Consider the following 57,671-nt stretch of genomic DNA (forward strand, 5'->3'; position numbering starts at 1 on the left):
GCCCGACTATACACACCGACCGATACCGATCGGTGACCTGCGTCCGGCCCTCAACTCCCGCCCCCGGCAGCGCAGTAGCAGGCGATCACACCGCGGATCACACCGCTCCGATCGGAGGGTGATCACATCTCCACGGAGGGTGATTTTCATCCCCTCTCACCCCATCTGATCCATTCTCCTCCCGTTTTCCGATGCCTTGCACCCATTCGAGTGGTGTTCATCGGAACAACGCCACGCCGCGAGCGTCGGTCCACCACTTCGCGCCCTCCATACACATCATGAGGAAAGTACGCAAATCGCCCAACCCGAAAGTGAGGGGCCATGACCGAGAACCGGGTCATGAAGCTGTGGACCGCCATCGTCACCGCCTTCCTTGCGCTGTGCACGGCGCTCGGACTCATCACGACGACCGCCACGACGGCGGCAGCCCGGACCGAGCCGACGCGCAACAGCGAGAGTGTGCCCGCCAAGCACACTGCGGCCTGGCCGACGATCTCCTCCCCCTGGCTCTGGTCCCAGACCCGCTCCCTGCCCCCCACGATGAAACAGCGCATCCGCGCCGAGGCACACGGAAAGTCCCCCAGCTGCCGCCACCGCGGACTCCCGGACACGGAACCGGCCGAGAGCACCACGACCTCCTGCGACCTCGCGGAACCGGCCGAGCCGGCCATCCCCCTGCAGCGCTGAGCGGCCCTTGTGACCCTCACGTGACGGCGAACTTGCGTACAGCCCGCACGAGCAGGCCCGGCAGCTCCCCAGGAGCCACCGGGCCTTCGCCGTGCGCACACCCATGTCGGCCCGGATGTCAGTCGTAGCCGTCCAGCTCCTTCTCCGCCTCCTCCGCCTCTTCGGCTTCCTCCGCTTCCTCCGCTTCCTCCACGGCGCAGAGCATCCGATGGGCCGGTATCACCAGCTCACCGGGCAGCGGAGCGATGGCCCGCACCCGGACGGCCAGGACATCGACGATCACGGGCGTGTGGCGTCCGGGGAGCCTGGTGAGGCGCCAGCGGAACCGCGGGGGAACGTCCTTGGCCGGCAGTTCCGCGGTGGACAGGCTCACCCAGCGGTCGTAGACCGTCGGAAAGATCCGGATGTCACGACCGCACCGGGCACAGGTCGGCGGCTCCAGGAAGGTGACGTCGTCGCCGTCGGGCTCGGGCCACGGCGGCGCTGTGGCGCCGTCTGCCGACGCCATCTGGTTGGCGACCCGATTCCAGCAGTCGTCGCAGAACTCCGCCATGAGATCGATGCGCCCCCGACTGCGCACGCCAGGACCGGACTTCCCACAGCACTGGCACCAGCGATCGCCCCGATCAGCTGTCGTCCCCATACGTTCGAGTGTGGGCGGGATCGCGCAAATGACAGTAGGTCGCGATTTGGCCGTAATAGCAGAGCCCGAACCACTGTCCCCCTACATGCCGAAGACCCCCGGTCCGAGTGGACCGGGGGTCTTCCAGCTGGTGGGGCTAACAGGATTTGAACCTGTGGCCTCATCCTTATCAGGGATGCGCTCTAACCAACTGAGCTATAGCCCCGCCGCGCTCTGCGGTGTGTGTCCCGCGCGCTGACTCCTGAAGATTAGCGCACGACGCGGGCAGTCCCAAAATCGATAGTCGCGGGACCCGCGGCGAGGTTTGAAACGGCTATGACGACAAAGGTCACTCGTCCTCGGCCAGCGTCAGCTCGACGCCTCCGACGAAGCCCGCGGAGAGGTTGTAGATGAACGCGCCGAGGGTGGCCAGCGCCGTCGCGAGGACCACGTCGATGACCGCGATGATCGACGTGAACATCAGGACGTGGGGGAGCGACAGGAACGACTGGAGGTCGAAGCCGTTCGACTCGTTCGAGCCGGTCGCCTCCGAGATCGTGCCGCCGACCGTCGAGAAGACGCCCATCGCGTCCATGACCATCCACAGCACGGCCGCCGCGACGATCGTGCAGATGCCCAGCGCGATGGAGAGCAGGAAGCTGACCTTCATCACCGACCACGGGTCGGCCTTCGCCACCCGCAGCCGCGCCTTGCGGACGCGGGGCGTGGTGCGCGCGCCCGTCCGCGGCCGCCGAACCGCCCCGGCCTGGGCCGAGGCGGCGGGCCCGGCCGCCGGCGCGACCGCGGGCGCCTGCGTCGGATAGGCCTGCGGCGGGTGGTAGGGCCCCGCGGGCTGCTGCGGCTGACGCTCGCCGGGCAGCGGCGACGCCTCCTGCTCGGCCCGTGGGCCTCGGGTGTCCGTCACGGTTCCCCCCTGGGATCCCTTGGCACCTTGGGTGTCGGTCGAAGGTGCCGACGAGGGGGAGTCGGCCACGGGGGCCTTGATCGCCTTCAGCTGGGTCGTGTGCGTGTCCGCAGCACGTCCGTCACCGCCCCCCGCGCCCCGCGCGTCGGTCGTACGCGCGTCCCCCGTCGACGCGGCGGAGCCACGGCCGCCGCCGTTCTTGTCCGTACCGGCAGACGTACCGGCGCCCGTGGCTCCACTCACGATGACTCACTCCTCGGTGCTACTCAGCCGAGGGCGACTCACCCTCGTCCGTGCCGGTGGTCGTGGCCTGCTCGGCGGTCTCGTCCACGGCGTCCTCACCGTCGACCTCCTCCGCCTCGCGCCCCGCCTCGGCGTTACGTGCGATGCCGACGACGGCATCGCGCTTGCCCAGGTTGATCAGTTGGACGCCCATGGTGTCACGGCCCGTCTCCCTGACCTCGTTGACTCGCGTACGAATCACACCGCCCGACAGCGAGATGGCGAGGATCTCGTCGGTCTCCTCGACCACCAACGCGCCGACGAGCGAGCCGCGGTCCTCCACGATCTTGGCGGCCTTGATACCGAGGCCGCCGCGACCCTGGACGCGGTACTCGTCGACGGCGGTCCGCTTCGCGTACCCGCCGTCCGTGGCAGTGAACACGAACGTACCGGGTCGAACAACATTCATCGAGAGCAGCTGGTCTCCCTCACGGAAGCTCATGCCCTTGACGCCCGAGGTGGCACGGCCCATGGGCCGCAGGCTTTCGTCCGTGGCGGTGAACCTGATCGACTGTGCCTTCTTGCTGATCAGAAGCAGATCATCGTCCGCCGAGACGAGTTCGGCTCCGATCAGTTCATCGTCGGAACCGTCCTCCGTCTCACGGAGATTGATCGCGATGACACCACCGGAACGCGGCGAATCGTAATCCTTCAGAGGCGTCTTCTTCACCAGACCGCCCTTGGTGGCCAGGATCAGATACGGCGCCGCCTCGTAGTCGCGGATCGCGAGGATCTCGGCGATCGCCTCGTCCGGCTGGAAGGCCAGCAGGTTCGCGACGTGCTGTCCACGCGCGTCACGACCGGCGTCGGGCAGCTCGTACGCCTTCGCCCGGTACACACGGCCCTTGTTGGTGAAGAACAGCAGCCAATGGTGCGTGGTGGAGACGAAGAAGTGGTCGACGATGTCGTCTTCCTTCAGCTTCGCGCCACGCACACCCTTGCCGCCGCGCTTCTGCGAGCGGTAGTCGTCCGTCTTGGTGCGCTTGACGTAGCCCCCGCGCGAGATGGTGACGACGATGTCCTCTTCGGCGATCAGGTCCTCGATGGACATGTCGCCGTCGTAGGGCACCAGCATCGTCTTGCGGTCGTCGCCGTACTTCTCGACGATCGCGGCGAGCTCCTCGCTGACGATGCCGCGCTGGCGCACCGGGGAGGCGAGGATCGCGTTGTACTCGTTGATCTTCGCCTGGAGTTCGTCGTGCTCCTGGACGATCTTCTGCCGCTCCAGCGCGGCCAGTCGACGCAGCTGCATCTCGAGGATCGCGTTGGCCTGGATCTCGTCGATCTCCAGGAGGCCCATCAGGCCCGTGCGCGCGATGTCGACGGTGTCGCTGCGCCGGATCAGCGCGATGACCTCGTCGATGGCGTCCAGGGCCTTCAGGAGGCCACGCAGGATGTGGGCGCGCTCCTCCGCCTTGCGCAGACGGAACTTGGTGCGCCGGACGATGACCTCGATCTGGTGCGTCACCCAGTGCCGGATGAACGCGTCCAGGGACAGGGTGCGCGGGACGCCGTCGACCAGGGCGAGCATGTTCGCGCCGAAGTTCGACTGCAGGTCCGTGTGCTTGTAGAGGTTGTTCAGGACGACCTTGGCGACCGCGTCCCGCTTCAGGACGATGACCAGGCGCTGGCCGGTGCGCGACGACGTCTCGTCGCGGACGTCCGCGATGCCGCCGATCTTGCCGTCCTTCACCAGGTCGGCGATCTTCTGCGCGAGGTTGTCGGGGTTGACCTGGTAGGGCAGCTCCGTGACCACCAGGCACTGGCGGTTCTGGATCTCCTCGACCTCGACGACCGCCCGCATGGTGATCGAGCCACGGCCCGTGCGGTAGGCCTCCTCGATGCCCTTGCGGCCCACCACCAGCGCGCCGGTCGGGAAGTCGGGGCCCTTGATGCGCTCGATGAGCGCGTCCAGCAGCTCCTCGTGCGAGGCCTCCGGGTTCTCCAGGTACCACTGGGCGCCGGACGCGACCTCGCGCAGGTTGTGCGAGGGGATGTTGGTCGCCATACCGACCGCGATACCGGCCGAACCGTTGATCAGCAGGTTCGGGAAACGGGCCGGCAGGACGGTCGGCTCCTGGGAGCGGCCGTCGTAGTTGTCCGTGAAGTCGACGGTCTCCTCGTCGATGTCGCGGACCATCTCCATGGACAGCGGCATCATCTTGCACTCGGTGTACCGCATGGCGGCCGCCGGGTCGTTGCCGGGAGAGCCGAAGTTGCCGTTGGAGTCCACCAGCGGCATCCGCATCGACCACGGCTGCGCGAGGCGGACCAGCGCGTCGTAGATCGAGGAGTCGCCGTGCGGGTGGTAGTTGCCCATGACGTCGCCGACGACGCGGGCACACTTGTAGAAGCCCTTCTCGGGCCGGTAGCCGCCGTCGTACATGGCGTACAGGACGCGCCGGTGGACGGGCTTGAGGCCGTCCCTGACGTCCGGCAGCGCACGCGAGACGATGACGGACATCGCGTAGTCGAGGTAGGAGCGCTGCATCTCCGTCTCGAGCCCGACGGGCTCGATGCGCATCACGACGTCGCCGCCCTCTTCAGGGGTGACGGGAGTGTTCTCGTCGGTCATAGCTGGTGGGGATCCTTCCTGGTGCGGTCAGCTGAGACCGACTCAGATGTCGAGGAAGCGGACGTCCTTGGCGTTGCGCTGGATGAACGCGCGGCGGGCTTCGACGTCCTCACCCATGAGGACGGAGAACAGGTCGTCGGCCTGGGCGGCGTCGTCCAGGGTGACCTGGCCGAGGACGCGGTGCTCCTGGTCCATCGTGGTGATGCGCAGTTCCTCGGCGTTCATCTCGCCGAGGCCCTTGAAGCGCTGGATCGAGTCCTCGCGCACGCGCTTGCCGCGCTGGCGGCCCATCTCGAGCAGCGCGTCGCGCTCCCGGTCGGAGTACGCGTACTCGATGTCCTCCCGGCCCCACTTGATCTTGTAGAGCGGGGGACGGGACAGGAACACGTGCCCGGCCTCGACCAGCGGCCGCATGAAGCGGAACAGGAAGGTCAGCAGCAGGGTGTTGATGTGCTGGCCGTCGACGTCGGCGTCCGCCATCAGGATGATCTTGTGATAGCGGAGCTTGGAGATGTCGAAGTCCTCGTGCACACCGGTGCCGAAGGCGGAGATCAGCGCCTGGATCTCCTGGTTCTGCAGGATCTTGTCGATCCGCGACTTCTCCACGTTGAGGATCTTGCCGCGGATCGGAAGGATCGCCTGGTACTGCGGGTTGCGGCCGGACTTGGCCGAGCCGCCGGCGGAGTCACCCTCGACAATGAAGATCTCGCACTTGACGGGGTCGTTCGACTGGCAGTCGGAGAGCTTGCCCGGCAGGGACGCCGACTCCAGCAGGCCCTTGCGGCGCGTCAGGTCGCGGGCCTTGCGGGCCGCCACGCGCGCGGTGGCCGCCTGGATGCCCTTGCGGACGATGTCCGCCGCCTCCACCGGGTTGCGGTCCAGCCAGTCGTTGAGGTGCTCGTAGACCGCCTTCTGGACGAAGGTCTTCGCCTCCGTGTTGCCCAGCTTGGTCTTGGTCTGGCCCTCGAACTGCGGCTCGCTCAGCTTGACGGAGATGATCGCGGTCAGACCCTCGCGGATGTCGTCGCCCGTGAGGTTGTCGTCCTTCTCGCGCAGCAGCTTCTTGTCGCGCGCGTACTTGTTGACCAGGTTCGTCAGCGCCGCGCGGAAGCCCTCTTCGTGCGTACCGCCCTCATGCGTGTGGATGATGTTGGCGAAGGAGTACACGCCCTCGCTGTAGCCGCTGTTCCACTGCATGGCGACTTCGAGGGAGAGGGCCTTCTCCTTGTCCTCCGCCTCGAGGTCGATCACCGTCGGGTGCACCACATCGCCCTTGCGGGAGTTGAGGTACTTCACGAAGTCGACGATGCCGCCCTCGTAGTGGTACGTGACGGTCCTGACCTCGTCCTTCTCGTCCGCACCCGCCTCGTCCGCCCCGGCGGTGGCCTTCGCCGACTCACGCTCGTCGGTGAGCTTGATCGTCAGACCCTTGTTGAGGAACGCCATCTCCTGGAAACGCCGCGAGAGCGTCTCGAAGGAGTACTCGAGGGTCTCGAAGATGTCGCCGTCGGCCCAGAAGGTGACCGAGGTTCCCGTCTCGTCCGTGGCCTCGTGCTGGACGAGCGGCGCCGTGGGCACGCCCATCTTGTAGTCCTGCGTCCAGCGGTGGCCGTCCGTCTTCACCTCGACGGCGACCTTGCTCGACAGGGCGTTCACGACCGAGACGCCGACGCCGTGCAGACCACCGGAGACCGCGTAGCCGCCGCCGCCGAACTTGCCGCCCGCGTGCAGCACCGTGAGCACGACCTCGAGGGCCGGCTTGCCCTCGGAGGGGACGATGCCCACCGGGATGCCACGGCCATTGTCGATGACCCGGACACCGCCGTCGGCCAGGATCGTCACGTCGATGGTGTCCGCGTGCCCGGCCAGCGCCTCGTCGACCGAGTTGTCGACGACCTCGTACACAAGGTGGTGCAGCCCCCGCTCACCGGTGGAACCGATGTACATACCGGGTCGCTTGCGGACGGCGTCCAGGCCCTCGAGGACGGTAATGGCGCTGGCGTCGTACGAGGCGGTGACCTCGGTGCTCGAGATGCTCGAGTTGCTCGAGGCGATGACCTCGTCGTTCGCGCCGGCGTCGGTGGACGGGATGTTCTCGTTGGGGTTGCCGGAATCGGCCACGAAGCGCCCTTTCTGGCACAGCACTAGCCAGGCTCATCGGCAGGTTGCCGGAGCGGCTGCGGCATGTTGCGTTGGTAAGCCTTGATCAGCGTTGCTCAGCTTTTCCCGGGCGGTCCCCACGTTCGGGGCGGGATTGGCTTCCAGTCTACCGGTAGCACTGACAGTGATGGGGGTTTGCCGGTACCTGAGTCCGCATGTGCCGCCCTCAACCGGTCTCTTCCGGGTCCCGATATGTGGATGGGGGCTCCAAGAGGCTCACGGAGGCACTCAGCGCTTCCGGGTGTCAACCCTTGGCTACTTGGGAGTCAGGTCGGAATTCGCACCCGCACGCGGGCACACGGAACGAAGGCCGGGCGGTCACGACAGACCCGTCCCGGCCTTCGGATACGTGATATACGTCACCCATAGGTATCGCCGGGGCCGGTGCTCCCAGGGGCCCTGAGGGGGCCGTAGCGGCGGGGCGGGCCGCCGGGGTTGAGCACCTTGATCATCCGCACGGTGCCATGCCCCAGGTCCTCGTTCAGCCGGGCCACCAGGGTGGGCGTGAGATGCCGCAGCTGGGTCGCCCAGGCCGTGGAGTCGCACTGCACGACCAGGACCCGCTCGTCCTCGTCGTACCTCTCCGGGACGCAGTGCTTGGCCAGGTTCTCGCCCACCATCTGCGGCCACCGGCCCATCACCCCGCCCACCGCCGCAGGCGCCTCCCACCCGCGCTCGGTGAGCAGCCGGTTGATCGCGGCGCCCAGCGCCATCGGGTCGCGGCCGTCCGCGCGCGCTCCGGAGCGCAGGCCGCCCCCGCGCCGGGCCTGCTTCTTCTGCTGCACCGCGTCCCCACGCGCGCGTGCCTGCTCGCGTGCCGCCCTGAGCGCCACGCGCGCGAGGTCGACGCCGGAGGGCTCGGGGCTCCGCTCGGCGCCCTGCTTCGGGGCGGGCTCGTCGCCGCTCATGTCCGCTCCACCGTCCCCCCGGACACGGTGTACCGCGCCCCCGCGAGGACGTCCGGCACGTCGTCGTCGACCGCGGCCGTCACCAGCACCTGCTCGCCGGGCGCGACCAGCTCGGCCAGCCGCTCCCGCCGACGGGCGTCCAGCTCGGCGAAGACGTCGTCCAGGACCAGCACCGGCTCATTGCCCTCGGCCCGCAGCAGGTCGTACGAGGCCAGCCGCAGCGCCAGCGCGTACGACCAGGACTCACCGTGCGAGGCGTACCCCTTGGCCGGCATCGGGCCGAGTTTGAGCACCACATCGTCCCGATGGGGGCCCACCAGCGTGACGCCCCGCTCGATCTCCTGCTTGCGGGCGTCCGCGAGCGCCGCCATGAGCTGCCCGTAGAGCTCCTCACGCGTGTGTGCCTCGCCGGGAGCCGACGACTTGTACTCCAGAGCCACCGGACCGCCACCGGGTGCCAGCTGCTCGTACGCCTTGTCGGCGAGCGGCTGGATCGCGGCCACCAGGTCGAGCCGCTGGGCGAGCAGCTCGGCGCCCACGCGCGCGAGGTGCTGATCCCAGACGTCGAGGGTGGACAGGTCCATGGAACGGCCGCCGTGCCGCCGGGCGAGCGCGGCCGTCTTCAGGAGCGTGTTGCGCTGCTTGAGGACCCGCTCGTAGTCGGAGCGCACTCCCGCCATGCGCGGGGAACGGGCGGTGATCAGCTCGTCCAGGAAGCGGCGGCGCTCACCCGGGTCGCCCTTCACCAGGGCGAGGTCCTCGGGCGCGAACAGCACGGTCCGCACGATGCCGAGCACATCACGCGGCCTGACCTGCGAGGACCTGTTGATGCGGGCGCGGTTGGCCTTGCCGGGGTTCAGCTCCAGCTCGACCAGCTGCTGCCGCTCGCCCTGCTTGACCTGCGCCCGGACGATCGCACGGTCGGCGCCCATGCGGACCAGCGGAGCGTCCGAGGCGACCCGGTGACTGCCCAGGGTGGCGAGGTAGCCGACGGCCTCGACGAGGTTCGTCTTGCCCTGCCCGTTGGGGCCCACGAAGGCGGTGACGCCCGGGTCGAGCGGAACTTCGACCCGGGCGTACGAGCGGAAGTCGGCCAGCGACAGATGCGTGACGTGCATGGTCGTTCGCCGACCTCCCCCAGGGTTGTGGATCGCGGTGCGACCCTGTGGACTACTTCGTCTCGACGGCGTGGCCGCCGAACTGGTTGCGCAGCGCCGCGATCATCTTCATCTGCGGCGAGTCGTCCTGACGGGAAGCGAACCGCGCGAACAGCGAGGCCGTGATCGCGGGCAGCGGCACGGCATTGTCGATCGCGGCCTCGACGGTCCAGCGGCCCTCGCCGGAGTCCTGCGCGAAGCCGCGCAGCTTGTCGAGGTGCTCGTCCTCGTCGAGCGCGTTGACCGCGAGGTCCAGCAGCCAGGACCGGATGACCGTGCCCTCCTGCCAGGAGCGGAAGACCTCGCGCACGTCCGTGACGGAGTCGACCTTCTCCAGGAGCTCCCAGCCCTCGGCGTAGGCCTGCATCATGGCGTACTCGATGCCGTTGTGGACCATCTTCGCGAAGTGGCCGGCGCCGACCTTGCCGGCGTGGACCGCACCGAAGTCGCCCTCGGGCTTGAGCGCGTCGAAGACCGGCTGCACCTTGGCGACGTTCTCCGCGGCCCCGCCGTACATCAGCGCATAGCCGTTCTCCAGGCCCCAGACGCCGCCGGAGACGCCGCAGTCGACGAAGCCGATGCCCTTGGCGGCGAGTTCCTCGGCGTGCTTCTCGTCGTCCGTCCAGCGGGAGTTGCCGCCGTCCACGACCACGTCACCCGGTTCCAGGAGCTCGCCGAGCTCGTCGACGGTGGACTGGGTCGCGGCGCCGGCCGGGACCATCACCCAGACCACGCGCGGGCCCTTGAGCTTGCCCACAAGCTCTTCGAGGCTGTGGACATCGGCGAGGTCCGGGTTGCGGTCGTATCCGACGACGGTGTGGCCTGCGCGGCGTATCCGCTCGCGCATGTTGCCGCCCATCTTGCCGAGGCCGACGAGACCGAGCTCCATCAGTTGTTCCTTAGGTCGCTGTGTGGCGTGTGGGGCACCTTCGTACCCATGTCCGAGCCTAAACCCGGACCGTCACGCACACCTGTGGGCATACGCGCTCATACGAACGCCCCCACCTGCGGCTTTCCCCACAGGCCGGGACGATTTCTCCACGGCCTGTGGACAACGCCCGGCGACTCAGCCGCTCAGGCGCACCGGCATGATCAGGTACTTGTAGGCCTCGTCCGCCTCCGCGTCCAGCGCCGGCTTGCCGCTGAGCAGCGCGGGCTTCGTGGACGTCGTGAAGGACAGCTGGGCGACCGGGGAGTCGATCGCGCTCAGGCCGTCCAGCAGGAAGGTCGGGTTGAAGGCGATCGAGATGTCGTCGCCCTCGAGCTGGGCGTCGACCCGCTCCACAGCCTGTGCGTCGTCGCTGGAGCCGGCCTCCAGGATGAGCACGCCCTGCTCGAAGCTGAGCCGCACCGGGGTGTTGCGCTCGGCGACCAGGGCGACGCGCTTGACGGCCTCCACGAAGGGGGCGGTCTCGATCACGGCGACGGAGTTGAACTCGGTCGGGAACAGCGTGCGGTACTTCGGGAGGTCGCCCTCCAGGAGGCGGGTCGTCGTACGACGGCCGGCGCCCTCGAAACCGATGAGCCCCTCGCCGGAACCCGAGCCGGAGAGCGCCAGGATGACGCTGTCGCCGCTCGTGAGCGCCTTGGCGGTGTCCAGGAGCGTCTTGGCGGGCACCAGGGCGACCGCGGACGCCTCGGGGTTCTCCGGCTTCCACAGGAACTCGCGGACCGCGAAGCGGTAGCGGTCGGTGGACGCCAGAGTGACCGTGTCGCCCTCGATCTCGATGCGCACACCGGTGAGCACCGGCAGCGTGTCGTCACGACCGGCGGCGATGGCGACCTGGGCGGCCGCGGAGGCGAAGACCTCGCCGGGGACGGTGCCCGTGGCGTTCGGCATCTGCGGCAGCGACGGGTACTCCTCCACCGGCAGGGTGTGGAGCGTGAAGCGCGAGGAGCCGCAGACCACCGTGGCCCGTACACCGTCTGTGGAGATCTCCACCGGGCGGTTGGGCAGGGCGCGGCAGATGTCGGCGAGCAGACGGCCGGAGACGAGGACCGTGCCCTCCTCCTCGACCTCGGTCTCCACGGAGACCCGTGCGGAGACCTCGTAGTCGAAGCTGGACAGGCTCAGCTGGCCGTCCTCGGCCTTCAGCAGCAGGCCGGCGAGGACCGGCGCCGGCGGACGGGCCGGGAGGCTGCGCGCCGCCCAGGCCACGGCTTCCGCGAGTACGTCGCGTTCCACCCGGATCTTCACTCTTGCCGCCTCCTGCTGTTGCCGGCGCTTCTCGCCCTGCCTGGCCTTCGTCGTCTGTCTCGGTGTGGTCGGCCCCGAGGCGGGGCAGAACCAACGGGGACCAGTCTGACGCACCGCACTGACAGCTGGTGCCCCTCGGGGTCAAGTCGTGACGAGGGGCAGCCGGGCACCGAGCAGCGAGTTGTGCACAGGACCCACTTCGAAACGGATTCCCAGCTCTCTCTAGTTGTTAGTAGTAGTAGGGCCTGTGGAAACCGTGGATAACCCCGTTTGCGCAGCTCAGAGGCGGTTTTTTATCCACCGACCCTGTGGGTGGAGGCGGTGGACAACCGGGGCCTTCTGTGGAGAACAGAAAGTTCTGCACACTCCATGCACAGGCAGGGGCGAGTTCTCCCCAGCGGCGTCCCCAGGTTTACCCACGTTTCCCACAGGGCAACCCGGCAGCTTCGTGTGACGCCTTTCACTCGGGCCGGTGACGAGGCGCGTCGTGTTGCCGAACAGTGGACAGACCTGTGGAGAAGCCGGAGATCGCTGGGGACAACCGGCCACAGCCTGTGGGTTGCCGGTGGACAACCTCATGCACAGCCTGTGGATCATTTTCTTGTCCACAACCTGTGGATAACTTTTATCCACGAATCCACAGCCAGTTGACCTGGCTCGATCGTCCCTCACCGGGCCGGCCTGTGGACACAGTCTGGACAACTTCCCAGTCCCCAGGGTGTGGACGGGAAAAAGTCACCGAATCTGTGGAGAGTGGCCGTAACCCGGCCGGTAATCGAACAGCGGATGAGCGGCGAACGACGGTTGCCGGTCGGCGCCGGCCGGTGCGGAGAGGCACGCCGGGCCTCCGGAACGGCTCCGGAACGCCCCCAGGACCCCTCCAGGAAGTCTTCGGAACGCCTTCGGAACGCCTTCGGAACGCCTCCAGGACGACGAAAAGCGCCCCCGGATGTCCTCCGGGGGCGCCCTCGGCGGGGTCCGCGACGCGATCTGGCGGCGCGGTCTGGCGGTGCCGTCAGCCGTTCTTGATGCGGTTGGTCAGCTCGGTCACCTGGTTGTAGATGGAGCGCCGCTCGGCCATGAGATTGCGGATCTTGCGGTCCGCGTGCATGACCGTCGTGTGGTCGCGGCCGCCGAACAGCGCGCCGATCTTCGGCAGTGACAGGTCCGTCAGCTCACGGCACAGGTACATGGCGATCTGGCGGGCCGTGACGAGCTGGCGGCCGCGCGAACTGCCGCACAGGTCCTCGATCGTGAGGCCGAAGTAGTCGGCGGTCGCGCTCATGATGGCGGTCGAGGTGATCTCAGGCGTGGAGTCGTCGCCGCCGGGGATCAGGTCCTTGAGGACGATCTCCGTCAGGCCCAGGTCCACCGGCTGCCGGTTGAGCGACGCGAACGCCGTCACCCGGATCAGCGCGCCCTCCAGCTCGCGGATGTTGCGCGAGATGCGGGACGCGATGAACTCCAGCACCTCCGGCGGGGCGTTGAGCTGCTCCTGGACCGCCTTCTTGCGCAGGATCGCGATCCGGGTCTCCAGCTCGGGCGGCTGGACGTCGGTGATCAGGCCCCACTCGAAACGGTTCCGCAGTCGGTCCTCGAGCGTGACCAGCTGCTTCGGCGGCCGGTCGCTGGACAGCACGATCTGCTTGTTGGCGTTGTGGAGCGTGTTGAAGGTGTGGAAGAACTCCTCCTGCGTCGACTCCTTGTCCGCGAGGAACTGGATGTCGTCGACGAGCAGGATGTCCATCTCGCGGTACCGCTTGCGAAAGCTGTCGCCCTTGCCGTCGCGGATGGAGTTGATGAACTCGTTGGTGAACTCCTCCGAGCTCACGTACCGCACGCGCGTGCCCGGGTAGAGGCTTCGCGCGTAGTGCCCGATGGCGTGCAGCAGGTGCGTCTTGCCGAGGCCCGACTCCCCGTAGATGAAGAGGGGGTTGTAGGCCTTCGCGGGCGCCTCGGCGACGGCGACGGCGGCCGCGTGCGCGAACCGGTTGGAAGCGCCGATGACGAAGGTGTCGAAGAGGTACTTCGGGTTCAGGCGCGCCGTCGGCTCACCGGGGCCGGCCTTCGGCGAGGACTGCGCGGCCGACGATCCGGGCGCACCCGGACCGTGCTGGCCGGGGCCGTGCTGGCCCGGGCCGCCGCGGTGCGGATGACCGGGACCGGCCGACGGCTCGGGCCGCTCCCGGCGGCCGGTGTCGCGCTGGTCGTAGTCGGACCGCGACTGCTCGTACTCCGACCGCTTCTGCTCGTACGGCGACGGATCGTAGGGCGGCCGCTCCATCGACTGGGGGCGGTAGTCCTGCGACGGCGGACCGTAGGAGTCCTGCGACGAGGAGCCGTACGGGTCCTGGGAGGAGGGCGAGGCGTAGGGGTCGCGTTCCGGGAAGCCCAGCCGCTGCTGCTGCCAGCTGTACTCGTCCTGCTGGGGCCGCGGCCAGGCGCCGGGCTCGGGGCGCTGGTACTCCGACGGATACGTGGGCCGTGCGGTGGGCAGTTGGTCCGAGCGGGAGCCGGGGAGCTGGTCGCCGGGCGTCGGGGGCATGGGGTCGGCGCGGTGCCGGCCGTAGCCCTCGTACTGGCTTTCGTACGAGTTGTCGTATCCGGCGTCGTAGCGGCCGTCCTTCCGGCCGTCCTGCCCGTCGTAGGAGCCGGCCGGGAGCTCGGGTTCCTCGTAGCGCGGCTGCTGCGGTGCGGGAGGGGCCGGCGGGCCCTGGGGGTCGCCGACGGAGTCGTCGACGGTGATGGCGATGCGGATCGGTCGGCCGCACTCGCGGCTCAGCGTCTCGCTGACGATCGGGGCGAGGCGGCCCTCCAGCACGCCCTTCGCAAATTCGTTCGGTACCGCGAGCAGGGCGGTGTCGGCGACCAGCGCGAGCGGCTGGCAGCGCCTGATCCAGTGCTCGTCCTTCACCTCGACGCCCTGGCCCCGGCCCTCGCCGAGGAGTTGCTCCAGTACTCGTGGCCACACTGCGGCAAGATCGGCAGGTACGTCAGCCACAGGGCACGCTCTCTCGTGGGTCCCACGAACGTGTGGTTGCGGGACGGTCGGGATTCATATGGGGCGGGGCAGGGACAAAGGAACGATTCGGAGTTCAGCCAAGGTAGTCAGGGCGACGGGTGCGGTTCAAGTTGTTGTCCCCAGGCTGTGGATAGTGTCTCCCCGTGACTGTCGGTTTGACCGGATGGCGTAGCCGCGCGTACCGTAACCAGGTCGAGTTGTCGATGGCTGCTGCCGCCTGCCTCCGATGGGCACAGATCGCTTCAGGTGATCGGGAAGCGGTGCACTCGGGCGTTCACCGCGAGCTACCTCGTGGGCGCACGGTGACAGCCAGGACGGCACCCCGCCGCCACCGATTGATTTCTGGAGCCCCCGAGTGAGCAAGCGCACCTTCCAGCCGAACAACCGTCGTCGTGCCAAGACCCACGGCTTCCGCCTGCGGATGCGCACCCGTGCCGGTCGCGCGATTCTCGCGAACCGCCGTAGCAAGGGCCGCGCCAACCTGTCCGCCTGAGCCTGATCAGGTCATGACGTCGTGCTGCCTACCGAGCATCGGCTGAGGCGGCGCGAGGACTTCGCGACCGCGGTACGACGAGGTCGTCGGGCCGGCCGCCCGACCCTCGTGGTCCATTTTCGAAGCGGTGCCACGGACCCGCACGCGCCTGGGGAGAGCGCTCCCCCGACGCGTGCGGGTTTCGTCGTGAGCAAGGCTGTGGGCGGAGCGGTGGTGCGTAACAAGGTGAAGCGCAGACTGCGTCACCTGATGCGCGACCGAGTCACCCTGTTTCCCCCCGGTAGCCTGGTAGTCGTACGGGCGCTGCCCGGGGCGGGCGACGCCGACCACGCACAGCTGGCCCAAGACCTGGATGCCGCCCTTCAACGGCTACTGGGAGGGGGCGCGCGATGAAGTACCCGCTACTGGCTCTGATCAAGCTCTACCAGTGGACGATCAGTCCGCTGCTCGGGCCGGTGTGCAAGTACTACCCGTCGTGCTCCCACTACGGCTATACGGCCATCGACCGGCACGGTGCGATCAAGGGAACGGCACTCACCGCGTGGCGCATTCTGCGCTGCAACCCGTGGTCGCTCGGCGGTGTGGACCATGTCCCACCGCGCAAGCGGCCGCGATGGCACGAAATGCTGCGCGACGCGTGGCGTGCACGCAGGGGCGGGACCTCCGCCGCCGAAACGGCCCCCGAGGAGAACTCTTCCTCGGGCCCGGCCGCAGAGACACCGTCCCATGCCCAAGGAGCATGATTAGTGGACACGATTGCCAGCCTCTTCAGCTTCATCACTACACCTGTCTCCTGGGTCATCGTCCAGTTCCACACGGTGTACGGCGCCATCTTCGGCCCCGACACCGGATGGGCCTGGGGCCTGTCCATCGTGTCCCTGGTGATCCTGATCCGTATCTGCCTGATCCCGCTCTTCGTGAAGCAGATCAAGTCGACTCGGGCCATGCAGACGCTCCAGCCTGAGATGAAGAAGATCCAGGAGCGCTACAAGAACGACAAACAGCGTCAGTCCGAAGAGATGATGAAGCTGTACAAGGAGACGGGCACCAACCCGCTCTCCTCGTGCCTTCCCATCCTGGCGCAGTCCCCCTTCTTCTTCGCCCTCTATCACGTGCTCAACGGCATCGCGACGGGCGACAAGATCGGCGTCATCAACGAGCAGCTGCTCGAGAGCGCGCGGAAGGCGCACATCTTCGGCGCTCCGCTGGCCGCGAAGTTCACCGACGGCTCGGCGAAGGTGGAGGCGCTCGGCGCCTCGCTCACCGACGTCCGCGTGGTCACCGCGATCATGATCGTTCTGATGTCGGCGTCGCAGTTCTTCACCCAGCGCCAGCTGATGACGAAGAACGTCGACACCACGGTGAAGACGCCGTTCATGCAGCAGCAGAAGATGCTGATGTACGTCTTCCCCGTCATGTTCGCCGTCTTCGGCATCAACTTCCCCGTGGGTGTCCTCGTCTACTGGCTCACCACCAACGTGTGGACCATGGGTCAGCAGATGTACGTGATCCGCAACAACCCGACCCCGGGTTCGAAGGCCCAGGCCGCCTACCTGGATCGCCTGTACAAGCACGTCACGCACAACGGCAAGACGCGTCGCCGCAGCGAGAAGGCCATCGTCAAGGCCATCGTGGCCAAGGGCCGCGACCGCAACGACGCGGAGCGCAAGTTCATCAACGCTCTGACCAAGGTGGGCTTCGCGGCCCAGGCCGACGGCAACGTCGTCAAGAGCGAGGCCCAGGCGGCTGCCCAGGCCGAGGACGGCACGTCCACGAGTGCGGCCGCCGCCAAGCGTCAGCAGCCCAAGCGTCAGTCGAAGTCGCAGCGCCAGTCCGCGCCCCCGAAGGCGGCCGGCGAGCCCACCTCGCTGATCAAGTCCGACGAGCCGGAGGACGCCAAGCCCTCGGGCGGCGCCGGTGCCGCCAAGCAGGCCGGAGCGAAGCCCGGGTCCGGAGGCCGCAGCAAGGCCCAGTCCGGGCAGCGCAAGGGCGGCCCGCAGCGCCCCAAGTCCCCGTCCAAGAAGTAAGAAGGAGCCCATCCCGTGACGGAAGGCACCACCTCCGCCGCCGCCGAGGGTGCAGACACCCTGACCCGCCTGGAGCAAGAGGGCGAGATCGCGGCGGACTACCTCGAAGGTCTGCTGGACATCGCCGATCTCGACGGCGACATCGACATGGACGTCGAGGCCGACCGCGCCTCTGTGTCGATCATCAGCGACGCGGGTACTCGTGACCTGCTGAAGCTGGTCGGCCGGGAGGGCGAGGTGCTGGAGGCGCTGCAGGAACTCACGCGCCTGGCCGTGCATCGGGAGACCGGCGACCGCAGCCGACTGATGCTCGACATCGCCGGTTACCGCGCCAACAAGCGCGCCGAGCTCACCGAGCTGGGCGCCAAGGCCGCGGCCGACGCGAAGAACAGCGGTGAGCCGGTCAAGATGCAGCCGATGACGCCCTTCGAGCGCAAGGTCGTTCACGACGCGGTCAAGGCCGCCGGCCTGCGCAGCGAGTCCGAGGGCGAGGAGCCGCAGCGCTTCGTCGTCGTGCTGCCCAACTGATTCGGTACGTACGTATCCCCGGCCCCGTCTGTTGCGCAGGCGGGGCCGATCTTTGTCAGCCTGGTAGTTCTGGTGTCGGCGCGGGAAGCGCTGATGCGGTACGGAAGGACGGTCCCCGTGACGGAGGCAGCGGAGCTCCCCCCCGCGCCCGAAGTGGCACGAGAGGTATTCGGTGATCGCTTCGGCGATGCGGTCCGATATGCCGAGCTCCTGGCCGAGGCAGGTGTGCAGCGTGGGCTGATCGGTCCACGCGAGGTGCCCCGCCTGTGGGAGAGGCACTTGTTGAACTGCGCGGTGCTCTCTGAGGTCGTGCCCGAGGGCGTGACCGTGTGCGACGTCGGCTCGGGGGCCGGTCTGCCCGGCATTCCCCTGGCGCTCGTGCGGGAGGACTTGAAGATCACCCTGCTGGAGCCGCTGCTGCGACGGACCAACTTCCTCAACGAGGTCGTCGAGCTCCTGGGCCTGGACCATGTGACGGTCGCGCGTGGTCGTGCCGAGGAGGTCATGGGCAAGATCCCACCGGTCCACGTGGTGACCGCCCGTGCCGTGGCACCCCTGGACCGCCTGGCCGGCTGGGGCATCCCGCTGCTGCGCCCTTACGGCGAGATGCTCGCCCTCAAGGGAGACACCGCCGAGGAGGAGCTGAAGAGCGCGGCTACGGCGCTGAGCAAGCTCGGGGCCGTGAGCACCTCGATCCTGCATGTAGGTGAGGGCGTGGTCGATCCGCTGTCCACGGTGGTGCGGGTCGAGGTCGGGGAGAGCCCTGGCGGTGTGAGGTTCGCCGCGAAGCGAGCCAAGGCGGCCCGCACCGGCCGAGTGCGCCGACGCCGCTGAGACGTACTCCACACAAGCTGCCGAACCTATGCATCCCGGAGTGTCGCGAGGATCCGGCCGCAGGCGCTGTGCATCGTGTTTCACGTGAAACGTCGCTCCCTGCTCCACGGCATTATCAGTCGCGGCCGCGCCGCGGCCGAACCCCGCGACCGTAAGCCTCTCGGTTCACTCGATGAGGGACGGGAGTTGTCCACAGAGGTGGATTTCTCCACAGAACAGCAGGCCTCACTGGTTCACCACCCCGAAGGCATGGGAGGCTCTGTTCATTGCGAGCCTGAAGTCGAGGAGAGTGAATCCTTGCGGTCCGACGCCAACATCGCGGGACCGATGACCGATCCGGTCCCCGGTCCCCGTACCGAGTCGTTCGGGGAGGATGTTTCACGTGAAACACCGCCCCCGATGGACGACACTCCGATCGGTCGTGCTGCCCAACTCGCGGTGGAGGCTCTCGGCCGCGCCGGCGAGGGTCTGCCACGTCCCGAGCAGACCCGTGTGATCGTGGTCGCCAACCAGAAGGGCGGGGTGGGCAAGACGACGACGACCGTCAACCTTGCCGCATCCCTGGCCCTGCACGGCGGCCGTGTCCTGGTGGTCGACCTCGACCCCCAGGGCAACGCGTCCACTGCTCTGGGGATCGACCACCACGCCGAGGTTCCGTCCATCTATGACGTGTTGGTCGAGAGCCGCCCGCTCGCGGAGGTCGTTCAGCCCGTCCCCGATGTAGAGGGCCTCTTCTGCGCTCCTGCCACGATCGATCTCGCCGGTGCGGAGATCGAGCTGGTGTCCCTGGTGGCGCGTGAGAGCCGCCTGCAGCGAGCGATCCAGGCCTACGAACAACCGCTGGACTACATCCTCATCGACTGCCCGCCCTCCCTCGGTCTCCTGACGGTCAATGCGATGGTGGCCGGTGCCGAGGTCCTCATCCCGATCCAGTGCGAGTACTACGCGCTGGAGGGACTGGGGCAGTTGCTGCGCAACGTCGACCTGGTGCGGGGGCACCTCAACCCCACCCTGCATGTGTCGACCATCCTGCTCACCATGTACGACGGCCGGACGCGTCTCGCGTCACAGGTCGCCGAGGAGGTGCGCACCCACTTCGGTGACGAGGTGCTACGGACGAGCATTCCCCGCTCGGTCCGGATCTCCGAGGCGCCGAGCTATGGACAGACGGTGCTGACCTACGATCCCGGATCTAGCGGTGCCCTGTCATACCTTGAGGCAGCACGAGAGCTTGCGCTGAGGGGCGTCGAGGTCAGTTACGACCCCACGCACGCCCACATCGGCGCCCAGAACAACCGGAACATGGTGGAGGGGATCCAGTGAGTGAGCGACGGAGGGGGCTCGGCCGAGGTCTTGGAGCGCTGATCCCTGCCGCCCCGACGGAGAAGACACCGGCACAGGCCGCGGTCGGAGGTGGGGGATCCACGTCTCCCGCATCCGTACCGGTGCTGACGACCGACCGCGGAGTGGCCGCGGCGAAGGTGGCCACGCTGCCGCCTGTTTCACGTGAAACAGAGGAGCTGTCGGTGTTCGGCGTCTTGGAGACGCCTGCGCCGCCGATCGGCGCGTACTTCGCCGAGATCCCCCTCGACCAGATCACGCCGAACCCGCGCCAGCCGCGTGAGGTCTTCGACGAGGACGCGCTGCACGAACTCATCACCTCCATCCAGGAGGTCGGCCTGCTGCAGCCGGTCGTGGTGCGCCAGACCGGTCCCGCGCGCTTCGAGCTCATCATGGGTGAGCGGCGGTGGCGGGCCTGCCGTGAGGCCGGCCTGGAGGCGATCCCGGCGATCGTGCGGGCCACGGACGACGAGAAGCTTCTCCTGGACGCTCTCCTGGAGAACCTTCACCGGGCTCAGCTGAACCCGCTGGAAGAGGCAGCCGCCTACGACCAGTTGCTGAAGGACTTCAACTGCACGCACGACCAGTTGGCGGACCGCATCGGCCGGTCCCGCCCGCAGGTGTCCAACACGCTGCGTCTGTTGAAGCTGTCGCCGGCGGTTCAGCGCCGGGTGGCGGCCGGAGTGCTCTCCGCCGGTCACGCGCGGGCGCTGCTCTCCGTCGACGACTCGGAGGAGCAGGACCGGCTGGCCCACCGGATCGTGGCCGAGGGACTCTCGGTGCGGGCCGTCGAGGAGATCGTGACCCTCATGGGCTCGCGTCCGCAGACGGCTCAGCGTGCCAAGGGGCCGCGCGCCGGTGGCCGGGTCTCCCCGGCGCTGACCGACCTTGCGACCCGGCTCTCGGACCGCTTCGAGACGCGGGTGAAGGTCGACCTGGGGCAGAAGAAGGGCAAGATCACTGTCGAGTTCGCCTCGATGGAGGACCTCGAGCGGATCCTCGGCACGCTCGCTCCCGGAGAGGGGCCTGTCCTGCAGAAGGGCCTTGTGGACGGCGACACCGAGGAAGCGGAAGACGAAACGGAAGACTGAGCCGCTGCTCGACCGAGGCGGCGCTGGTCCTGGAAGTCTGTGAGCGAGCCGTGTCCGGTGTGTACCGGAACACGGCTCGCTCTTTGCTTTCAGGCGGTATCGATGGAATCGCATCGTGGATACGATGCGGTTGGGGCTATGGCGCATCCACCTGGCAGCACCTCGGAGCGGGAGGCGAGGGCCATGCGAACGATGAGCCGGACCGGACTGGTGAGCGCCGGACTGGGACTGGGCGCCGTCGGCGGGTTCGTCGGCAGTCTGCTCAGGGAACGGAGCGCTCTCACAGCCGCTCGCGACGCCGCGGGCGAAGGAAGCGAGGAACAGCCTTCATGGGGCGTCGGCTCGTACCGCTCACGCTGGACAACCTTCAGGACCTTCCCAAGCGCTGTCGCTCGTGTGTCTTCTGGGAACTGGACCCCGTCCGCGGTGAGGCCGCGCTGAAGGCAGGGACGTCCGCCCTGGAGAAGGAGTCCTGGATCTCCGCCGTCCTGCTGGACTGGGGATCGTGCGGCCGGGTCGTCTACGTGGACGACGTCCCCGTGGGCTTCGTGCTCTACGCCCCTCCCGCCTACGTTCCCCGCTCGACGGCGTTCCCCACGAGTCCCGTGTCGCCGGACGCCGTGCAGTTGATGACCGCGTTCATTATGCCGGGCTACCAGGGGCAGGGCCTCGGCCGTGTGATGGTCCAGACGGTGGCCAAGGATCTGCTGCGTCGGGGCTTCAAAGCGATCGAGGCATTCGGCGACGCCCGCTGGCAGGAGCCGGCCTGTGTGCTCCCGGCCGACCATCTGCTGGCGGTGGGCTTCAAGACCATGCGTCCCCATCCCACCCATCCTCGGATGAGGCTGGAGCTGCGGACCACGCTCTCCTGGAAGGAAGACGTGGAGATGGCGCTCGACCGGTTGCTGGGAGCGGTCCAGAAGGAGCCGGTGCTGCGCCCGTTGTAGACGGCTTCGGTCAGGCGCTTCGGTCACGTGCTTGGGTGACGGTCTTCGGTGACGTGCTTCTGTGACGCGTTCGGGAAAGCGAAGGGGCCGGCCCTCTCGGGCCGGCCCCTTCGTGTTTCACGTGAAACATCAGCCGTCGGCGGGACGGCTCAGCGCGTCAGTCGTGCGTCACTCGGAGATGAAGGTCTCCAGATCGCGGACGAGCGCAGCCTTCGGCTTGGCGCCGACGATCGTCTTGGCGACCTCGCCGCCCTGGTACACGTTCAGGGTCGGGATCGACATGACGCCGTACTTGGCAGCCGTGGCCGGGTTCTCGTCGATGTTGAGCTTGACGATCTCGATCTTCTCGCCGTGCTCGGCCGCGATGGCCTCGAGGGAGGGAGCGATCTGGCGGCACGGGCCGCACCACTCGGCCCAGAAGTCCACCAGGACGGGCTTGTCGCTCTTGAGGACGACCTCTTCGAAGTCGGCGTCGGTCACATTCTTCAGGGTGCCGGCCACAGGGGGCTCCTTAATTCTTTGTGCGGTGGGGCGGGAGAGGGTCAGACGGAGGTCTTCTCGGGCGCGGACTGCTCCTCGTCCGCCAGGGCGGCGAGGTAGCGCTCGGCGTCGAGAGCGGAGGAGCAGCCGGTGCCGGCCGCGGTGATCGCCTGGCGGTAGGTGTGGTCCACCACGTCGCCGCCCGCGAAGACACCGGTCAGGCTCGTCCGGGTGGAAGGCGCAGCGACCTTCAGATAGCCCTCCTCGTCGAGGTCGAGCTGACCCTTGAAGAGCTCGGTACGCGGGTCGTGGCCGATCGCGATGAACAGTCCGGTCACCGGCAGGTCCGAGAGCTCGCCGGTCTTGAGGTTGCGCAGCTTCAGCGAGGCCAGCTTCTGGTCGCCCTGGATCTCGGCCACCTCGCTGTCCCAGACGAACTTGATCTTCGGGTCGGCGAAGGCGCGCTCCTGCATCGCCTTGGAGGCGCGCAGGGTGTCACGGCGGTGGACGATCGTCACGGACTTGGCGAAGCGCGAGAGGAAGGTGGCCTCCTCCATCGCCGTGTCGCCGCCGCCGATCACGGCGATGTCCTGCTCCTTGAAGAAGAAGCCGTCACAGGTGGCGCACCAGGAGACGCCGCGGCCGGACAGGGCGTCCTCGTTCGGCAGGCCCAGCTTGCGGTGCTGGGAGCCGGTGGTGACGATGACGGCCTTGGCCCGGTGGATCGTGCCCGCGGTGTCCGTGACGGTCTTGATCTCACCCGTGAGGTCGACGGAGACGATGTCGTCGGGGATCAGCTCGGCGCCGAAGCGCTCGGCCTGGGAGCGCATGTTGTCCATGAGCTCGGGGCCCATGATGCCGTCCTGGAAGCCGGGGAAGTTCTCCACCTCGGTGGTGTTCATGAGTGCACCGCCCGCGGTGACGGCACCTTCGAACACCAGCGGCTTCAGCGACGCGCGTGCGGTGTACAGGGCCGCGGTGTAGCCGGCAGGCCCGGAGCCGATGATGATCACGTTACGGACGTCGCTCACGGCTGGATTCCTCGTCTCTGGACTGCTTCTCGACGGGTGGGAGCTTCTGGACTCTCACCCCACCCAACGGATCCTAAGGGGCCTGCATTCCCGGTGTGTCCGGGCACACGGAGAGGCGACACCGCAGGGACGTCAGAGAGGAAAGCCGAGGGGCAGGACAAGGCGCGAGCCAGGGAGAAACGACGTGCAGGACCGGGACGGTACGCGGCTCGTCAGCGACGCGTATAGGAGTCTGTCAGCAGGACCTTGGCCGGGCTCGACGACGGATGATCCACACAGGTCTTGTCCATGATGTAGACGTCGATCCGCGTGCTGTCCGAGGCGTCGGGCAGCACGACGAGCAAGGCGGCCGTCCCCTGGTACGTGCCCTCCTCGGTGGCGAGGGCCGCGTCGTCGCGGCCGATGCCCTGCTGTACACAGGGGGGAACCACAGGCTGCCGGAGGACCTTGGGCGACGCTTCGGCGGTGCCCTGGATTCCCATGCTCTCCGGGACACGCGAGCTCCCGGTCTTGGCCAGGAGCCCGGCGACCTGCCCTTCGAGCTTGCTAGCGGCGAAGGTGTCCGGCCCGGCGGACTGATGTGCGGCGGTGCCCGGCCCTCCGCCACCCGTGAGGGACGACACGAGGACGGAACCGAGTCCCAGCGCCGCGGCTGTGAAGACCGCGCCGAGCACGGCGACCTTGCGGCGCCCGCCCCGCCTGCGGTCCTTGCGGCCCGGACCGGTGGCGCCGGTGCGGGCGTGGCCCGCGGGTCGGTCCGGTGCCGTCGTTGTTTCACGTGAAACATGGAGCGCGTCTGTGTCGGCCTTGATCGCGGGGGCTGCTTCCGGAGTGCTGTCGGTCTCAGGAGCGCCTTCGTTCTCAAGGGCCGTGGCGTTCAGGAGGGCTTCGGCGGCGAGTGCGGCATCGATGCGATGAGCGACGTCGTCCGGCATGCGCGGCGGGCCGGGGAGGGTGCCCAGCAGGTCGCGGATCTCCTCGAGCGAGGTGTGGACGTCCGTGCAGAGCTCGCAGTCGTCCAGGTGCCGACGCACGTCTGCGCTCCGGGCAGGTGCCAGCAGGCCCTCGGTGAGGTCGGAGATCTCCGCGACGTCCGGGTGCCCGGTCGTGTCCGTCGTCGATGTCACGTTCGCCCACCTCCGCCCTTCACAGCAGCTGAATCGCCTGTCCCGGCGTTGCCCGGTCCCTCGTCACGAGGTTCCGCTGCCGGTGGGACGGATGTCCCCTGCGCCCGGTTCCGTCCTGAGCCGCTTTCTCTTCCGTTGCCGGTGCCGTCCGGCCGCAGATGGGTCAGGAGCGGCAGGAGTCTCGCTCTGCCTCGGGCACAGCGGCTCTTGACCGTTCCGGTCGGCACGTCGAGCATGCGGGCGGCCTCGGCGACCGGGTAGCCCTGCATGTCCACGAGGACCAGGGCGGCCCGCTGGTCGGGCGGGAGCGTGCCGAGCGCTTCGAGGAGCTGGCGGTGGAGGTCGTTGCGTTCCACGGGGGCGGAGGCCGACTCGTGCGGCTCGAGCAACTGCTCCAGCCGCTCGGTGTCGTCGACCGGGGAGGTCTTGCGGGAGGCGGCCTTGCGGGCCCGGTCCAGGCAGGCGTTCACCGTGATGCGGTGCAGCCAGGTCGTGACGGCGGACTGGCCGCGGAAGGTGTGGGCGGCCCGGTAGGCGGACACGAGGGCGTCCTGGACGGCGTCAGCGGCCTCCTCGCGGTCTCCCAGCGTTCGCAGGGCCACCGCCCAGAGCCGGTCGCGGTGACGCCGTACGAGCTCACCGAAGGCGTCGGGGTCACCCTCGACATGGTGAGTGAGGAGGTCCTGGTCGCTCACTCCGTCATAGCCGGCGCCTTCCGCCATCGGACCCCCTCCCCCTTCGGTGAGACGTCAGCCCGTGAACTTCACGTCGGTGATGGCCTGCTTGTAACCGCTGCCGCTGTACTGATCGCCGTCGGCGTGTGGCAGAGCAGTGAGCCAGATGAGCACATAGCGAGTCTTGACCGCCTTGGTGGCCTTCACCGTGGCGGTGGTTCCGGTGGTGGTGAGCGTGCCGATCTTCTGCATCGACGTGAGGGCACTGGCGGACGGAGTCAGCGAGTCGGCAGCGTACAAGTTCACGGTCGTGTGACTGCCACCGTAGTAGAGCCCTATCGTCGCCGTGGAGATTTCCTGCGCCGAGCCGAGGTCGTAGACGATGCCCACGCCCGGCTTGTACGGCGCAAGCACCGGCCCGCCGCGGAAGCTGGATGTCCGCCAATACGTCGAGCTGTCGCCGTCGTAGGTTTCGTCGACGTCGTTGGGGTGCTGGGCGTCGCCGCTCACGACGTACTCCGCCGCGCCCTGGATCTTCAGCTGTTGGGGCGCCTTGGGCGAGGCGCTGTTCTTGTCGCCGTCGTCCGTCGTCTGCGTCTGGTTGGTGTCCTCGGACTTGCTCTGGTCCATCAGGGCGTCCGCGAGCTGCCAGCTGCCGAGGCCGAGGGCGGCGATGAGGAGGGCGGAGACCGCCCACTTCAGGGCCTTGCCGGTGCGGCTCTGCAGCGGAGGCAGCGGAGTCGGCACAGCCTGGGTGACGCCCGGACGCGGTGCCGGACGGCCGTAGGTGCCCTGCTGGTACGTCGTGCGCTGGTACTCGGGCGGCGCGGTGAACGCGGGCTCCGGCGGGCGGATGCGGGGCATCTCGCCGATCGCCTTCACCAGCTCCTCCGGCGTGGTGCAGGCGGCCTCGTGCCGGGAGGCGGTCGCGCCATCGTTGACGAGGGCGCGCATGGACAGCTCCGACAGGCCCCGGTGGACGCCGGCCCGCACCTGGTCGGGGGCGATCAATCCGACGTCCTTGGGCAGCCCGGACAGGCCGTACGCGTCGTTCTCGTACGGCCAGCGCTGGGTGAGCGCCGAGTACAGCAGGGCGCCGATCGCCTCGGTGTCGGTGCGCTGCGGGGTGTCGGTGGTGATGCCGCGCAGGGCGGCGTTCACAGCGAGGCCGCGGATGCGCCACTGGCCCGAGGACGTGCGCAGCACGGCGTTGGGGTTCAGCCGCAGATGCGAAAGGCCCTCGCGGTGCGCGGCGGCCATCGCGGAGGCGATCTGACTGACCATCTGGTAGGCGTCGTGCGGCTCCAGCGGGCCGGCCGCGAGCAGCGCGGTCAGCTCGGTGGCATCGGGCAGCCACTCGTGGACGACGTAGACGAGGTCGTTCTCCTCGACGGCGTCCAGTACTTGGACGAAGCGGGGATCGCCGAGCAGGGCCGAGGAGCGGGCCGCGGCCAGCACCGAACGGGCCCGTGTGTGGTCCGCGGGCAGGATGTGAACGCCCACGGCACGACGGAGTTTCTCGTCGACCGCACGCCAACTGCTGAAACCGTCCAGACGGGTGACGCACTCTTCGAGGCGATAGCGTCTGGCGAGCTTGTGACCACTGTGCAGTTCCGGCGGTGAGGCCTTTCCGGGACGCTCCGCCCCGCCGCTCCCCTGTGCCTCGTCGCTGTCCGTGTCCTGCTCCCGGTTCTTGACCACCCCGTCGGCCGTGGACTGGTCCGCTTGTGCGGTCAGCGGCTCGTCACCGCTGTTGTCTGCCACGTCGACGGCAGCTGTGCTCCGTTCCGCCACCGTCGTTCCTGCCTCCCCATCCAGTGCGCGCCGTCCGACCTCGTGCGCGCCGTCCGACGCCGAACCCAATTGTGCCCATAGTCCGTCGCTATGCACGACACGCGGCGGCGGACGATGGTTGTGCGCCTACCCCGTTCCAGGACCTGTGGAGCGGATCATGCCGCATACGTGGGGTGCGGCGTGCACTGCCCCGGAGGAAGTGCGCCCCTCGCGCCGACTGACTCTCACTCATCGGCTACCGCTCCCCTTTCCTCCGCCCGGCTGTGGGACGGCCCTAGCGCCCCAGACGTCCGCGGACCATGCCGACGAGCGAGTTGAGCTCCTCGATGCGCATGCGGCGGGCGGCGACGAAGAAGATGCCGAACAACAGGACCCCGCCGGCCAGCAGCGCGGCGAAGGAGCCGAGAACGCCCTGGCCCAGGGTGTGGCCGATGCCGTAGCAGGCCGCGCCGCTGATCAGGGCGGCCGGTACGGAGGCGATGCACAGCCGTGCGTAGGTGCGCAGGACGTGGGAGCCGTCGAGGTCGCCGCCGAGCCGCTTGCGCAGCCGGTTCCAGGCGACGCCGACGCCGATCGAGTACGCCAGACCGTAGGAGGCGGCCATGCCGACCACGGCCCAGCGGGCGGGAAGGACGAAGAAGCAGACCGCCGAGGCGCTTGCGTTGACCGCGGCCACGATGACGGTGTTGTAGAAGGGCGTGCGGGTGTCTTCGTAGGCGTAGAAGGCGCGCAGGACGACGTACTGCACGGAGTAGGGGATCAGGCCGAGGCCGAAGGCCATCAGCATGAAGCCCATGTTCGTGGCCTCGCTGGTGCCGGAGGAACCGAAGATCAGCGTGCACATCGGGATGCCGAGCGCGAGGAAGCCGAAGGCGATCGGCACGATGGCGACGGCCGTGGTGCGCAGGCCCTGCGAGATGTCGTCGCGGACCGCGCCGCCGTCGCCCTCGGCCGCCGAGCGGGAGATACGCGGCAGCAGGGCGGCCATCAGAGAGACGGTGATGATGGCCTGCGGCAGGCCCCAGATCAGCTGGGCGTTGGCGTAGGCGGCGAAGCCGGTGCCGTCGACCGGCGAGTCCGTGCCCGCCGACGTGGACAGCTGGGTGACGACGAGCGCGCCGGCCTGGTTGGCCAGGACGAACAGGACGGTCCACTTGGCGAGGGTGGCCGCCTTGCCGAGGCCGTGGCCTTTCCAGTCGAAGCGCAGCCGCAGCCGGAACCCGGTCTCGCGCAGGTACGGGATCATCGCGAGGGCCTGGACGACCAGGCCGAGCAGGACGCCGATGCCGAGGAGCCGCTCGCCCTCCGGCGGAATCGTCGTGACCTTCATGCCGGAGTCGGCGGCGGTGCCGTAGACCCAGATGAACATGCCCAGCGTGACGATGATGACGATGTTGTTGAGGACCGGCGTCCACATCATCGCGCCGAACTTCCCGCGCGCGTTGAGGATCTGGCCCATCACCACGTGGACGCCCATGAAGAAGATCGAGGGCAGGAAGTAGCGGACGAACGTGACGCCGACCTCGTTGGCCGCGGGGTCGCTGGCGACCGAGTCGGACAGGAGGCGGATCAGGACGGGCGCCGCTGCGATCGAGGCGGCGGTGAGCACGCCGAGCGCCACCATGACCAGCGTCAGGAGGCGGTTGGCGAAGGCCTCGCCGCCGTCCTCGTCCTCCTTCATGGCCCGCACGAGCTGGGGCACGAAGACGGAGTTGAGGCCGCCGCCGACGGTCAGGATGTAGATCATCGTCGGCAGCTGGTAGGCGACCTGGAAGGTGTCGCCGAGCAGACCGACGCCGAGCGCCGAGACGATCAGTGCGGAGCGGACGAAGCCGGTGAGGCGGGAGACCATCGTGCCGGCCGCCATGACGGCGCTGGACTTCAGCAGGCCCGCGGCGCGTCCGCTCTTCTTCGCGGCGGACGCGGCCGACGCAGCGGAGGAGGCGGAGGCGGCCGGGGCGGGAGCCGAGGTGGCTGCCGCGGCCGGCGTGGCGGTCAGGTTCATGGTCTGGTCGGCCGCGGGCGACGCGGTGAGGGGAGCCTGGTACTGCGACGGCGTCCCCGGCCCGCCCGGGGCGTGGGCCGGGCCCGGCACCGCAGGGGGGCCGGTCGGCGGGCGGGAGCCGCTCTGCTGCTGGTCCCGGAAGAGGTGGGCGAAGGCGTCGGGCTGGTGCTGCTCCTCGCCGGAGTGCGTCACCAGGTCGTCCACGCCCACGAACTGCGTCGTGCGCGGGTCGTCGCCGTACGGCAGGTACTGGGTGGGACCCTCGGGCTCGGGCGCCGGGGTCTGGGCCCACACATGCGGGTCGGGGGCGTACGGGGACTGCGCGGGCCGGCCGTACAGCGGCTGCTGCGGCTGGTACGTGCCCGGGGGCGGCGGGGGGTGCGCGGCGCGGTCGTAGAGCGCCTCGGCGACCGGGTCCTGGGCGGTGAGGTCCTGCGCCCGGTAGGGGTCCTGGTCGTAGGCGTCCTGGAGGTACATGTCCGCGGGGTGCTGCGGCGGCACTTGGCCGTGCTCGGGCGGCGGGCCCTCCGGGTGGCCGGAGCCGCCCGCGGCCCGGCCGCGCTCACCGTCGTACGGCGCGTTCATGGTTACCCCACCTCATCGTCCCGGGCCCACCGGCCACGACATCCTCAACGGTCCACTCTCTCACCCGTGCCGGACGGGTCGGCGCTTTCCGTTGCGGTGTCCGGCGTCTCGTCACTCGGCTGCTCCGGGTCGTCTGCCCCGGCATCGGTGCCGGACTCTCCCTTGGGACGGTCTTCCGGGCCCTCAGGGTTCTGCGAGGCGTCGGCGGGTTCGTCGGCCGGGTCGGGACCGTCCTCATCGTCCTCGCCGTTCTCGCGGGCCGCGGCACGCTTGCGCTGGGTGTACATCCGGAAGCCGGCCAGCACGAGCAGCAGGACGCCGCCGCCGATGACCAGCATCACGGTGGCCGTGATCTCAGTCACCTTCACGTCGAAGGTGACGGGCGCACCGTACTTCTGGCCGTCCTCGGTGTACAGCTGGGCGATCACCGTCGTCTGGCCGTTCACCTTGGCGGACGTGGTGAACTTCACCGTCGTGGTGTGCCCGCCGGACACCGTGATCTGCTGTTCGGCATAGGCATCGCCGGAGATCTCCAGGCGGGTCGGGTTCGTCGAGGTGAGCCGCAGCACCAGGTGGTCGACGCCCTGCACCAGGTTGTTCTGGACGGTCACCGGGATCGTGGCGCTGCGCCCGGAGAGCTTGGTCTCCGACTTGTCGATCAGTTTGACCTGCCCGGTGAGGGTGTCCAAGTAGGCCCGCACGCTCTGGCGGAAGGTGCTCGCGGCCGTGCTCCGACCCCGCCACGACGTGGACATCTCACGGTTTATGGCCCGCCCGAAGGGGGTCACCACCCGGGCCTCGTTGGCGAGGATCACCTTGAAGTTGTCGAGCTTGTCCTGGGTGTCCGCGATCTGCTCGAAGGCCGAGCGCGGCAGCTCCTGCTTGCGCAGCGAGGCGGGGTACGCCGACCTGGACGGCACCTTCGTAGTGGCGTCCGGGTCGGGTTTGGCCTTGGCGGTCGCCGCGAGCTGCTGGGACTGCGACCAGGTGCCGCCCTGGAGCGTGGTGACCGCCTCCGCCAGCGACCGGGCCTGGCTCGCGGTCGGCATGCGCTGCGGGGCGACGACGATGCTGCGCTGCTTGTCCGTCTGAAGGTTCAGCGACAGGCTCTGCGCGAGGAACTCCTGCACGGCGAGCGTGGACGCGGAGGCCTTCGTCAGGTCGCCGTAGAACGCCTTCGAGAGCCGTGAGTCGGCGACCACCGCGGTGGTGCCGCCGCCGATGGGCCGGGCGGCGGAGGGGGTGTAGGTGAGGTCGCCGGTCTCGGTCAGGCTGTCGCTGCGCGCGATCACCTTGTCGGCGCCTGCGGAGGTGGCGACCTTGACGATCGACGGGTCGACGGCGCCGTCCATCGGCCAGGCGAAGTCGGTGCTCGGGGTCACGTGGAGCACCGTCTCCACCGTGGTGGCGGCGACGTCGGTGGCCTCCTTGAGCTGACTCAGCGAGCCGGTGACGCCGGTGCCGTTGTGGGCGAGCGAGGCCAGGTCGGGATCGGCGAAGGGCAGCGCGACGACCTCCTTGCCGAGCACCGCGTCCTGCAGATCGTCGAGCCACTGCTTGGCGATCGCCTGGTGGGTGCCGGCCGTGGTGGTGTCGCCCTCGCCCCGGACCCGGTAGCTGCCGGTCATGGCGTCGACGGACGCCAGCAGGTCCGGATCGATCACCCAGGTGACGTCGAGGTCCTTGCCCAGGGTCAGGAGCTGGTCGAGGCGGCCGCCGGGTGCGATCTCCTCGGCCAGGTCGTCGTTGAGGAAGACGGGCGTCTGCTGCTCGTTCGAACCGGTCTCCGCCGTCATGTGGACGGTGGACATCAGCGGCCACAGCACGGTGGTCCGGGTGCGAGTGTCCGCCTCCTCGGGCTGCCAGGGCAGGAAGGTGCGCTGGACGCCCAGCACCTGCTCCCACTGCTGGGAGGACGTCTCGCCCGAGAGGGAGACGCCGAGCGGGTAGACGCCGTCCTCGTCGAGGTCGAGCTTGTCGACCGGGACGGAGATGCTGAAGTGCTCGGACACGCCGGGTGTGAGCTTGGCGAACTCGGCGACGTACTTGCCGCCCACTTCGGAGCCGTAGCTGGCGGGGAGGGAGTCCGCGCGCTTGGCGAGGCTGTCGATCGCCGAGCGGGTGGTGAGCGCGGCGCCCACGCTCAGGCCCACATGGGCGTCGGTGACCGCTTGCTTGCCGTTGTTGGTGACCGTGCCGGAGACGGTCACGGTGTCCCCGTCGGTGGGTGCCGCGGGGCTGAGGGAGTCGACGGCGACGGCCACCGTGCCCGCATCGGAGGCCGCCTTGACCGAAGTCTGGGCGGCGGCCTGTGCGGGGGCGACCACAGGCAGCTGGAGGAGACCGGCCAGCAGGGGTGCCCCGGCGAGCAGTGTGCCGGTGCGCCGCAGCCACCGGCGGGCAGGTGAGGGACTCATCCCCGGAAAGTCTGCCGCCTCGGCCACGCGTTCGCCCGTCCCTCGTCGTCGTCAGTGGTCGTCGGAATGTGCGTCCACGCATGGTAACGATGCGCGCTGAGGGGAAGTGCCGCGGACTGGTCCACAAGATCGTGGGAGACGGTCGGGTGGTCCGCTATGTGCGCGTATAAAGATGGACGCCCGGCTCGCCGGGCCACGTACCCTCTTCTGTTGTGCCGAACGCCAACGAAGACAACCTCAGCGTCCTGAGCCAGGTGCAGCACCGTGCGGTGAGCGAACTGCTGCGGGTAGCGCCTGTCGCCGACGACCTCGCACGCCGCTTCCAGGAGGCCGGGTTCTCACTCGCCCTGGTCGGCGGCTCGGTCCGTGACGCGCTGCTCGGCCGGCTCGGCAACGATTTGGACTTCACCACGGATGCCCGCCCCGAGGACGTCCTGAAGATCGTCCGGCCGTGGGCGGACGCGCTGTGGGAGGTCGGGATCGCCTTCGGCACCGTCGGGGCGCAGAAGGACGGCTACCAGATCGAGGTCACCACCTACCGGTCGGAGGCCTACGACCGCACCTCGCGCAAGCCCGAGGTGTCGTACGGCGACTCCATCGAGCAGGACCTCGTGCGTCGTGACTTCACCGTGAACGCCATGGCCGTGGCGCTTCCCGAGAAGGAGTTCATCGACCCCCACGGTGGCCTCGACGACCTCGCTGCGCGCGTGCTGCGCACCCCGGGGACACCGGAGGAGTCCTTCTCGGACGACCCGCTGCGCATGATGCGCGCCGCCCGCTTCGCCGCCCAGCTCGACTTCGAGGTCGCCCCCGAGGTCGTCACGGCGATGAGGGACATGGCCGACCGTATCGAGATCGTCTCGGCCGAGCGGGTACGGGACGAGCTGAACAAGCTGATCCTGTCCACGCACCCGCGCAAGGGCCTGGCGCTGTTGGTCGACACGGGCATCGCCGACCGGGTGCTGGCCGAGCTGCCCGCTCTGCGGCTGGAGAGTGACGAGCACCACCGGCACAAGGACGTCTACGAGCACACGCTGATCGTCCTCGAGCAGGCCATCGCCCTGGAGGAGAACGGCCCCGATCTCACCCTGCGGCTCGCCGCGCTGCTGCACGACATCGGCAAGCCGCGCACCCGTCGTTTCGAGAAGGACGGCCGCGTCTCGTTCCATCACCACGAGGTGGTGGGCGCGAAGATGACGAAGAAGCGGATGACGGCTCTGAAGTACTCCAACGAGCTGGTGAAGGACGTCTCCCGCCTCGTCGAGCTCCATCTGCGCTTCCACGGGTACGGCACGGGCGAGTGGACGGACTCCGCGGTGCGTCGCTATGTCCGTGATGCGGGACCCCTCCTCGAACGCCTCCACAAGCTGACCCGCTCGGACTGCACGACGCGGAACAAGCGCAAGGCGGTCGCGCTCTCGCGGGCGTACGACGGGCTGGAGGAGCGCATCTCCCAGCTGAAGGAGCAGGAGGAGCTGGACGCGATCCGTCCCGACCTCGACGGCAACCAGATCATGGAGATCCTGGGCGTCGGCCCAGGTCCTGCCATCGGTCAGGCCTACAAGCACCTGCTGGAACTGCGCCTGGAGAACGGGCCGATGGAGTACGACGCGGCGGTGGCGGCCCTCAAGGAGTGGTGGGCGCAGCAGGACTGAGGCCGTGAAAAGGGGTCATGTTTCACGTGAAACATGACCCCGCCGACGCGGCAGGCGGACATGCGAAGGGGCGGTGTTTCACGTGAAACACCGCCCCTCTCCACAACTGCCTTACTTCGTGTAGTCCTTCAGGCAGAGCAGGAAGTTACTGCCGTCACCGCTCTCGGTGTACGAGTACTGGAAGTCCTTGGCCTTCTCCGAGCACTTGGTGTCGGCCGTCAGCTGGCTGTACGTGCCCTCGATCTTCGCCAGCACGATGTACTGCGCCTGCGAGGAGTCGCACTTGACGACCTCGAGGTCGGGGTTGTTGTCGTCGCTGCTGCCGCGGTGCATGCAGTCGCCGACGGCCGCCGTGTTGGCGTCGTCCTGGCTCGATATGTAGGCGCCGATGGCCACGCCGATGACGGCGATCACGATGACGATGTTCTTGATCAGCTTGAAGCTGACCTTGCGGCGGGGCTGCTCCGGGGGAACCGCACCGTACGGAGCGGCGCCCGGCTGCGGGTAGCCGGCCTGCGGCGGGTACGGGGCCTGGCCCTCGGGCTGGCCGTAGGGCTGCTGGCCCTGCTGCGCAAACGGGTTCTGGCCCTGGGGCGGCGGAGTCGACACTTGGGTTCCCCCTAGGAACTTAGACGTGTGGCGCGAAATCAGTCGCGAAGTAAGACGCACGTAAGTTACCGGGCCCCACTGACAACCCTGTAGCTCCGAGGGAGTCTGTGTCATTGATGTGACACATACTGGCGCTCAAAGTGGAACATAGCGCCAGCAATTGCTCCGTATATAACGGCGACCGTGACCACCAGCGCCGCCGAACGTCCGTCGGGCGGCAGCATCAGCGCGGCGACGCCGGCGGCGCCGACGAAGGCGACGTTGAACAGGACGTCGTAGAGAGAGAAGATCCGGCCGCGGAAGCCGTCGGCCACGGAGGACTGGACGATGGTGTCGGTGGCGATCTTCGCGCCCTGGGTGACCAGCCCCAGTACGAACGCGGCGACGAACGTCGTGACTTGGGTGAACGGGAGCATGAGGACGAGCTCCAGGGCCGCGGCCGCCGCGGCGCAGACGACGATCCAGCGGACCGGGCCCAGGCGCCCAACCGCCGACGGGGTCACCACCGCAGCGAGGAAGAAGCCGACGCCGGAGACGCCCACCGCCAGTCCCAGCAGGGCCAGCCCCTCGTCCGTGTCGGACGACCAGGCGTACCGGCACAGCATCAACACCATGACGGTCAGGGCGCCGTAGCAGAACCGCATCAGCGCGATCGCGCCGAGCGCCCAGGCGGCCGCGCGGCGCCTCGGCTCGGCCAGGTGACGTACGCCGGCCGAAAGGCCGTGTGCGGTGCCCCTGAGCGCGGCCGACAGCCGAAGCCGGACCAGGTCACGGTCGGGCCCGAGCAGATCCGCGGCCATGGTCAGGGAGACGAGCGCGGCGCACAGGTACAACACGCTTCCCAGCAGCACCACCGCCGCGTCGGAGTCCACCACCAGCCGGACGGCGAAGGCGAAACCGCCGCCCACGACCGCGGCCAGCGTTCCGGCGGTCGGGGAGAGGGAGTTGGCCATCACGAGGCGCTCGCCGTCGACCACCCGCGGCAGCGCCGCCGACAGACCGGCGAGGACGAAGCGGTTGACCGCGGTGACGCACAGCGCGGAGGCGTAGAAGAGCCAGTCGGGGACCTGGCTGATCATCAGGACGGCCGTGGCCGAGGCCAGCAGGGCGCGCAGCAGGTTGCCGTAGAGGAAGACCTGTCGGCGGCGCCAGCGGTCCAGCAGGACGCCGGCGAAGGGGCCGACCAGCGAGTAGGGCAGGAGCAGGACCGCCATGGCGGAGGCGATCGCGGTGGCCGAGGCCTGGTTCTCCGGCGAGAACACGACATAGGCGGCGAGCGCGACCTGGTAGACGCCGTCCGCGCACTGGGAGAGCAGTCGTACGGCGAGCAGGCGCCGGAAGTTCTCGAAGCGCAGCAGGACGCGCAGATCACGGACGACGGCCATGGTCACAGCCTCACACACGGGGAGGGTCCCCGGGTCAGGTGACCCGGGGACCCTTCTCAGCCCTGGCAGGAGCGAATTTTCAGCGCTGCCGGAACAGCGCCGGTGCTGCTACGAGCGTTGCGTCGGGCTCAGCGCTCGACGTCGCCGCGGATGAACTTCTCGACGTTCTCGCGGGCCTCGTCGTCGAAGTACTGGACCGGCGGGGACTTCATGAAGTAGCTCGACGCCGACAGGATCGGGCCGCCGATGCCGCGGTCCTTGGCGATCTTCGCGGCGCGCACCGCGTCGATGATGACGCCCGCGGAGTTCGGGGAGTCCCAGACCTCGAGCTTGTACTCCAGGCTCAGCGGGACGTCGCCGAAGGCGCGACCCTCGAGGCGGACGTAGGCCCACTTGCGGTCGTCGAGCCACTGCACGTAGTCAGACGGGCCGATGTGGACGTTCTTCGCGCCGAGCTCCCGGTCGGGGATCTGCGAGGTGACGGCCTGCGTCTTGGAGATCTTCTTGGACTCCAGGCGCTCGCGCTCGAGCATGTTCTTGAAGTCCATGTTGCCGCCGACGTTCAGCTGCATCGTGCGGTCCAGCACGACGCCGCGGTCCTCGAACAGCTTCGCCATGACGCGGTGCGTGATGGTGGCGCCGACCTGGGACTTGATGTCGTCGCCGACGATCGGGACGCCCGCCTCGGTGAACTTGTCCGCCCACTCCTTGGTGCCGGCGATGAAGACCGGGAGAGCGTTGACGAAGGCGACCTTGGCGTCGATGGCGGCCTGGGCGTAGAACTTCGCCGCGGCCTCGGAACCGACGGGCAGGTAGCAGACGAGGACGTCGACCTGCTTGTCCTTGAGGATCTGGACGATGTCGACCGGGGCCTCGGCGGACTCCTCGATGGTCTCGCGGTAGTACTTGCCGAGGCCGTCGAGGGTGTGGCCGCGCTGGACGGTCACGCCCGTGTTCGGCACGTCACAGATCTTGATGGTGTTGTTCTCGGACGCGCCGATGGCGTCCGACAGGTCGAGGCCGACCTTCTTGGCGTCCACGTCGAACGCGGCGACGAACTCGACGTCGCTGACGTGGTATTCGCCGAACTGCACGTGCATCAGGCCCGGGACCCTGGACGCCGGGTCGGCGTCCTTGTAGTACTCGACGCCCTGTACCAGCGATGCCGCGCAGTTGCCCACGCCGACGATGGCTACGCGAACCGAACCCATTCCGGTTGCTCCCTGTGTGTGCGAGTGAGGCCCTGGTTGGGCGCTCACGGGGTGGTTTCGTCGGGCAGATCCGCCTCGGGGTCGCCCCCGGGACGGGGCAGGCCGCCCGTCGATCCAGATGTGGTGTTCTGCTGAGCGGACCCCCCGGAGGCGGAACCTGTCAGGTCCCGTCCGGCCCGCTCGCTCTCGATGAGCTCGTTCAGCCAGCGCACTTCGCGCTCCACGGACTCCATTCCGTGGCGCTGGAGCTCAAGCGTGTAGTCGTCGAGGCGCTCTCGGGTGCGGGCCAGGGAGGCGCGCATCTTCTCCAGACGCTCCTCCAGCCGGCTACGGCGGCCCTCCAGGACGCGCATACGAACATCGCGTGACGTCTGCCCGAAAAAGGCGAAACGTGCGGCGAAGTGTTCGTCCTCGTACGCGTCGGGGCCCGTCTGCGAGAGCAGCTCCTCGAAGTGTTCCTTACCTTCCGCCGTCAACCGGTAGACGATCTTGGCGCGTCGCCCGGTGAGCGGAGCGGCGAGGGCGTCCTCGGGTGTACTCCCCGGCTCCTCGATCAACCAGCCGTTGGCGACCAGCGTCTTGAGGCAGGGATACAGCGTCCCGTAGCTGAACGCACGGAACACACCCAGTGACGTATTGAGTCGTTTGCGCAGCTCATAGCCGTGCATCGGGGACTCGCGGAGAAGACCCAGGACGGCGAACTCAAGGATCCCGGAACGCCGGCTCATCGTCGCCTCCCTCGGTCTTATGCCGCGCTGATGTATCGACTCGATACATCAAGACGATAGAACGGCCTTCCGGATGCGACAAGAGGGGGGACGGTGAACGGGATCACATCACCGATTCGTTGCAGGCGAGTTGCCTGATTTGAGGTGAACTTCGGGGCTAGGCAGGTTTTGACGGTGCGTAGTCTGTGCGCCATGCACACCACCGGGACCCATGAGACGCCGGGGGGCGTCGAGGTCCTCGGTGCAGTACGGATGAATGCGCGACCGACCGCATCCGTACTTCGGGGGGACAGGAAACCAGCCGCCCTTTCCAGGCGCGCACGGATGCGCCTGCCCGAGGAGTAATCGTTCGATGAGCGAGCACCGTCGCAAACCGCCGCAGCCGCAGGGAGGCGGACGTGCCGCGGCCCGACGCGGCCAGTCCGGTCCGTCCTCCGGCCGCCGCGCGGCACCGCGAGGCGCCACCGGATCTCCTGCCGACTACGGGTTGGGTCACGGGTCCGGAGGCGAGGAGCAGCCGCACAGCAGCCGCACCGACGCCCGACGCGCGCCCGAGAGAAACTCGGGCGGGCGGCGCAGAGTGGCCGAACCCACCGGCCCCGGACGGGGCAGAGGGCGCTCGGCGCCCGAGCGGAAGCGCCTGATCGACTACCCGCGCGCCGGAAAGTACGGCTGGCAGCGCTGGGTGCCGTCCTGGAAGCTCGTCACGGGCCTGTTCGTCGGCTTCGTCGGCAGCCTGGTGGCCGTGGCCGGCATCGGGTACGCCATGGTGGGCATCCCGGACGTCGCCAAGACGGCCACGGCGCAGAACAACGTCTACTACTGGAAGGACGGCAGCCAGATGGTTGCCACCGGTGGTGAGACGAACCGTCAGAACATCGACCTCTCGCAGATCCCCGAGGAGATGCGCTGGGCGGTGATCTCGCAGGAGAACAAGACCTTCTACGACGACAGCGGCATCGACCCCAAGGGCATCGCCCGCGCCGTGTTCAACATGGCCAGGGGCGGACAGACGCAGGGCGGATCGACGATCACCCAGCAGTACGTCAAGAACGCGATGCTGAACGACCAGAGCCAGACGATCTCCCGGAAGTTCAAGGAGATCTTCGTGTCGATAAAGGTGGGCGCGGAGGTCGACAAGGACCAGATCATGGCCGGCTACCTGAACTCCGCGTACTACGGGCGCAACGCCTACGGAATCCAGGCCGCCGCCCGCGCCTACTTCAACAAGGACGCGATCAAGCTCAACCCGGGCGAGTGCGCCTTCCTGGCCGCCATGCTGAAGGGCGCCACGTACTACGACCCCGCCGGTGCGACCTCGGTCGACCCGACCGGGGCCACGCCCCAGGCCAACAGCAAGCGGGCCCTGGTCCAGATGCAGGACACCCTCGACAAGATGGTCGAGTACGGGCACCTCGATGCCTCGGTGCGGGCCAAGTACACGACGCTCCCCAAGTGGCAGAACCCCCGGTCGAACACCGACCTCAAGGGTCAGGTCGGCTACCTCGTCGATCTCGCCAACGGCTACCTGGTGACCAACAGCAAGAAGACCGGGATCACCCAGGACCTGCTGCAGCAGGGCGGCTACTCGATCTACACGACCTTCGACAAGAACAAGGTCAAGGAGCTCGAGGAGTCGGTCACCAAGGTCCAGAAGGCCAACATCAAGCCGGAGGAACGGCCGGAGACCGACACGCACGTCCAGTTCGGCGGCGCGTCCGTGGAACCGGACACCGGTGCCATCCGGGCCGTCTACGGCGGTGAGGACGCGACCAAGCACTTCACCGACAACGCCGACCAGACCGGTGCCCAGGTCGGTTCGACCTTCAAGCCGTTCGTGCTGGCGGCCGCGATGACCTGGGGTGTGCGCGATCCGGAGCTGGGGTCGTCGCAGGCGCAGGACGAGCGGACCATCGTCTCGCCCAAGAGCCTGTTCAGCGGCAAGAACAAGCTCAAGATCCAGAATTACGACCAGACGGTCTGGAAGAACGAGAAGGGCGAGGAGTGGCTGCAGACCAACGACGGCGGCGTCTCCCTCGGCAGCCCTCCCGACTTCAAGATCGACCTGCGTGAGGCGATGCGCGAGTCGGTGAACTCGGCCTTCGTGCAGCTCGGCATGGATGTCGGTCTGGACAAGGTCAAGGAAGCCGCGGTCAGCGCGGGCCTGAAGGAGTCCAGCCTCACCAACAGCGGATTCCCGTCGTTCTCGATCGGTATCTCCGACCCGAGCGCGATCCGGATGGCGGGTGCGTACGCGACCTTCGCCTCCAGCGGCAAGCAGCGCGATCCGTACTCCGTGGAGAAGGTCACGAGCGAGAAGGGTCAGATCTTCACGCACGAGACCGAGTCGAAGCAGGCGTTCACCTCCAAGGTCGCCGACAACGTGACGGACGTCCTGAAGACCGTGGTCGAGAAGGGCACCGGTACCAACGCCCAGCTGACGGGCCGCGAGGTCGCGGGCAAGACCGGTACCACCGACGGCAACAAGTCGGCCTGGTTCGTGGGCTACACCCCGCAGCTGTCGACCGCGGTCACGATGTTCCGCTACGACGACGACGAGTCGAACAAGAACCGTACGTTCCTGGAGATGTTCGGAACGGGTGGCCAGAAGAAGATCCACGGCGCCTCGTTCCCGGCGCAGATCTGGCACGACTACATGGAAGAGGCGCTGAAGGGCACGCCGGCGAAGGACTTCCCGGAGCCTGAGTCCATCGGCGAGATCGTCAACGCGGAACCGTCTCCGACGCCGTCTCCTTCGGTCACCGAGACCGAGGAGGAGGAGTCGTCCCCGTCGCCGTCTCCGAGCGAGTCGCAGGTCCAGCCTTCGCCTTCGGCGACCTCGACGTGCAGCACCTTCTTCGGCTGTGACGAGGACAGCGAGGGGACGACCAGCGGAACCTCGGAGGGCAGCAGCGGGGAGACAAGCGCCTCGCCGACTGCCACGGAGACAGAGGGCAACAGCAGAGGCAATACCAGCAACGGCTTCTTCGGAGGCGGCGGCTAGTCGCGCTATCGCCCAGCTTGAGTGTTTCACGTGAAACATGTGCATGTTTCACGTGAAACGAGGGCCGCTCCACCGGACCAGGTGGGGCGGTCCTCGGCGTTTTCCTAGGTCCGTACGGCAGGATGTCGCCCATGCCCAGTGCAGAATCGACGCCGGCGCGCGTGCACGAGCCGGATCCGGTAAGGCCCACCAGTGACGACCCGGTGGCCGCGGCCGGCAGTGAGCTGATCGGCGGTCCCCTCGGCCGACGGGCCCTGCTGGGGACTTCCTGGTGGACTCCCGTACGGATCGTCGCGCTCGTGGCGATCGGGATGTTCGCCCTAGGACTGATCCAGAAGGCGCCCTGCTACAACGGAGGCTGGTTCTTCGGCGCCACCTCCCAGTACACGCACGCCTGCTACTCGGACATTCCGCACCTCTATCAGGGGCGCGGTTTCGCCGACGGGCTCGTGCCGTACTTCGACAAGCTCCCCGGCGACATGGACTACCTCGAGTACCCGGTGCTGACCGGCGTGTTCATGGAGGTCGCCAACTGGATGACGCCGGGCAGCGGCAGCATCCAGGACCAAGAGCAGTGGTACTGGATGGTCAACGCCGGGATGCTGATGGCCTGCGCGGCCGTCATCGCCGTCTGCGTGGCCCGGACGCACGCCCGGCGTCCCTGGGACGGCCTGCTGGTCGCCCTGGCACCCGCCTTCGCGCTGACCGCGACCATCAACTGGGACCTGCTGGCGGTCGCTCTGACGGCCGCGGCGATGCTCATGTGGTCTCGGGGCCGGTCCCTGGCCTTCGGCGTCCTGCTGGGGCTTGCAACGGCCGCCAAGCTCTATCCCGTCTTCCTGCTCGGCCCCCTGTTCGTGCTGTGCTGGCGCGCGGGGAAGTGGCGGGACTTCGGCAAGGCACTGGCGGGTGCGGTCGTCGCCTGGCTGGTGGTGAACCTGCCGGTGATGCTCTTCGCCTTCGAGGGGTGGTCGAAGTTCTACCGGTTCAGTCAGGAGCGGGGCGTCGACTTCGGCTCCTTCTGGCTGATCATGGCCCAGAACTCCAGCGACCCGCTCACCACCGACAGCGTCAACACCCTCGCCACTCTTCTCGTCGTGCTGTGCGCTGTGGGCATCGCGGCGCTGGCGCTGACCGCGCCTCGTCGCCCCCGCTTCGCCCAGCTGGCCTTCCTGATCGTGGCGGCCTTCATCCTCACCAACAAGGTCTACTCGCCGCAGTACGTCCTGTGGCTGGTGCCGCTGGCGGTGCTGGCCCGGCCGAAGTGGCGGGACTTCCTGATCTGGCAGGCCTGCGAGGTCGTCTATTTTCTGGGCATCTGGATGTACCTCGCGTACACGATGAGCGGAGACGCCCACAAGGGCCTGCCGACGGACGGCTACCACTGGGCCATCGCCGTGCACCTGCTGGGGACGCTGTACCTGTGCGCTGTGGTCGTGCGGGACATCCTGATGCCGGAGCGGGACGTGGTGCGGCAGGCCGGTGACGACGATCCCTCGGGAGGGGTGCTCGACGGGGCGGAGGACGTCTTCGTCCTCGGCCCCGCGGCGCATCCGCCCCGGCATGCCTCCCACTTCGACGGACCGCAGGTCGACTGGGGCAAGGCGGACGCCGTCGACAGTTCGCCGTGAGCGAACAGCCAGTGCCGAAAGAGGCCGTACACGGATTCCGTGTACGGCCTCTTCGCTGTCTCCGGTGTCTCTGCTGCCTGCGCCGCCTCTGGGGCTCAGCGGTCCACGAGCCGGTCGAACTGCGTGGTGGTGTGCCGCAGATGGGCCACCAGCTCGTCGCCGACGTGGGGCTCCGGCGCGTCCGAGGGCACGAACAGGATGGACACCTGCATGTGCGGCGGCTCGGCGAACCAGCGCTGCTTGCCGCCCCAGACGAACGGCGAGAGGTTCCGGTTCACGGTGGCGAGGCCGGCCCGGGCGACGCCCTTGGCACGCGGCATGACGCCGTGGAGGGCCTTGGGGGCCTCGAGACCCACCCCGTGCGACGTACCGCCCGCCACGACCACCAGGAAGCCGTCGGAGGCCGCCTTCTGCTGCCGGTAGCCGAAGCGGTCGCCCTTGGCGACCCGGGTGACGTCCAGGACCGCGCCGCGGTACTCGGTGGCGTCGTGGTCCCCCAGCCACAGCCGCGTGCCGATCCGGGCACGGAACCGGGTCTGCGGGAACTGCTGCTGCAGCCGGGCGAGTTCGTCCGCCTTGAGGTGGCTGACGAACATCGTGTGCAGCGGCAGCCGGGCCGCGCGCAGCCGGTCCATCCAGCCGATGACCTCCTCGACGGCGTCGGAGCCGTCGGTGCGGTCCAGCGGCAGGTGGATCGCGAAACCCTCCAGCCGGACGTTCTCGATGGCGGCGTGCAACTGGGCCAGGTCCTGCTCGCTGATGCCGTGCCGCTTCATCGAGGACATCACCTCGATGACCACACGGGCCCCCACAAGGCCGTACACGCCGTCGATCGAGGACACCGAGCGCACGACCCGGTCCGGCAGCGGCACGGGCTCCTCGCCGCGCCGGTACGGCGTCAGCACCAGCAGGTCACCGCCGAAGAAGTCCTTGATGCGCGCGGCCTCGTACGTCGTTCCGACGGCGAGGATGTCCGAGCCCAGCCGGGTGGCCTCCTCCGCCAGCCGCTCGTGCCCGAAGCCGTAGCCGTTGCCCTTGCAGACCGGGACGAGTCCCGGGAACTGCTCCTGGACGTGCTTGTGATGCGCCCGCCAGCGCGCGGTGTCGACGTAGAGGGTGAGCGCCATGGCCGGACCTGGGACCTTTCTGGTGGCTGCGGTGTGGGGAAACGCGTCAGGGGTGTCAGAGGCGTCAGAGGTATGGAATCACCGAACGTGACGTCAGCGGCGCGACATGTAGATGTCGAGCGCCTTGTGGAGCAGCTTGTTCAGCGGGAAGTCCCACTCGCCGAGGTACTCCGCGGCCTGACCGCCCGTGCCGACCTTGAACTGGATCAGGCCGAAGAGGTGGTCGGTCTCGTCCAGCGAGTCGGAGATGCCGCGCAGGTCGTAGACGGTGGCGCCGAGCGCGTAGGCGTCGCGCAGCATGCGCCACTGCATCGCGTTCGAGGGACGGAACTCACGGCCGATGTTGTCGGAGGCGCCGTAGGAGTACCAGACGTGCCCGCCGACGATCAGCATCGTCGCCGCCGACAGGTTCACCCCGTTGTGGCGGGCGAAGTACAGCCGCATGCGGTTCGGGTCCTCGGTGTTGAGGGCCGTCCACATGCGCTGGAAGTACGACAGCGGGCGCGGCCGGAAGTGGTCGCGCACGGCCGTGATCTCGTACAGCCGTTGCCATTCCTCGAGGTCGTGGTAGCCGCCCTGGACGACCTCGACGCCGGCCTTCTCGGCCTTCTTGATGTTGCGGCGCCACAGCTGGTTGAAGTTCTTGTGGACCTCTTCAAGGGAACGGTTCGCCAGCGGTACCTGGTACACGTAGCGCGGCTGGACGTCGCCGAAGCCGGCGCCGCCGTCCTCGCCCTGCTGCCAGCCCATGCGGCGCAGCTTGTCGGCCACCTCGAAGGCGCGCGGTTCGATGAAGTCGGCCTCGATGTCGCGCAGTCGCTTCACGTCCGGGTTCTGGATGCCCGCCTTGATGGAGGTGGCCTCCCAGCGGCGGATGATCACCGGCGGGCCCATCTTCACCGAGAACGCGCCCTGCTGCTTGAGGTGCGCGAGCATCGGTTCCAGCCACTCGGTCAGATTTGGCGCATACCAGTTGATGACCGGGCCCTCGGGCAGATAGGCCAGATAACGCTTGATCTTGGGCAGCTGGCGGTAGAGGACGAGACCCGCGCCGACCAGTTCACCGGTTCGCCCGTCGAACCAGCCGAGGCTCTCCGATCGCCACTCGGCCTTGACATCGGCCCAGGCCGGAACCTGCATGTGGCTCGCCGACGGCAGGCTCTGGATGTATGCCAGATGCTGCTCTCGGCTGATCGTCCTCAGGGTCAGGCTCATTCGGGGCGCTCCTCGGGCTGGTGTGGCCCCATGGGTACGGGGGCTCCGGCTCTCGCGCCGAAGCCTACTGCGCCTTGCGAGCGCCCTGACTGGGCGTATGGAACCTGCGCCCCGGCCCGAGTGCGGCCGGGGCGTTCCGTCATGGTTCGTAGGTGTCCTACGCGTCCTGCGGTGAGGTTGGTGTCCGGGATGCCGGGATCGGCGCCGGTCCGTTCACCAGACTCCGCCGAAGAGACCGCCGTGCGCCATCCCGATGAAGAAGCCCATGGCCGAGGCACCGAGACCCAGGATCAGGCCGAAGCGCTCACGGGTGGTCTCGGAGATCCACTGTCCGTACGCGCCGGTCAGGATTCCCACCAGACCGGTCCAGGAGCTCAGCAGATGCAGGCTGTGGAAGAACGACGTGATGAAGGCCGTCAGACCGAGCACCAGCGTCACGGCGAGCAGAGTGTCCTGGAGCGGATGGGATTTGCCGTCGGTGGCGAAGAGAGATCCGGCGGTATTGGGTCGCAATGCCTGTGCCATGTGGCACCTCCTGCGGAAGGCGGCGCATCGTAGCGCCATACACACCCGACGTGTACAGATTGACGGGCAACCACGCCGGATTTCAACCGGAAGCGGGTGTGCAGGTAGTCTGTACCCTCTGCACCGGTGTCTGCCCAGCCAGAGCCAGGGCGTCTGCCCAGCTCAGACCGTGGATGTCGCTCGCCGGCCCCCGATTGTCAGTGGCGGCCGATACCGTTGCGTACGCATCACAACCCTCCTGCCACGGATCGACCGTGGCCGCTGAGTCCAAAGGAGGTGGGTTCCACATGCGTCACTACGAAGTGATGGTCATCCTCGACCCCGATCTCGAGGAGCGCGCTGTCTCCCCGCTGATCGAGAACTTCCTCTCCGTCGTCCGTGAGGGCAACGGAAAGGTCGAGAAGGTCGACACCTGGGGCCGTCGTCGTCTCTCGTACGAGATCAAGAAGAAGCCCGAGGGCATCTACTCGGTCATCGACCTGCAGGCCGAGCCTGCGGTCGTCAAGGAGCTCGACCGCCAGATGAACCTGAACGAGTCGGTCCTCCGGACCAAGGTCCTCCGCCCCGAGACCCACTGAGCTCACGCTCAGCTGATCTCGGGATTTCGAGTAGCAGCACAAGCAGCCAGCAGCAAACCCGCCGAGAGGTTCCCCCATGGCAGGCGAGACCGTCATCACGGTCGTCGGCAATCTTGTCGACGACCCCGAGCTGCGCTTCACCCCCTCCGGTGCGGCGGTCGCGAAGTTCCGTGTCGCGTCCACTCCCCGCACCTTCGACCGTCAGACGAACGAGTGGAAGGACGGCGAAAGCCTGTTCCTGACCTGCTCCGTCTGGCGTCAGGCGGCGGAGAACGTCGCGGAGTCGCTCCAGCGAGGCATGCGCGTCATCGTGCAGGGCCGGCTGAAGCAGCGGTCCTACGAGGACCGTGAGGGCGTCAAGCGCACGGTCTACGAGCTGGACGTCGAGGAAGTCGGCGCCAGCCTGCGCAGTGCCACGGCAAAGGTCACCAAGGCCTCGGGCCGCGGTGGCCAGGGCGGCCAGGGTGGTTACGGCGGCGGTGGCGGTGGCGGCCAGGGTGGCGGCGGCTGGGGTGGAAACTCCGGCGGCGGCCAGCAGGGCGGCGGCGCTCCCGCTGAGGACCCGTGGGCCACAGGCGCTCCCGCCGGTGGCGCCCAGGGCGGCGGCAGCGGCAGCGGTGGCGGCTGGGGCGGAAGCTCCGGCGGCGGCCAGCAGAGCGGCGGCTACTCGGACGAACCCCCCTTCTAGCCCGTCGGGCCCGGACATCCGGGCCTTCGGGTCGAGGGTGGGTCGTATCCCAACTTCTTGATCACACAGGAGAAACACCATGGCGAAGCCGCCTGTGCGCAAGCCTAAGAAGAAGGTCTGCGCATTCTGCAAGGACAAGGTCACGTACGTGGACTACAAGGACACGAACATGCTGCGGAAGTTCATTTCCGACCGCGGCAAGATCCGTGCCCGCCGCGTGACCGGCAACTGCACGCAGCACCAGCGTGACGTCGCCACGGCCGTCAAGAACAGCCGTGAGATGGCGCTGCTGCCGTACACCGCCCAGGCGCGATAAGGGAAGGGTGACCGACAAATGAAGATCATCCTCACCCACGAGGTCTCTGGCCTCGGTGCCGCCGGCGACGTCGTCGACGTCAAGGACGGTTACGCTCGCAACTACCTGATCCCGCGGAACTTTGCGATCCGCTGGACCAAGGGCGGCGAGAAGGACGTCGAGCAGATCCGTCGTGCTCGCAAGATCCACGAGATCCAGACCATCGAGCAGGCCAACGCTGTGAAGGCCCAGCTCGAGGGCGTGAAGGTCCGTCTGGCCGTCCGCTCCGGCGACGCCGGTCGTCTCTTCGGTTCCGTCACCCCGGCTGACATCGCTTCGGCGATCAAGGCTTCCGGTGGCCCCGAGGTCGACAAGCGCCGCATCGAGCTCGGCTCGCCGATCAAGACGCTGGGCGCGCACCAGACGTCCGTGCGTCTGCACCCCGAGGTTGCCGCCAAGGTCAACATCGAGGTCATCGCGGCCTGATCGCTGCGCTCGGCTTGAAGTGCTGAGAAGGGGCCGCACCCAGTGGGTGCGGCCCCTTCCGCTTGCTTGTTTCACGTGAAACGCCCGCTTCTCGCGAGGGCTGGTTCTGCTCGACCTTCTGTGTCGCTGTTCCGTGCGATCGCCGGTTTCACGTGAAACGTTCAGCGGGTTGCGCCGGTGATGAGCCAGCGGCCGGAGCGGGCGCGTAGCCAGAGAGTCAGCATCCGGACGGCCATCATCAGCGTCATCGCTCCCCACACGGCGGTGAGGCCGCCACCGAGAACCGGCACCAGCAGGGCCACCGGGGTGAAGACGGCCAGCGTGAGCACCATGGCCCAGGCGAGATACGGTCCGTCTCCCGCACCCATCAGCACACCGTCCAGCACGAAGACGATGCCGCAGATCGGCTGGGAGAGCGCCACCACGAGAAGAGCCGGCAGCGCGGCGTCCTTGACCGCAGGGTCGCTGGTGAACAGCGGCAGGAACAGCGGCCTGGCGATCACGACGAGCAGGCCGAGGGCGATACCCACGGCGATGCCCCACTCGACCATGCGGCGGCAGACGTCACGGGCGCCCTGAGCGTCACCGGCCCCGAGGTAGCGTCCGATGATGGCCTGTCCGGCTATCGCTATGGCGTCGAGGGCGAAGGCGAGCAGGCTCCACAGGCCCAGCGCGATCTGGTGTGCCGCGATGTCGTCGTCCCCGAGACGGGCGGCCACAGCGGTGGCGATCATCAGAATGGCCCGCAGAGAGAGCGTGCGGACCAGCAGCGGCACCCCGGCCTGGGCGGAGGCTCTGATGCCGGCGGCGTCGGGCCGCAGAGACGCGCCATGGCGGCGGGCTCCCCGCACCACCACCGCGAGGTAGGCCACGGCCATACCGCACTGGGCGATGACGGTGCCCCAGGCGGAGCCGGCGATACCGAGGTCCGCGCCGTAGACGAGGCCGACGTTCAGGGCTCCGTTGGCGACGAAGCCCCCGACGGCGACATACAGCGGGGTCCTCGTGTCCTGGAGTCCTCGTAGGACGCCGGTCGCGGCCAGAACGACGAGCATGGCCGGGATGCCTAGTGACGAGATGCGCAGATAAGTGATCGCGTACGGGGCGGCGGTGTCCGAGGCCCCGAACACCTCGACGAGTGTCGGGGCGGCGGGCAGGACCGTCACGATCACGGCGGCGCCGAGCAGAAGAGCCAACCAGATTCCGTCCATGCCCTGGCGGATGGCGGCCGGAAGGTCGCCGGAGCCCACGCGGCGCGCGACGGCGGCCGTGGTGGCGTAGGCGAGGAAGACGAAGACGCTGACGGCTGTCATGAGAAGTGCGGAGGCGACTCCGAGCCCGGCGAGTTGGGCGGTGCCCAGATGGCCCACGATCGCACTGTCGGCCATGACGAAGAGCGGCTCGGCGACGAGTGCGCCGAAGGCCGGGACGGCGAGTGCGACGATCTCCCGATCGTGCTGCCGCCGGATGGCTCTGGGGGGCGCGGGAGCCTGTGTCATGACCACCAATCTAATCGTCCACAGGTAAGAGATGCAATGGGTCTGTGACCCTTACCTCCCTCCGCATCGGGCGTCCACTCGCGCGTCGTTCGAAGGGATCTTGGCCCGACCGGGAAACTTTTTCTTCTGCACAGCCAGTGGATGGGGAAAGTGCAGGTCAGGGGTGGTCGAAAAGAAAAGGCGAGGGCTTGTTCACAGTACTGTCCACCGGGTCATGCACAGGTTTTGCGGAGTTCTCCACAGCATCGGGCTCGTCGTCCACATGGCCTGTGGATAACCAGATTGGCTGAAGGTGCCTGCGGGCCTACGGTGGTCCGGCACCCGCTGCGTCCGTCGGTCGATGAAACCCTCACAATACCGACGCTCCACAAACGGAGTTGGGGCTCTCAATTGTCAGTGCCGTGCCGTAGAACTTGAGGCACGGCGAGGTCCGCTCGGCGGACGGGAGGAGGCTGCTCGGTGAGCATTTCCGAGCCCTTGGACGACCCGTGGGCCGAGAGCGGACCCAGTGATCGTCTGCCCGCTTCCCGCCGACGCGGGGACGGGAGCCGCGGCCGTGACGAACAGCATGATCGCGGCCGGGACAGCGGTGAATGGGAGGGCGGTGGCACCGCTTTCGAGCGGGTACCGCCGCAGGACCTCGACGCGGAGCAGTCGGTCCTCGGCGGCATGCTCCTGTCGAAGGACGCCATCGCCGACGTCGTCGAGGTGCTCAAGGGCCACGACTTCTACAAGCCCGCGCACGAGACGATCTACCAGGCGATTCTCGACATCTACGCCAAGGGCGAACCGGCCGACCCGATCACGATCGCGGCCGAACTCACCAAGCGCGGCGAGATCAACAAGGTCGGTGGCGCGCCCTATCTGCACACCCTCGTCCAGACGGTGCCCACCGCCGCCAACGCCGAGTACTACGCGGAGATCGTCCACGAGCGAGCGGTACTGCGCCGCCTGGTCGAGGCCGGCACCCGCATCACGCAGATGGGATACGCGGCCGACGACGACGTCGACGAGATCGTCAACCGCGCCCAGGCGGAGATCTACGCGGTCACCGAGCAGCGCACCAGCGAGGACTACCTCCCGCTCGGCGACATCATGGAGGGCGCGCTCGACGAGATCGAGGCGATCGGCTCACGCAGCGGCGAGATGACGGGTGTGCCCACCGGCTTCACGGACCTCGACTCGCTCACCAACGGTCTGCACCCGGGCCAGATGATCGTCATCGCGGCCCGTCCCGCCATGGGCAAGTCGACGCTGGCGCTGGACTTCGCGCGTGCGGCGTCGATCAAGCACAACCTGCCGAGCGTCATCTTCTCCCTGGAAATGGGGCGCAACGAGATCGCGATGCGTCTGCTCTCCGCCGAGGCCCGGGTCGCCCTGCACCACATGCGCTCCGGCACCATGACGGACGAGGACTGGACGCGCCTGGCTCGCCGGATGCCCGAGGTGTCCTCCGCGCCGCTCTACATCGACGACTCCCCGAACCTGTCGATGATGGAGATCCGCGCGAAGTGCCGTCGGCTGAAGCAGCGCAACGACATCAAGCTCGTGATCATCGACTATCTGCAGCTGATGCAGGCCGGTGGTTCCAAACGCTCCGAGAGCCGTCAGCAGGAGGTCTCGGACATGTCCCGAAACCTGAAGCTGCTGGCCAAGGAGCTGGAGGTCCCGGTGATCGCGCTCTCTCAGCTCAACCGTGGTCCCGAGCAGCGCACGGACAAGAAGCCGATGGTGTCCGACCTGCGTGAGTCCGGCTCCATCGAGCAGGACGCCGACATGGTGATCCTGCTGCACCGTGAGGACGCGTACGAGAAGGAGTCCCCGCGCGCGGGCGAGGCGGACATCATCGTCGGCAAGCACCGTAACGGCCCGACAGCCACCATCACCGTCGCCTTCCAAGGCCACTACTCGCGCTTCGTGGACATGGCGCAGACCTGATCCCGTGCGATGCAGGGTCTCGCGGCTGATGTCGTCATCTCACGGGCCGTGTCGTACCGATGTCGTGTACGCCATCACCGTGAGACCAGCGCGTGGGTGCTGCTGCTCAGCGCCTCGTCTCGTACCTGGTCAGGATCACGCCGCCGGGAAACGTCCGTGTCTCCACCAGGTTCAGGTTCACCCAGTTGTCCAGCGCGGTGAAGAACGGCGTGCCGCTACCCACCAGGACCGGCGTGGTGGCCAGCACGTACTCGTCAATCAGCCCGGCCCGCATGGCCGCCCCGGCGAGCGTCGCGCCGCCGATGTCCATCGAGCCGCCGTCCTCGGCCTTGAGCCGGGTGATCTCGGCGACCGCGTCGCCGGTGACCAGGCGGGTGTTCCAGTCGACCTTGTCGATCGTCGAGGAGAACACCACCTTCGACATGTCCCGCCAGCGGCGCGCGAACTCGATCTCCGCCGGGGTGGCGCCCGGCTGCTGGTCGCCGGTCGGCCAGTGGGAGCTCATCGTCTGCCACAGCTTGCGCCCGTACAGCGACAGGTCGGTCGCCCGCAACTGGTCGGACCAGAACTGGAACAGCTCGTCGCTCGGCACGCCCCAGCCGATGTCGTCGCCGGGCGCAGCGATGTAGCCGTCCAGGGTCAGGTTCATGCCGTAGATCAGTTTCCGCATGGCGCCAGCCTTCCGTGAGTCGGTCTCACGCGTACAGACCGGCGCGGCGCGGGAAAATCATCGGTGCGCGATCTGAGCGGCGGCGAGAGCCTACCCGCGCGACCCAGGGCCCGTCCGGCGAAATGAGCTCGACGTCGGCCGTGTGGGCGGGTGGACTGAGCGCATGACGACACCTCAGGAAGAGCTGCTGCCCGGCACCCGGCGGGCGCTGCTGCACCGGATCGCCGTGGCCCAGGCCGAAGGACGGGCGCCGTCGCTCGTCGCAGCGGTCGTACGGGACGGGCGGGCCGTGTGGCACGGGGCGCGGACCTCGGTCGACGGGCACGCGCCGGACGAGAACGTGCAGTACCGGATCGGCTCGATCACCAAGACCTTCACCGCCGTGCTCGTGCTGAGGCTGCGCGACGAAGGAGTGCTCGACCTTGAGGACCCGCTGGAGAAACACCTGCCCGGCACCGGCGCGGGGGAGGCCACAGTGGCCGAACTGCTCGCCCACACCGGCGGGTTGGCGGCCGAGTCGCCCGGACCGTGGTGGGAGCGAACCCCTGGCTCACTGCGGCCCGAGCTCGCCGACGTCCTCGGCGACCAGGCGGCCCCGCATCCGGCCGGCCGACGCCACCACTACTCGAACCCCGGCTATACGCTCCTGGGCGCCCTTGTGGAAGAGCTCCGCGGGGCGCCCTGGGAAGACGTACTGCGGCGTGAAGTGCTCGAACCTCTGGGCCTCGACCGTACGACTGTCCGACCGCAGGCCCCGGCCGCGGGCGGCTGGGCTGTGCATCCCTGGGCCGATGTCCTGCTGCCCGAGCCCGCCGAGGACTTCGGACGGATGGCCCCGGCGGGTCAGCTCTGGTCCACGACCGGCGACCTCGCGCGTTTCGCCGTCTTCCTGGCGAGGGGCGACGACCGGGTGCTGAGCGCGGAAACCCTGCGTGAGATGTGGACGCCCGCGGCCCCGGCGGGGCTGGCGGATGTGGCGGACGGCTCCGCATACGGCCTGGGGCTGCAGATCCAGCACCGCGACGGACGGATCCTCGTGGGCCACTCCGGCTCGGTGCCCGGCTTCCTGGCGACCCTCACCATCGGCATGGCGGACGACGTGGCCGCAGTGGTGCTCGCCAACTGCACCTCGGGCCTGCTGACGTCCCAGGTGGCAGCCGATCTCGTACGCATCGTCGCCGAGGCCGAGCCACGGATTCCCGAGCCCTGGCGTCCCTTGCGGGAAGTCGACGGTTCCGTCCTGGAGCTGGCCGGTCAGTGGTACTGGGGGACCAGCCCCTTTGCCCTGCGAGTGACGGCCGACGGGCTTGTCGCCCTGGGGCCGCTGTCCGGCGGCGGCCGACGCTCCCGGTTCAGGCCGAACGGGGACGGCACATGGACCGGCCTGGAGGGCTACTACGCAGGAGAGCTTCTGCGGGCGGTGCAGAGGCCGGACGGGAGCGTCGACCACCTGGACCTGGGGTCGTTCGTGTTCACCCGCGAGCCGTACGACGAGCGGGCCGCGGTGCCTGGTGGCGTCGACCCGGAGGGATGGCGGGGGATCGGCTCTTAGCCTCATGAGAAGGAGCGCCTGTTTCACGTGAAACAGGCGCTCCTTCTCACCAAGTCCGGTCTCCCGGAGAGCGGACTTCTCAGAGCTGCAGCTTGAAGCCCACATGTGAGGCGACGAAGCCCAACCGCTCGTAGAAGCGATGGGCGTCGGTGCGTGCGTTGTCCGAGGTCAGCTGCACCAGCTGGCAGTTCTCCCGGCGGGACTCCTCGATCGCCCACTCGATGAACCGTGTGCCCAGACCGCTTCCACGCTCGTCGGCGTGCACGCGCACACCCTCGATGATCGACCTGGTCGAGCCGCGACGGGACAGACCCGGGACGATCGTCAGCTGGAGGGTGCCGACGACGCGCCCCTCGCGGACGGCCACGACCAGGCGTTGGTTCGGGTCGGCGGTGAGCCGTTCCAGCGCGGTCAGATAGGGGCCGAGGTCGTCCGGCGACTCGCGCTGTGCGCCCAGGGGGTCGTCCGCGAGCATGCCGACGATCGCGGGGATGTCCTCGGCGACAGCGGCTCGTATTTCAAGATCTCCCATGACCGCAACCCTATGCACCCAGGGCGGCGGCAGGCGTCTTCAGCGACTCCACGACCCGTACCAGCGGAGCCAGTTCAGGGTTCTCGGCGGCTGTGTCGAGCGCCTCGCGCAGGGCGCCGTCGTTGGTCGGGCGTGCTTCGGCGAGAAGCTTCAGGCCGGCGTCGGTGACGTTGGTGTAGATGCCGCGGCGGTCGGTGGGGCACAGGTAACGCTCGAGCAGACCGCGGTCCTCGAGCCGGGTCACCAGCCGGGTGGTCGCGCTCTGGCTGAGGACGACGGCGTCGGCCACCTGCTTCATCTGCAGATGCCCGCCGTCGCCGTCGTGCTGTCGGCTGAGCACATCGAGCAGGGAGTACTCGCGCACGCTCAGGTCGTGCCGCGCCTGTAGTGCTCGCTCTATGTGGGCCTCGATCCTCCCGTGCAGCAGGGAGAGAGCGCACCAGCCCTGGGCGAGAGCGGTGAGCGCGGGGTCCGTCGCAGTCATGGGCGTTTCTCCTCGGTCCCGGAGCGGCTGACACCAGGATAGAGCACCTCCGCAATAGTCTGCGGTTGCACATTGCCCGCGTGTGCAACTATTGTGGGCGAACGTAAAGCGCACCTGCAATCGTCTGGGAAGGTTCTAGTCTCCATGCCTCTCGCGCTTCTGGCCCTCGCGATCGGGGCCTTCGGAATCGGCACGACCGAGTTCGTGATCATGGGGCTGCTGCCCGAGGTCGCCGGCGATTTCGGGGTCTCCATCCCCACGGCCGGCCTGCTCGTGACCGGCTACGCGCTGGGTGTCGTGGTCGGCGCCCCGCTCATGACCGTCCTCGGCACCAAGATTCCGCGCAAGCGGATGCTGATGCTGCTGATGTGCCTGTTCATCGTGGGCAACCTGCTCTCGGCCGTCGCCCCGGTCTTCGCCGTGATGTTGATCGGACGGGTGGTCGCCTCGCTCGCCCATGGAGCGTTCTTCGGCATCGGCTCCGTCGTCGCGGCCGACCTGGTCGCCCCCGACAAGAAGGCCGGGGCCATCGCGATGATGTTCACCGGGCTCACCGTCGCCAACGTCGTCGGCGTCCCGTTGGGCACTCTTGTCGGACAGCACATCGGCTGGCGCGTCACCTTCGCCGTCGTCGCCGCGCTCGGTGTCGTCGGGCTGGTCGGCATCGCCAAGCTCGTGCCCGAGATGCCGCGGGCGGAGGGCGTGCGTCTGCGGCACGAACTGGCGGTCTTCAAGAACGCCCAGGTCCTGCTCGCCATGGCGATGACCGTCCTCGGCTTCGGCGGTGTCTTCGCGGCCATCACCTACATCGCGCCGATGATGACGCACGTCGCCGGATTCGCCGACGGCTCCGTCACCTGGCTGCTCGTTCTCTTCGGGCTCGGAATGGTCGGCGGAAACCTCGTCGGCGGCAAGTACGCGGACCGAGCCCTGATGCCCATGCTGTACGTCTCGCTGGGCGCCCTCACGGTCGTCCTGGCGCTCTTCACTCTCACCGCCCACAACAAGGCCCTCGCGGCCGTCACGATCACTCTGATCGGCGCCCTTGGCTTCGCGACCGTCCCGCCGCTGCAGAAGCGTGTTCTGGACCAGGCACACGGAGCCCCGACGCTGGCCTCGGCCGTGAACATCGGCGCCTTCAACCTCGGCAACGCGCTGTCGGCCTGGCTCGGCGGTGTCGTCATCGCCGCCGGCCTCGGCTACACCGCGCCGAACTGGGTCGGCGCCGCCCTCGCAGCGGGCGCGCTGATCCTCGCCTTCGTGTCGGCCGCGTTGGAACGCCGCGACAGCGCTGCCGGCCGCCCGGGCCAGATCGTCGCGGGCAGCACCGCTGCCGAGCGCCAGACAGCGGGCACCCAGGCCGTGCAAGCCGTCCAGAACTGAATGTCGTCCAGCGCCGAATGGCGTCCGTTCGCACCGAACCGCAGCAACACCGCAAGGAGAAGTTCCCCCATGAGCACCACCACTTTCGCGCCCCTGACCATTCACGACGCCGAAGCCCTCGTCTCGGCGGCTCACAGCGCCGCTGAGGCCGCCGGAGTCACGGTCAGCGTCACCGTCCTGGACGCAGGCGGCCATCTGCTGGCCTTCCGGCGGGACGACCGGGCCGTACTGATCTCCGGGGAGACGAGCACGCGCAAGGCGTACACGGCGCTCCAGCTGAACGCTCCCACCGCCGACCTGGTCGACGCCGTTCAGCCCGGAGGCCTCTTCCACACCCTGCCCACCGCGCTCGACCGACCGCTGCTGTTCATCGCGGGCGGTGTGCCGGTCCATCGCGACGGCCGCCTGATCGGCGCGATCGGGGTCGGGGGCGGTGCCCCGGAGCAGGACCACGGCTTTGCCGCGACGGCCGTGGAGGCGCTCGCCTGACGGCGGACGCCCACGCAGAACGCCGGCTCCCCTACAACAGGGGACCCGGCGTTCTTTCGTCCGTCCGTGCCGTCAGCCGGCCGCCACCGTCAATGGAGCGAACCGGCGGCGCCAGTCGCCCGGCAACTCCGAGACCCCGTAGGTCATGACGGCGTTGAACGCGACGGATTCCATGCCCCGCGCCTTCACCCACGCGAGCAGACCTTCGTGGCGTACGTCGATGTCGGTGCGCAGCGGACGATCTGTCCCGGCGGCGAGGGAGGCGAGAAGGGCCTTCGCCGTCTCCGTGTCCCGGGCGATCAGCGGACCCACGACGTGGGTGTTCATGTTGGGCCATGCCGCCGCGTAGCCGACGATCCGGCCCGCGTCCTCGGCGACCCGCAACTGGTCGGCGAAAGCGGGGAGACGGATGATCACGTGCGTGCGATCGACACCGAAGACCTCCTCGTCGAGCCGGATGATCGCGGTGAGGTCCTCGGCGGTGGCCGCACGGGTGGCGATGCCTGTAGCCGGTTCGCCCGGCGTGAACCGCCCCTGCACCATTTCTGCCCGGCCGATGGTCTTGAAGCCCAGCTCCTCGTAGAGCGGACGGCCGTTCGGCGTTGCATGCAGGGTGAGCGGGGTGGTTCCCATGAGGGAGACGATGTGCCGCATCAGCCGCCGGCCGATGCCTTGCCGGGCGTGCCGCTCGGCGACCAGCACCATGCCGATGGCGCCGAGAGCCGGGCGGCCGTACGGTCCGTACTCGCTGACCACGCAGGCGCTGACGAGGCCCCCGTCGGGGTCGTCGATGCCGTATCCCTTTCCGGCCGAGAGGAGAAGGCCCCACTTGTGTTCCTCACGCGGCCACCCCCGATCCTCGGACAAGTCGGCGCAGGCGGTGAGATCGCGGTGCGTCAGGCGGCGGATGGGCAGAGCGATGGGGGAAGGAGTCGGCACGCAGGTCAGGCTTTCCGACCGGTGCCGTTGACGTCCACCCGTTTCCCTTGGACGTACGTGCTTTTGGCCATGTCGTGGCCAACTGCACAGTGCGGCGACAGCGAGCGAGTGTTTCACGTGAAACACGTGCAGCAGAAGCAGAGCAGAGGACCCGAGCAGGGCCGTTGTTTCACGTGAAACAGCCGCGAACGACAGGCTCGGGAGAGCCCCCGTCAGGGAGTTGACAGGACCTGCCGTTAGCCTCGGGCCATGGCGAGACTTCACCTGTTCGACCTCGACGGCACGCTGCTCCACGGAACTTCCGCACCGCTGGAAATTTCGCGCCAACTCGGCATGGAGGCCGAGACGGTGGTTCTCGAGCAGTCGATCTCTGCGGGGTTGATCGGGCCGCCGGAGTATGCGAAGCAGGTATATGAACTCTGGACGCAGCTCACCGAAGATCATGTGACGGCCGCGTTCGAAGGTGCGCCGTGGCTGGCACGTATCCGTGAGGTCTGGGCGGAGATCAGAAGCAGAGGCGAGTACTGCGCCGTCGTGTCGCTCTCACCTTCCTTCTTTGTGGAAAGACTCACCGGTTGGGGCGCGCACGCGGCCTACGGTTCTCGGTTTCCTGCGCTGCCTTTCACCGAACCTGTGGATCCGACGGGGGCGCTCAACGCTGCGGCGAAGGTGTTGATCGCCGAACGGCTGTGCGCGGAGTTCGGAGTGACGAGGGACGGCTGTGTCGCGTACGGGGATTCGCTTTCCGACAAGGATCTCTTCGAGGCCGTGCCGGTCTCCGTGGCGATCAACTCGGACGGCCATCTGTCGGGCCTCGCGACCCACTCCTACGTGGGTAAGGATCTATGGGATGCCTATGAACTGGTGCGTCACGTCCGGTAATTGAAGGAATCGACGGTTCGCGCCCCGAGCGTGTCCCGGGTGGGAAGGGGGGACTTGTCTGGCGAGCTACGGCCGGTATGGTCGACTCCGGTTCGCTTCCGGTACGAGGTGCGCGAGACAGGGTGCACACATTCCGTGCGAGCCGAGAACAGGGCAATGCAGCCTAACGGGACGGAGAGATCGAAGACCCGCATTTCCGGTGATGCGACCGAGGCGTTCACGCAGGATGCGATGCTGCGATGAGAGGGCTGTGCCCC

50 protein-coding genes and 1 tRNA gene are annotated in these 57,671 nt (G+C 68.3%); 22 read left to right on the top strand and 29 right to left on the bottom strand.

The features are described 5' to 3' along the window. Window positions 1–321: 321 nt before the first annotated feature. Window positions 322–687, top strand: a complete 366-nt coding sequence (locus tag ACWD4O_RS09025; RefSeq protein ID WP_451278874.1) for a DUF6344 domain-containing protein — start codon at window positions 322–324, stop codon at window positions 685–687. A gap of 118 nt (window positions 688–805) precedes the next feature. On the opposite strand, the gene ACWD4O_RS09030 is transcribed toward ACWD4O_RS09025, so the two are convergent. The 10 genes from ACWD4O_RS09030 to dnaA all read right to left on the bottom strand — a co-directional run bounded on the left by ACWD4O_RS09030 (window position 806) and on the right by dnaA (window position 14,514). Beyond that, a complete protein-coding gene (locus ACWD4O_RS09030; RefSeq protein ID WP_451278876.1) occupies window positions 806–1,267 on the bottom strand; it encodes a DUF6083 domain-containing protein in 462 nt (153 codons plus the stop codon). A 191-nt stretch (window positions 1,268–1,458) separates the two neighbouring features. Next, window positions 1,459–1,535, bottom strand: a tRNA-Ile gene (locus tag ACWD4O_RS09035). A 123-nt stretch (window positions 1,536–1,658) separates the two neighbouring features. Next, window positions 1,659–2,477, bottom strand: coding sequence for a DUF3566 domain-containing protein (locus ACWD4O_RS09040; protein ID WP_450946547.1), 819 nt, complete (start codon window positions 2,475–2,477; stop codon window positions 1,659–1,661). Between the two features lie 19 nt (window positions 2,478–2,496). Continuing rightward, a complete protein-coding gene (gene gyrA, locus ACWD4O_RS09045) occupies window positions 2,497–5,091 on the bottom strand; it encodes a DNA gyrase subunit A (protein WP_451278879.1) in 2,595 nt (864 codons plus the stop codon). A 42-nt stretch (window positions 5,092–5,133) separates the two neighbouring features. Beyond that, window positions 5,134–7,236 carry a DNA topoisomerase (ATP-hydrolyzing) subunit B gene (gene gyrB, locus ACWD4O_RS09050; protein ID WP_451278881.1) on the bottom strand — a complete coding sequence of 701 codons (2,103 nt, stop codon included), beginning with the start codon at window positions 7,234–7,236 and terminating at the stop codon, window positions 5,134–5,136. Between the two features lie 374 nt (window positions 7,237–7,610). Further along, a complete protein-coding gene (locus tag ACWD4O_RS09055; protein WP_451278883.1) occupies window positions 7,611–8,159 on the bottom strand; it encodes a DUF721 domain-containing protein in 549 nt (182 codons plus the stop codon). Next, complete coding sequence (recF, locus tag ACWD4O_RS09060; RefSeq protein WP_451278885.1) at window positions 8,156–9,277, bottom strand: DNA replication/repair protein RecF; 1,122 nt, start codon at window positions 9,275–9,277, stop codon at window positions 8,156–8,158. The genes ACWD4O_RS09055 and recF overlap by 4 nt, the downstream gene beginning before the upstream one ends. Before the next feature lie 52 nt (window positions 9,278–9,329). Further along, window positions 9,330–10,205 (bottom strand): phosphogluconate dehydrogenase (NAD(+)-dependent, decarboxylating), encoded by an 876-nt coding sequence (gnd, locus tag ACWD4O_RS09065; protein WP_451278887.1) that lies wholly within the window; start codon window positions 10,203–10,205, stop codon window positions 9,330–9,332. A gap of 177 nt (window positions 10,206–10,382) precedes the next feature. Continuing rightward, a complete protein-coding gene (gene dnaN / locus ACWD4O_RS09070) occupies window positions 10,383–11,513 on the bottom strand; it encodes a DNA polymerase III subunit beta (RefSeq protein WP_351907572.1) in 1,131 nt (376 codons plus the stop codon). A 1,015-nt stretch (window positions 11,514–12,528) separates the two neighbouring features. Next, entirely contained in the window at window positions 12,529–14,514 is a 1,986-nt protein-coding gene (gene dnaA, locus ACWD4O_RS09075) for a chromosomal replication initiator protein DnaA (RefSeq protein WP_451278890.1), read from the bottom strand. A 376-nt stretch (window positions 14,515–14,890) separates the two neighbouring features. Between dnaA and rpmH the strand changes: the two genes are divergently transcribed. The 9 genes from rpmH (at window position 14,891) to ACWD4O_RS09120 (ending at window position 21,796) form a co-directional block, all read left to right on the top strand. Beyond that, the gene (rpmH, locus tag ACWD4O_RS09080) at window positions 14,891–15,028 is read left to right on the top strand and encodes a 50S ribosomal protein L34 (RefSeq protein ID WP_018846094.1); all 138 of its coding nucleotides are present in this window, start codon (window positions 14,891–14,893) and stop codon (window positions 15,026–15,028) included. A gap of 21 nt (window positions 15,029–15,049) precedes the next feature. Continuing rightward, window positions 15,050–15,421, top strand: a complete 372-nt coding sequence (gene rnpA, locus ACWD4O_RS09085; protein WP_406007920.1) for a ribonuclease P protein component — start codon at window positions 15,050–15,052, stop codon at window positions 15,419–15,421. After that, window positions 15,418–15,771, top strand: coding sequence for a membrane protein insertion efficiency factor YidD (yidD, locus tag ACWD4O_RS09090; protein ID WP_351907577.1), 354 nt, complete (start codon window positions 15,418–15,420; stop codon window positions 15,769–15,771). The genes rnpA and yidD overlap by 4 nt, the downstream gene beginning before the upstream one ends. 3 nt (window positions 15,772–15,774) lie before the next feature. Continuing rightward, the gene (yidC, locus tag ACWD4O_RS09095; RefSeq protein WP_450946555.1) at window positions 15,775–17,055 is read left to right on the top strand and encodes a membrane protein insertase YidC; all 1,281 of its coding nucleotides are present in this window, start codon (window positions 15,775–15,777) and stop codon (window positions 17,053–17,055) included. Between the two features lie 15 nt (window positions 17,056–17,070). Next, complete coding sequence (locus ACWD4O_RS09100; protein WP_451278893.1) at window positions 17,071–17,583, top strand: Jag family protein; 513 nt, start codon at window positions 17,071–17,073, stop codon at window positions 17,581–17,583. Between the two features lie 117 nt (window positions 17,584–17,700). After that, the gene (gene rsmG / locus ACWD4O_RS09105) at window positions 17,701–18,417 is read left to right on the top strand and encodes a 16S rRNA (guanine(527)-N(7))-methyltransferase RsmG (protein ID WP_450946556.1); all 717 of its coding nucleotides are present in this window, start codon (window positions 17,701–17,703) and stop codon (window positions 18,415–18,417) included. Window positions 18,418–18,666: 249 nt separating this feature from the next. After that, window positions 18,667–19,740: an AAA family ATPase gene (locus ACWD4O_RS09110; protein ID WP_451279340.1), complete on the top strand. Its 1,074-nt coding sequence runs from the start codon at window positions 18,667–18,669 to the stop codon at window positions 19,738–19,740. After that, entirely contained in the window at window positions 19,737–20,849 is a 1,113-nt protein-coding gene (locus ACWD4O_RS09115; RefSeq protein WP_451278895.1) for a ParB/RepB/Spo0J family partition protein, read from the top strand. The genes ACWD4O_RS09110 and ACWD4O_RS09115 overlap by 4 nt, the downstream gene beginning before the upstream one ends. Window positions 20,850–21,178: 329 nt before the next feature. Beyond that, entirely contained in the window at window positions 21,179–21,796 is a 618-nt protein-coding gene (locus ACWD4O_RS09120) for a GNAT family N-acetyltransferase (protein WP_351907587.1), read from the top strand. Between the two features lie 168 nt (window positions 21,797–21,964). Here the strand turns inward: ACWD4O_RS09120 and trxA are convergent, their stop codons facing one another. The 7 genes from trxA to ACWD4O_RS09155 form a co-directional block, all read right to left on the bottom strand. Then, on the bottom strand, window positions 21,965–22,297 hold the full coding sequence (trxA, locus tag ACWD4O_RS09125; protein WP_057576621.1) for a thioredoxin: 333 nt from the start codon (window positions 22,295–22,297) through the stop codon (window positions 21,965–21,967). A 41-nt stretch (window positions 22,298–22,338) separates the two neighbouring features. After that, entirely contained in the window at window positions 22,339–23,307 is a 969-nt protein-coding gene (gene trxB, locus ACWD4O_RS09130) for a thioredoxin-disulfide reductase (protein WP_451278898.1), read from the bottom strand. Window positions 23,308–23,519: 212 nt separating this feature from the next. Further along, window positions 23,520–24,434: a hypothetical protein gene (locus ACWD4O_RS09135; RefSeq protein ID WP_451278900.1), complete on the bottom strand. Its 915-nt coding sequence runs from the start codon at window positions 24,432–24,434 to the stop codon at window positions 23,520–23,522. After that, complete coding sequence (gene sigM, locus ACWD4O_RS09140) at window positions 24,431–25,156, bottom strand: RNA polymerase sigma factor SigM (protein ID WP_451278902.1); 726 nt, start codon at window positions 25,154–25,156, stop codon at window positions 24,431–24,433. The genes ACWD4O_RS09135 and sigM overlap by 4 nt, the downstream gene beginning before the upstream one ends. A 27-nt stretch (window positions 25,157–25,183) precedes the next feature. After that, a complete protein-coding gene (locus ACWD4O_RS09145) occupies window positions 25,184–26,902 on the bottom strand; it encodes a protein kinase family protein (RefSeq protein ID WP_451278904.1) in 1,719 nt (572 codons plus the stop codon). A 274-nt stretch (window positions 26,903–27,176) separates the two neighbouring features. Further along, complete coding sequence (gene murJ / locus ACWD4O_RS09150) at window positions 27,177–29,492, bottom strand: murein biosynthesis integral membrane protein MurJ (protein WP_451278906.1); 2,316 nt, start codon at window positions 29,490–29,492, stop codon at window positions 27,177–27,179. 44 nt (window positions 29,493–29,536) lie between these two features. Then, the gene (locus tag ACWD4O_RS09155; RefSeq protein ID WP_451278908.1) at window positions 29,537–31,936 is read right to left on the bottom strand and encodes a DUF6049 family protein; all 2,400 of its coding nucleotides are present in this window, start codon (window positions 31,934–31,936) and stop codon (window positions 29,537–29,539) included. A 185-nt stretch (window positions 31,937–32,121) separates the two neighbouring features. On the opposite strand from ACWD4O_RS09155, the gene ACWD4O_RS09160 reads away from it, so the two are divergent. Further along, window positions 32,122–33,564 carry a CCA tRNA nucleotidyltransferase gene (locus ACWD4O_RS09160; protein WP_451278910.1) on the top strand — a complete coding sequence of 481 codons (1,443 nt, stop codon included), beginning with the start codon at window positions 32,122–32,124 and terminating at the stop codon, window positions 33,562–33,564. Between the two features lie 111 nt (window positions 33,565–33,675). Here the strand turns inward: ACWD4O_RS09160 and ACWD4O_RS09165 are convergent, their stop codons facing one another. The 4 genes from ACWD4O_RS09165 to ACWD4O_RS09180 all read right to left on the bottom strand — a co-directional run bounded on the left by ACWD4O_RS09165 (window position 33,676) and on the right by ACWD4O_RS09180 (window position 37,497). Further along, window positions 33,676–34,173, bottom strand: a complete 498-nt coding sequence (locus tag ACWD4O_RS09165; RefSeq protein WP_451278912.1) for an LppU/SCO3897 family protein — start codon at window positions 34,171–34,173, stop codon at window positions 33,676–33,678. Window positions 34,174–34,283: 110 nt separating this feature from the next. Further along, window positions 34,284–35,558, bottom strand: coding sequence for an MFS transporter (locus tag ACWD4O_RS09170; protein ID WP_451278914.1), 1,275 nt, complete (start codon window positions 35,556–35,558; stop codon window positions 34,284–34,286). Between the two features lie 128 nt (window positions 35,559–35,686). Next, window positions 35,687–36,769 carry an inositol-3-phosphate synthase gene (locus tag ACWD4O_RS09175; RefSeq protein ID WP_358802242.1) on the bottom strand — a complete coding sequence of 361 codons (1,083 nt, stop codon included), beginning with the start codon at window positions 36,767–36,769 and terminating at the stop codon, window positions 35,687–35,689. A 44-nt stretch (window positions 36,770–36,813) separates the two neighbouring features. Further along, window positions 36,814–37,497 (bottom strand): helix-turn-helix transcriptional regulator, encoded by a 684-nt coding sequence (locus ACWD4O_RS09180; RefSeq protein WP_450946567.1) that lies wholly within the window; start codon window positions 37,495–37,497, stop codon window positions 36,814–36,816. A gap of 352 nt (window positions 37,498–37,849) precedes the next feature. Here ACWD4O_RS09180 and ACWD4O_RS09185 point away from each other — a divergent pair, with 352 nt between their 5' ends. Both ACWD4O_RS09185 and ACWD4O_RS09190 read left to right on the top strand, forming a co-directional pair. Beyond that, a complete protein-coding gene (locus tag ACWD4O_RS09185) occupies window positions 37,850–40,501 on the top strand; it encodes a transglycosylase domain-containing protein (protein ID WP_451278917.1) in 2,652 nt (883 codons plus the stop codon). A 131-nt stretch (window positions 40,502–40,632) separates the two neighbouring features. Next, the gene (locus ACWD4O_RS09190) at window positions 40,633–42,132 is read left to right on the top strand and encodes a glycosyltransferase family 87 protein (RefSeq protein WP_451278919.1); all 1,500 of its coding nucleotides are present in this window, start codon (window positions 40,633–40,635) and stop codon (window positions 42,130–42,132) included. A 95-nt stretch (window positions 42,133–42,227) separates the two neighbouring features. Here ACWD4O_RS09190 and ACWD4O_RS09195 read toward each other — a convergent pair whose 3' ends face one another. The 3 genes from ACWD4O_RS09195 to ACWD4O_RS09205 form a co-directional block, all read right to left on the bottom strand. Then, the gene (locus tag ACWD4O_RS09195; protein WP_351907615.1) at window positions 42,228–43,259 is read right to left on the bottom strand and encodes an alanine racemase; all 1,032 of its coding nucleotides are present in this window, start codon (window positions 43,257–43,259) and stop codon (window positions 42,228–42,230) included. Between the two features lie 93 nt (window positions 43,260–43,352). Continuing rightward, a complete protein-coding gene (femX, locus tag ACWD4O_RS09200) occupies window positions 43,353–44,474 on the bottom strand; it encodes a peptidoglycan bridge formation glycyltransferase FemX (protein WP_351907617.1) in 1,122 nt (373 codons plus the stop codon). Window positions 44,475–44,687: 213 nt separating this feature from the next. Continuing rightward, a complete protein-coding gene (locus ACWD4O_RS09205; protein WP_451278922.1) occupies window positions 44,688–44,999 on the bottom strand; it encodes a hypothetical protein in 312 nt (103 codons plus the stop codon). A 287-nt stretch (window positions 45,000–45,286) separates the two neighbouring features. On the opposite strand from ACWD4O_RS09205, the gene rpsF reads away from it, so the two are divergent. The 4 genes from rpsF to rplI all read left to right on the top strand — a co-directional run bounded on the left by rpsF (window position 45,287) and on the right by rplI (window position 47,046). Beyond that, a complete protein-coding gene (rpsF, locus tag ACWD4O_RS09210) occupies window positions 45,287–45,577 on the top strand; it encodes a 30S ribosomal protein S6 (protein WP_006604399.1) in 291 nt (96 codons plus the stop codon). A 76-nt stretch (window positions 45,578–45,653) separates the two neighbouring features. After that, window positions 45,654–46,265, top strand: coding sequence for a single-stranded DNA-binding protein (locus ACWD4O_RS09215; RefSeq protein WP_358802236.1), 612 nt, complete (start codon window positions 45,654–45,656; stop codon window positions 46,263–46,265). A gap of 79 nt (window positions 46,266–46,344) precedes the next feature. Further along, entirely contained in the window at window positions 46,345–46,581 is a 237-nt protein-coding gene (rpsR, locus tag ACWD4O_RS09220) for a 30S ribosomal protein S18 (RefSeq protein ID WP_020130672.1), read from the top strand. Window positions 46,582–46,599: 18 nt separating this feature from the next. After that, on the top strand, window positions 46,600–47,046 hold the full coding sequence (rplI, locus tag ACWD4O_RS09225; protein WP_351907623.1) for a 50S ribosomal protein L9: 447 nt from the start codon (window positions 46,600–46,602) through the stop codon (window positions 47,044–47,046). A 161-nt stretch (window positions 47,047–47,207) separates the two neighbouring features. Here the strand turns inward: rplI and ACWD4O_RS09230 are convergent, their stop codons facing one another. Next, on the bottom strand, window positions 47,208–48,545 hold the full coding sequence (locus tag ACWD4O_RS09230; RefSeq protein WP_451278925.1) for an MATE family efflux transporter: 1,338 nt from the start codon (window positions 48,543–48,545) through the stop codon (window positions 47,208–47,210). A 459-nt stretch (window positions 48,546–49,004) separates the two neighbouring features. Between ACWD4O_RS09230 and dnaB the strand changes: the two genes are divergently transcribed. After that, complete coding sequence (gene dnaB / locus ACWD4O_RS09235; RefSeq protein ID WP_451278927.1) at window positions 49,005–50,483, top strand: replicative DNA helicase; 1,479 nt, start codon at window positions 49,005–49,007, stop codon at window positions 50,481–50,483. A 106-nt stretch (window positions 50,484–50,589) separates the two neighbouring features. On the opposite strand, the gene ACWD4O_RS09240 is transcribed toward dnaB, so the two are convergent. Further along, window positions 50,590–51,153 carry a dihydrofolate reductase family protein gene (locus ACWD4O_RS09240; RefSeq protein ID WP_451278929.1) on the bottom strand — a complete coding sequence of 188 codons (564 nt, stop codon included), beginning with the start codon at window positions 51,151–51,153 and terminating at the stop codon, window positions 50,590–50,592. A gap of 163 nt (window positions 51,154–51,316) precedes the next feature. Here ACWD4O_RS09240 and ACWD4O_RS09245 point away from each other — a divergent pair, with 163 nt between their 5' ends. After that, window positions 51,317–52,705: a serine hydrolase domain-containing protein gene (locus ACWD4O_RS09245; protein ID WP_451278931.1), complete on the top strand. Its 1,389-nt coding sequence runs from the start codon at window positions 51,317–51,319 to the stop codon at window positions 52,703–52,705. A gap of 79 nt (window positions 52,706–52,784) precedes the next feature. On the opposite strand, the gene ACWD4O_RS09250 is transcribed toward ACWD4O_RS09245, so the two are convergent. Next, window positions 52,785–53,237 (bottom strand): N-acetyltransferase family protein, encoded by a 453-nt coding sequence (locus tag ACWD4O_RS09250; protein WP_451278933.1) that lies wholly within the window; start codon window positions 53,235–53,237, stop codon window positions 52,785–52,787. Window positions 53,238–53,247: 10 nt separating this feature from the next. Beyond that, window positions 53,248–53,721, bottom strand: a complete 474-nt coding sequence (locus ACWD4O_RS09255; RefSeq protein ID WP_450946575.1) for a MarR family winged helix-turn-helix transcriptional regulator — start codon at window positions 53,719–53,721, stop codon at window positions 53,248–53,250. A 144-nt stretch (window positions 53,722–53,865) separates the two neighbouring features. On the opposite strand from ACWD4O_RS09255, the gene ACWD4O_RS09260 reads away from it, so the two are divergent. Both ACWD4O_RS09260 and ACWD4O_RS09265 read left to right on the top strand, forming a co-directional pair. Then, a complete protein-coding gene (locus ACWD4O_RS09260; protein WP_451278935.1) occupies window positions 53,866–55,104 on the top strand; it encodes an MFS transporter in 1,239 nt (412 codons plus the stop codon). 69 nt (window positions 55,105–55,173) lie between these two features. Then, complete coding sequence (locus ACWD4O_RS09265; RefSeq protein ID WP_451278937.1) at window positions 55,174–55,593, top strand: GlcG/HbpS family heme-binding protein; 420 nt, start codon at window positions 55,174–55,176, stop codon at window positions 55,591–55,593. 72 nt (window positions 55,594–55,665) lie between these two features. Here the strand turns inward: ACWD4O_RS09265 and ACWD4O_RS09270 are convergent, their stop codons facing one another. After that, window positions 55,666–56,532 (bottom strand): GNAT family N-acetyltransferase, encoded by an 867-nt coding sequence (locus ACWD4O_RS09270; protein WP_451278939.1) that lies wholly within the window; start codon window positions 56,530–56,532, stop codon window positions 55,666–55,668. A 249-nt stretch (window positions 56,533–56,781) separates the two neighbouring features. Between ACWD4O_RS09270 and ACWD4O_RS09275 the strand changes: the two genes are divergently transcribed. Then, the gene (locus ACWD4O_RS09275; protein ID WP_451278941.1) at window positions 56,782–57,414 is read left to right on the top strand and encodes an HAD family hydrolase; all 633 of its coding nucleotides are present in this window, start codon (window positions 56,782–56,784) and stop codon (window positions 57,412–57,414) included. Window positions 57,415–57,671 lie beyond the last annotated feature (257 nt).

Source organism: Streptomyces sp. NPDC002623 (assembly GCF_053592635.1).

Coding starts and splice junctions, on each gene's coding strand:
- ACWD4O_RS09025 (WP_451278874.1), top strand. CDS start 322: ATGACCGAGAACCGGGTCATGAAGCTGTGGACCGCCATCGTCACCGCC.
- gyrA (WP_451278879.1), bottom strand. CDS start 5,091: ATGACCGACGAGAACACTCCCGTCACCCCTGAAGAGGGCGGCGACGTC.
- ACWD4O_RS09055 (WP_451278883.1), bottom strand. CDS start 8,159: ATGAGCGGCGACGAGCCCGCCCCGAAGCAGGGCGCCGAGCGGAGCCCC.
- recF (WP_451278885.1), bottom strand. CDS start 9,277: ATGCACGTCACGCATCTGTCGCTGGCCGACTTCCGCTCGTACGCCCGG.
- gnd (WP_451278887.1), bottom strand. CDS start 10,205: ATGGAGCTCGGTCTCGTCGGCCTCGGCAAGATGGGCGGCAACATGCGC.
- yidD (WP_351907577.1), top strand. CDS start 15,418: ATGAAGTACCCGCTACTGGCTCTGATCAAGCTCTACCAGTGGACGATC.
- ACWD4O_RS09110 (WP_451279340.1), top strand. CDS start 18,667: ATGGGAGGCTCTGTTCATTGCGAGCCTGAAGTCGAGGAGAGTGAATCC.
- ACWD4O_RS09120 (WP_351907587.1), top strand. CDS start 21,179: ATGGGGCGTCGGCTCGTACCGCTCACGCTGGACAACCTTCAGGACCTT.
- sigM (WP_451278902.1), bottom strand. CDS start 25,156: ATGGCGGAAGGCGCCGGCTATGACGGAGTGAGCGACCAGGACCTCCTC.
- murJ (WP_451278906.1), bottom strand. CDS start 29,492: ATGAACGCGCCGTACGACGGTGAGCGCGGCCGGGCCGCGGGCGGCTCC.
- ACWD4O_RS09170 (WP_451278914.1), bottom strand. CDS start 35,558: ATGGCCGTCGTCCGTGATCTGCGCGTCCTGCTGCGCTTCGAGAACTTC.
- ACWD4O_RS09175 (WP_358802242.1), bottom strand. CDS start 36,769: ATGGGTTCGGTTCGCGTAGCCATCGTCGGCGTGGGCAACTGCGCGGCA.
- ACWD4O_RS09180 (WP_450946567.1), bottom strand. CDS start 37,497: ATGAGCCGGCGTTCCGGGATCCTTGAGTTCGCCGTCCTGGGTCTTCTC.
- ACWD4O_RS09185 (WP_451278917.1), top strand. CDS start 37,850: ATGAGCGAGCACCGTCGCAAACCGCCGCAGCCGCAGGGAGGCGGACGT.
- ACWD4O_RS09190 (WP_451278919.1), top strand. CDS start 40,633: ATGCCCAGTGCAGAATCGACGCCGGCGCGCGTGCACGAGCCGGATCCG.
- ACWD4O_RS09195 (WP_351907615.1), bottom strand. CDS start 43,259: ATGGCGCTCACCCTCTACGTCGACACCGCGCGCTGGCGGGCGCATCAC.
- femX (WP_351907617.1), bottom strand. CDS start 44,474: ATGAGCCTGACCCTGAGGACGATCAGCCGAGAGCAGCATCTGGCATAC.
- ACWD4O_RS09205 (WP_451278922.1), bottom strand. CDS start 44,999: ATGGCACAGGCATTGCGACCCAATACCGCCGGATCTCTCTTCGCCACC.
- rpsF (WP_006604399.1), top strand. CDS start 45,287: ATGCGTCACTACGAAGTGATGGTCATCCTCGACCCCGATCTCGAGGAG.
- ACWD4O_RS09215 (WP_358802236.1), top strand. CDS start 45,654: ATGGCAGGCGAGACCGTCATCACGGTCGTCGGCAATCTTGTCGACGAC.
- rpsR (WP_020130672.1), top strand. CDS start 46,345: ATGGCGAAGCCGCCTGTGCGCAAGCCTAAGAAGAAGGTCTGCGCATTC.
- rplI (WP_351907623.1), top strand. CDS start 46,600: ATGAAGATCATCCTCACCCACGAGGTCTCTGGCCTCGGTGCCGCCGGC.
- ACWD4O_RS09230 (WP_451278925.1), bottom strand. CDS start 48,545: ATGACACAGGCTCCCGCGCCCCCCAGAGCCATCCGGCGGCAGCACGAT.
- ACWD4O_RS09240 (WP_451278929.1), bottom strand. CDS start 51,153: ATGCGGAAACTGATCTACGGCATGAACCTGACCCTGGACGGCTACATC.
- ACWD4O_RS09245 (WP_451278931.1), top strand. CDS start 51,317: ATGACGACACCTCAGGAAGAGCTGCTGCCCGGCACCCGGCGGGCGCTG.
- ACWD4O_RS09250 (WP_451278933.1), bottom strand. CDS start 53,237: ATGGGAGATCTTGAAATACGAGCCGCTGTCGCCGAGGACATCCCCGCG.
- ACWD4O_RS09255 (WP_450946575.1), bottom strand. CDS start 53,721: ATGACTGCGACGGACCCCGCGCTCACCGCTCTCGCCCAGGGCTGGTGC.
- ACWD4O_RS09260 (WP_451278935.1), top strand. CDS start 53,866: ATGCCTCTCGCGCTTCTGGCCCTCGCGATCGGGGCCTTCGGAATCGGC.
- ACWD4O_RS09265 (WP_451278937.1), top strand. CDS start 55,174: ATGAGCACCACCACTTTCGCGCCCCTGACCATTCACGACGCCGAAGCC.
- ACWD4O_RS09275 (WP_451278941.1), top strand. CDS start 56,782: ATGGCGAGACTTCACCTGTTCGACCTCGACGGCACGCTGCTCCACGGA.